The sequence below is a fragment of the Viridibacillus sp. FSL H8-0110 genome, assembly GCF_038003565.1.
GTDB lineage: Bacteria > Bacillota > Bacilli > Bacillales_A > Planococcaceae > Viridibacillus > Viridibacillus arenosi.
Genome location: NZ_JBBOPJ010000001.1, coordinates 3,171,932 through 3,229,602 on the forward strand (window position 1 = coordinate 3,171,932; position 57,671 = coordinate 3,229,602).

The following is a 57,671-nucleotide window of genomic DNA, read 5'->3' on the forward strand; positions in this document are numbered from 1 at the left end:
TACAGTTTCCCCCCATTCAGGATGAGGGACTCCTACTACTGCAACTTCATGAATACCAACATATTGCAATATTTGTTCTTCAATCTCTTTTGGATAGATATTAACCCCACCTGAAATAATTAAATCTTTTTTTCTATCAACAACCCAAATGTACCCGTCTTCATCAAACTTAGCTAAGTCACCAGTTTTCAACCATTCACCTATAAATGCTGCTTTAGTCGCCTCTTCATTTTTATAGTAACCTAGCATATTACCTTCACCTAATAGAACAATTTCCCCTACTTCTCCTCCTGCTACATCCTCACCAATATCGTTAACTATACGTAGTTCTGTATGGAGTGGTGCACGGTGCCCTATGCTCCCTGCCTTATTTTCATGTTCATGTGCCATTAAAATCGAACCACTTGGCCCTGCTTCTGTTAAACCATAAACACATACCAAATTGTCAGTTTTAAAAGCGTGTTGTATGAACTCTACTTCTTTTTTAGATACTGGTGCACCACCATATACCCACCATTTCATTGAAGAAAGGTCAGCATCACTTAACTTTGGACTTTGTGCTGTTAATAGATATGCTACCGGAGCTCCAAAGAAATGCGTCGTCTTCTCTTCAATAACCGTATCGATGAAAAGATCTGGTGTGAAAGTTGGTGTTAATACCGCGGTTGCTCCAACAATCATTCCAGCCATTAAAAATAAGTGTAAGGGAGCAGAGTGACTAAGTGGCATCATAAGGAGTAATCTGCTCTCTGGCTTCATCTCCATTTCTACACAAATCATCTGGGCAACTGTTAATATATTTCGATAACTAAATAGTACACCCTTTGGATTACCAGTCGTACCAGAAGTATAGAGAATAGTTGATTCATCATCTTCTTTTAAAGAACAATTTATTTCTTTATCTTTACTAGTAGCTACTAAATGCTCGAAACTTAACCATCCATCTTCTTCAGCACCTGTTTTAATTAGTAAACCTGGATTTTGTAATTTTTCGACTACAGGAAATAAAAGCTCATGAGTTATGAAAGCGATTGCATCTGAATGTTCAACAATATATTCCACTTCTTTTATTGAAAACTTTGCATTGATTGGAACAATTACAGCTCCTAGACGCTGTACGGCAAAATAGCTAATCATAAATTCCACAACATTCGGCATATATAAGACAACTTTATCCCCCTGTTTAATTTGCTTTTCTTGTAAAGCATTAGCAAATTGATTAACTAGTTGATTTAACTCTTTGAAATTGATTCGCTTGCCTTGACTTACAATAGCTTCCCCATGTGGATACTTTCTTGCATTGCGCGTTAATAATTGTGAACTATTCAATATAACTGCCCCCTTTTAAACTATTTAACTTTTCAGTAAAATCAAGATGTAGAGTTTCCAACTCATCTCGAATTTCCTGTAACTCCCGCATTTTCTCATCGATTTCAGCCATTTTTAATTTTCCATATGCAACTGTTCTTTCAAGTTGTTTTTTACCTGTTCTATCCTTGTCAAATAGTAAAATCATTTCTTTGATTTCCTCGAGTGAAAACCCGTATCTCTTACCTCTGAAAATCAGTTTTAGCTTTGCATAATCTGAATTTGTGTACATTCTTTTTTTTGCATCTGTCCGTTGTGGAGACAATAAACCAAGTTCCTCATAATAGCGAATTGTCCGTGTCGTTACATCGAATTCTTTTGCAATATCTGTAATTGTCCTCAATAGCGCCACCATCCTAACAAGAACTTAGAAGCAGTATATCATTGACGTTAACGTAAAGTTCAACCAATAACTAATCTAGTTTTCTATGAAAATACAACAATTCATTTAACGAAAAGCGCACTACAAAAATGTAGTACGCCTCATAATTAATCTAAATCAATAGTCATCACTTATAAAATGATGCACAATATCCGCTACCTTCCCGGGCTTAGCTAAATACATATTTTCTCCAGCCCACATTGATAGATATTCTGCTTTTCCTTGCTGACCTGCTACTTTACGTAACTCCTTTGTTAAATCATTTTGAACTGGATAAGGAGCAATCGGTTGATTTGCCATGTAAGTCATAAAATCGTTTACAATCCCTCTAGCAGCTTTCCCTGAAAAAGCGGTTGTCAAAGCTGTTTTATCTTTTTCTGATTTTAAAATTGCTTCTTTATGTAGTGGATGTGCGCCACTTTCTTCAGTTGCTAGAAGCGCCGTACCAATCTGAATAGCTTCTGCACCTTCATTAAGTAATTCAAGCATATGCTTTTTTGTCATAATACCCCCAGCAGTAATGATGGGGATGTTTATTTTGCCGATCGTGTTTTTAAGTAGCTCCATTGTTGGAATTAACGTAAGAGGCTCTAAAAACGTCCCACGGTGGCCACCTGCTTCCCCACCTTGTAAAACTACAGCGTCTAATCCAGCTTGTTCCACCGCAATTGCTTCTTCTACAGTCGTAGCAGTGCCCATGCAATAAGTCTCATGTTTGTGTAAATAGGATATTGTTTCTTGATCTGGTATTCCAAAAGTAAAAGAGCAAATTTTCACACCCTCATCAACGACTACTTTTACCTGCTCGGCGAACTCACTGAAAGATAGCACAACCTTTTCTTCCGATAACCCAAGTTCTTGTTGAAATGGCTTTAATGCCTCGTACGCTTGTGCAATCTGTTCATCAGTTGCCTCAACCTGTTCTGGAACAAACAAATTTACTGAGAATGATTTGTCAGTCAAAGTTTTTACTTCTCGAATACTATTTCTAGTCGCTTCCGCATTTAAATACCCTGCACCAATAGAACCTAAAATACCTGCATTTGCACTTGCTGCTACAAATTCAGGCGTCGTCACTCCAGCCATTGGTGCTTGTAAGATTGGTTTATCTATCCCTAAAATATTTTGAACAAACAAAGATTCCATTACTGACTCCCCTTTATGTTTTTTTCTCACTTATTACCAACGCACCTAATATCGTCAGCGCTAATCCCCCCCAAGATAACGCTTCACTGTACTCAAAATTACGAAAGAAAAATTTCCCTGCTATAGTTAGTATACCGATGAATAATATAATGGACCCTACTATTTTGCGATTCATATCATCACATTCTTTCTGTATGGCTTTCCATCAAATTTATTATAACGAACTGTCAATACTTTATCATTTATATGTCCTTTACAATTCTCAGCTAAAATTACATTTTATTATTCATTTTCTCTACAATTTTAGTTAAAAATGCAATACGATATATTTTTATTTTTTAATATGTACTTGTAATCATCATATAAAAAAATAAATTCAATTATACAAATTGGAAAAATAATGGTAATATCGATAAAAAGAGTTATTTACAATATTTTGTAGAGAAAGTAGGAATTCAATGATTTATGAAGCTGATATAAATGTAAGAAAAAAGTTAGTACCTATGTTCGAAAATATGGATAGTACTATTGTTCTCTCATGTCTACAAGGACATATGGGAACCGCTTGGGTTGACAACCTTGAAAATCCTAAAGTAGCACAAGTAACTGTGGGGATTTTTGTATTTTATGCTGGAAATCCTAATACAAAGGAAGCAGAAGAACTATTATTCAATCTACCTGATTATACACTTGCAATTGTTAATAATGATGAATGGAAACTACTAATTGAAAAAGTACATAAAGGATCTACAGAAAAATTCCAACGATATAGATTTGAAAAGGTTCCTGAACATCTAGATGTGAGCTATATAAAGAACTTATTATCTACACTACCAGAAGGTTATGAACTAAAAAAAATAGATAAAACTATAGTGAATGAACCATCTTTTCATGAGCTTTCTGAAGACTTTATAAGTCAGTTTAATTCTATAGAAGATTTTTTAGATAGAGGTGTTGGTTTTGCTATTTTAATTGAAGGGAAAGCTGTGTGTGGGGCCACATCATATAGTATTTATGATGATGGGATTGAGATTGAAGTTGCTACACACCCTGATCATATAAGAAAAGGCTTAGCAACAATAACAGCTTCTGCCTTGATATTAGATTGTCTTAACAGAGGAATTTATCCTAGTTGGGATGGTGCTAATATAGAATCTGTTAAATTAGCTCAAAAGCTCGGATACATTTTTAAAGAATCTTATGATACTTACTTTATCGATTATCAAAAATAAGCCCTAAAGTTATTTTGTTTTTATTCTATTTTTAAGGAGTGGCTCAGCATGAAAAGAGGAATCATTGATCGTTTTGAAGGGGACATTGCTGTTGTTGAATTTGAAAATAGTCTGGAAGATTTTTCACTTACTCAATTACCTAAAGGTGTTCAAGCTGGAGATGTACTACTGTTTGAAAATGGAGAGATCACAATTGATTCAGAAGGAAAAGAACAATTGGGAAAAGAAGTAGCTGATTTGATGGAAGAGTTGTTTGAGGATTAATCTTTACTTCAATTCCTTTTTTTGTTTAGATTGCTAATTAGCAGATTTTTATTTTATTACATCGAAGATATGACCTTGGATTTATAAGAAGGCTAAAATGTGAAAAAATTAATTTCAAGGGAGATATTTAGTTGTATCATTACCGGTATAGGTTTATATTTTGTTTTTTTAGATTATTAAATGTCTCCATTTTCTATTACTTTTAATTTGTTTGTCGTTTCTTTCTCTTGATATTTTATACAATATAATAGAAAAAATATTTTTTTCTTCTACAGCTGATATTCACTATTTTTATGTATCAAAACTACACTATTTCTTCCTGAAGGCGAACTTGTAAATCTTTCAAACTTCTTTACTTATAAAGGCGAAATAAAGGAAATTATTAAGGATTTTTGAAGATTTTATTCAAGACAATAGAAATTCAAGTGGTTTTCTACATCTTCTCTTATTCATCCCCCCTAATTCCAAAATTTATATTTTATCAGGAAAACTAACATTGCTGGAATCACTATCTTAGTCATTTTCAGTAACCTTTTTCAATTATTTTCTAAATTATCGGAATAATTATGATAAAATAATAAATACAAGCTATATTCTTGGATATTCTAGGTATTATATTAAATTTGAGCTCTTGGAAGCTACATCCATTGAATTATTGTGAAAACGAAGCTGGAGAATTCATATATATTCAACTTATTTTCAAGGTATATCTCTGGTTGTAAATCAATATTCTTAAACAGTCTATCAGTTTAAAGTGTCTTAGGAAATCTCATTTCATTCATAAGATGTTCCTACTTTTTAAATCTATTTCAGCGTCTTATAAATAAACTAATTACATAAATGGAGTTCATAATATGCATGTTAGAGAAAATGGATTAATAAAGCAATGGCAAGCCTTTATAGAAATCACCAAAAACATCGAAAACACTACAGATGTTCAAAAAATAATTGAAGTCGTTATCGACACAATCGATAAAGCAGACGGTGGATTCCTACTTTTATGGGATGCAACACAAGAAACTCTCATTATTGAAGCTGCTGTTAATTTTAAAGAAGAATATTATATTCAGAGCAGGCTCGCTTCTGGAGAAGGGATATCTGGCACTGTGTTTAAAACTGGAAAAACGTTAGTTATCCATGGTGAAAGCGCAGTAAAGAAAGCAATGAGTAATATGAAAGAACCTAACTATCAATATTACTTAAAGTCTTCCGTTCAGCAGGTCCCACCAAAAAGCTGCCTTTCAGTACCTATTACTTATAAGGATAAAAAAATAGGTGTCTTAACTTTAGATAATTTTTTCTCTAATGATTATTTCACTGAAGAAGAAATAGGGTTTGTTGAAGCAATTGCTACTCAAATTGCAATAGTCTTCATCCTTAGCCAAAATCTCGAGGAAAAAGAAAAACGTGCACAAACTTTGAGCTCAACTTTAGCATCTCACCATAGTTTAAATGAAATTATTTTAAATGCACGTGATACAAAACAGATTATTTTATCATTAGCTAGTATGATTGACAAAGAACTTCTGTATTTTGATGCAGAGGGTCACTATTTGTTTGGTAGCCATAGTAGTACTAATATGAATCTCCCGACGATAATAGATTGGATAGAACTATCACTTTATCAATTCCCATCAAAAAAACAGTATTTTCAAGTTTCTTTGCCAAATGAATTGACTGGATACATTTTTAAAATATCCTCTTTATATGGTATAACCGGTTATCTTCTAGTTATTTGCCCAGCAAATTCACTAGATGTCTATTCAAAATTAACACTATCTCATGGCACTGCAATAATGGCTATTGAACAAATGAAGGAGCAAAAATTTTTAGAATCAAAAGTCCAAGAAAGAATGGCACTCTTTCAACAATTACTGATTTCTCAATCAGATCAAACATTAAATACGATGTTTGATGATACATACTTTCAAGCGTACTGCTTACTTTCTTATAAGCAGGAAGGTTTTAACGAGGCGAATTATGCAAACACATTAAATCTAGAGTCACAATATCAAAATAAATTCCGACCAATTGGGAACTGCATATTTTTCCCACATAAAGATTCTTTAATCATTTTAATTGCCTTAAGAGATCAACACGAGAATATCGAAAGCTCCCTTAATAAATATATTACTCTACAAAATAATGAACGAATTTTAATTGGTCGAGTTATCGCAAATATTGAAGGGATATTTGCGTCTTATCAGGATCTAGAACTTTTACAAAATACTCAACACTTAATAGATGGAACAATTATTTCATATAAAAAACTTGGAATATATCGTTATCTACTATCCATGTCTTCCATAGAAAAACAATATTTTGTTGAAGAAATATTGAATCCTATTTTACCCTCTCAAGATAACCAACGTACTAAAAACGACTTATTAGATACACTTATTAATTATTTTCATTGTCATAAAAATGTTGCTCAAACTGCAGAACGAATGCATATGCACCAAAATACAGTCTATTATAGAATCCAACAAATAGAAGAAAAACTCCAACTCGATTTAAACGATATTCAACATGCCATGAATATACAAGCTGCTTTATTTTTATATAACCAGCAACCATAATAAATCCACGAGACTAAAACTCTCGTGGATTGTCATTTCTATATATTCTATTAGTTGTTCTTGTTTTCAAGCAAATATTTCAGTGTTGCAGCACCTAAAGTATTTGCAGCTATTAACATAGAACGCTCATCAATATTAAATCTAGGATGATGATGAGGGTAAACCTCTTCCCAATTCGGATCTTTCGCACCTGTAAAGAAGAAAGTACCCGGTACATGATTTAGATAATAGGCAAAGTCTTCACCACCCATTACTGGCTCACATACACGAAGTTCATCCACACCTGGAACTTGTGTTGCTAGGTCCATAATGAATTCCGTTTCTTTCGTATGATTAACAACCGCAGGATACCCACGTACAAAGTTATATTCATAATCTGCTTTTGTTAAATAGCATGAAGCTTTTAAAACTTCTTCAATTTCTTTTTCCAATAAATCACGTGTATCCTCATCAAATGTACGAACCGTACCTTTCATATAAACAGAATCTGCAATTACATTAAAGGGATTTAGTGCTTCGATATGTCCTATTGATACTACAGCTGGTTTAATCGGGTCTACACGGCGAGCTACTAGTTGCTGTATATTTGTGATAAATTGAGCAGCAATAACGATCGAATCCTTTGTATTACTTGGATCAGAACCATGTCCGCCCTTTCCTTTTACAGTAATATAGATTCCATCAGCTGCTGCCATTAAAGGACCATCTTTTATCATTAAATTCCCTAATGGTTCAGGGGCCCATAAATGTGTACCAAATATAACGTCTACTCCGTCTAAACAACCATCTTCTATCATTGCAATTGCCCCACCAGGAGCAAGTTCTTCAGCGTGTTGGTGGATAAAAACGATTGTTCCTTCCAACTCATCTTGTAGCTTGTTTAACACTTTAGCTAATACTAAAAGTGTTGCTGTATGTCCATCATGTCCACATGCATGCATAACGCCATCTACTTTGGATTTATAAGGGATATCATTTAGTTCTTGAATCGCTAAGGCATCAAAGTCTGCTCGAAGCGCTACAGTTTTACCTGGTTTTGCACCATGCAATTTTGCAACTACACCTCGTCCACCGACGCCTTCAGTCACTTCATGTCCAAGGTTACGATGATATTCAGCAATATATTTCGGTGTATTTACTTCTTCAAATGATAACTCTGGATTTTCATGTAGGAAACGTCTAATTTCTATCATTTCTCCATAATTCTCTTTCAATAAATCATATAATTTTTCCATATAATTTCCCTCACTTTAAGTAAATTGAATCACCAGGTCCAAGTGGCAATCCTAATAAGAACCAAATACTAAACAACAAAATCCATCCAATCGCAAAGATAACTGAGTATGGTAGTAAAGCGGAAATCAATGTTCCAATACCGATATTTTTATCGTATTTTTTAGCAAAGGCTAAAAGAATTGCAAAGTATGCAAGCATTGGTGTTATAGGATTCGTTATCGAATCCCCTACACGATAAACTGCCTGTGTTAATGCTGGACTATAATCTAAATACATGAACATTGGAACAAAGATTGGTGCTAATAATGCCCATTTAGCTGAAGCACTTGCAATTAGCATGTTTATACTTGCACATATTACGATAAAGCCAATTATCATTGGTAAACCTGTAAAATCCATCGCTTGTAATACTTCAGCACCTTTAATCGCTAAAATTGGACCTATATTACTCCATCCAAAATAAGCAATCATTTGGGCTGCTACAAAAGCTAATACAATAAATGAAGCCATATCTGCAACAGATTTAAACATTTTCTCTGCAACATCTTTGTCACTCTTAATATTCTTTGTGACAATCCCATAAGCTAAAGCTGGTAACAGGAAGAAAAATAACATGATTGGTACAATACCCGTCATAAATGGAGAAGATAAGAAACCACCTGTTTCAGGATCACGTAAAATACCATTAGATGGTACAACCGTAATTAATAGAATAATAACATATATTGCGGTTACGATACCTGCCCATTTTAAGCCTTTATTTTCAATAGGAGTAATAGGTTCAAGTTTTTCCAACTCACCGTTAAATTCTCCAAAACGTGGTATCGTAAATTTATGTGCTACAAATGTTCCTAAACCTACTAAAACAAATGTTGAAGCAATTAGGAAATAATAGTTCATTGTTGCACGACCAGTATATTCAGGATCTACTAGATGTGCTGCAGATTCTGTGATTCCAAGTAACAGAACATCAAGAGAACTAATTAACAAGTTAGCACTAAAGCCACCCGCAATTGCGGCATATGTAACGACTAAACCAACAAGTGGATTTCGTCCAATACTCATAAAGATTAAAGCAGCAATTGGTGGTAAAACTATGAATGCTGCATCTGCTGCTACGTTTCCAACCAATCCTGTTAATATTAAAAATGGAATAATCAGTTTCTGTGGAGCACTCATCACAGATTTTTTCATCAATGCTGCGATTAAACCTGTTTGCTCTGCTAAACCGATACCAAGCATTGAAACAATAACCATTCCAAGAGGTGGAAATGATGTGAAATTTGACTGCATTTCACCTAAAATACGTATTAATCCTTCTTGATTAAGTAAATTGATAACGGCAATACTCTCATCTGTTCCGGGTTTCACAGCCGAAACATTGAACTTAGCCATTATCCATGACAATCCCAAGATCAAAAACGCCATTATAACAAAGAGCGTCACAGGATCAGGTAATTTATTTCCCGCTTTCTCTACTCCATCTAAAAATCGTTCAATTATCTTCTTTTTTGGCTTTTCGTTCATCGTTTTCGTCATCAAAAACCCCCTTTTTCTGAATATTTAAATGATAATGAATAATAAGTGATATTGATATAGTGTAAAACATGAAATTCTCTTGTTGTTTTTGGAGATTTCTCTAAAAAGACAAAAGAGTATATGTCCATGTATCATTTCGAATACTTAAAATATTTTAGAACTTCCGCTGAAATACTATTGTAATAATTGTAAAAATATTTTCTTGTTAATTAAGAGGAAACCACCTAAAACCCATTTAAACATGTTCTATTTTAGTTTTATAAAACCATCGTACAATCCATCTATACTTTCTGTTGAGTAGCATTCATGATACCCTATGATTATTTAAAGAGCTTTTAGTTGTACTCTCTACAGTTAACACCCTTTACTTTTAATATACAATTAATGTATTTGTAACCATAATACACCCAATTGTTGATAAGATAAATTAGCAAGATAAACCAATTGAAAGGGGAGAAAGTATGGAGAACATTAAGAATTATGATGATTTAAAAAATATGTTAGACAGTTTACTACGAGAACCCGAACAATTTTGGGATGAGTTTTATTCAGATCGTGAAAAGAGGATTCCCTTCTTTGAAAATAAACCAGATGAAAACCTAGTCAGTTATTTTGATCGAAAACTTTTAAACTCTGGTCATGCATTAGAGTTAGGATGTGGACCTGGTAGAAATGCAATTTACCTAACTGAAAAAGGCTATAAGGTAGATGCAGTAGACTTATCTGTAGAATCATTGAAATGGGCTAGGGATAGAATGATTGAAAAAAATATTACAATCAATTTTATTAATCATAATATTTTTGATTTATATATAGAGGATTCAAAATATGATCTAGTTTATGATTCAGGTTGTTTTCATCATATTGCACCACATAGGAGAATGGATTACATAGATTTAATTAAAAAATCGCTTAAGCAAAACGGATACTTTGCTATTAACTGTTTTATCGAAGATGGACCTATTGGAGGTTCTAGTATTTCAGATTGGGAAGTGTATAGGATAAAAAGTTTACAGGGCGGCTTAGGATTTACAGAAGAAAAGCTAAGAAGGGTTTTTCAAGACTTTGAGTGTATTGAAGTACGAAATATGAGAGTAGCCGAATCAAATGAACCCGTTTTTGGTATAGACGGACTACTAACAGCTATTTTTCAGAAAAAGTGCTGAAAGCAGAAATCTAAAAAAGCCTCTCCAAATGGAGAGACTTTTTGACGGTTTTAGCTATTAAACTTGAACTAATCTGATTTTATTAGCTACACGTTCAGTTAGCATAGTTGTTGCTTTTGGTAGTACCGCTTTGAATACTGGATTTAGGACTGGTGCTACTAAACCACCAGCATTTACTTCTAAGAAACCGACCATCTCGGTTTTTTCAGCTTCTAATGCTGTTGCTTCAAAATATCCGTTTCCAGTAAATTTATCTGTTAAACCAATAAGGTTAAATGTAATTTTAGTTGGCTCTATCCAATCAATAATATCTATTTGTACTTTCACAGTTTTTTTCAAGACACCGACATTTCCAGCAAATGTCCAAGTAGATTGACGATCATTGATGATTTCATGTTCTCTATATCCAGGTACAAGTGTTGCCCATTTCTCCATATTGCTTACAAAGTCCCAAACTTCAGTTGCTGGTAATGGAATTTCTACTGCATGTGACGCTGTTGCCATAATCGTTCACTACTTTCTCTATTGAATATTTACAATTACTAGTATAGCGAAAATCTCTTAAATAATCGACAAATTAATACATATCCAAAGTACTTTTTATCCTCCTATTTGATTAATAAGTAAAATAATATTATAGCTACAATAGCATGTTTATAATTTTATAAACTATTAAACTCACACCTAGTATGTCTTAATACCTAAAAAATCTAATCATTATCCAATATTGGATAACGATTAATTTCCTCGCATTAGCCAATCACCACATGATACTATTTATCTTGAATCAAAAGATGGTATTTTCGTGATACCTAAATATAATATTTGATTTTTAAACTCAATGATCATTTCGCTAAAAAAAATCTATTTTCCCCTAGTCATATACCCTATTTTTTTATTAATAAACCAAAGTCCTCAACCATTTTGCGTCAAGTTCTTTTCTCAGCTACTAAAATTTAGCCAAAGTCAATAAGAAACCTTTTCATTCATAACAAATTTCAGGAAAAATTAATTATTGATCATTTTAGCTATGAAGTGCTGGCCACGGATATGCACGTACGATTAGTGAAGTCTATTTTACATATCCAGATAAACAAAAAATCACTTTATTTTATTACTTTTCTCATAAAAAAAGCTCTTTTATGAACAAAGAGCTTTTAGAATTGTTTAGTTTACACCAGAGACACGGCCAAATCCTACTAAATATTGGTTCCACCAATCTAAAGATTCAACAACTACACCATTATTTTGTGCATCTAGCATTCTATTATTTCCTAAGTATATTCCAACGTGTGCAACACCTGAACCGTAACTAAAGAATACTAAATCCCCAGCTTTCGCACTGCTACGATCAATTTTTTCAGTTGCTAGATACTGCTGTGCTGCTGTTCTTGGAAGAGAGTATCCTGCTTGCTTGAATGACCATTGTGTTAAACCTGAACAATCAAACCCTGAAGTTGGATTGCTCCCACCCCATACATAAGAAGTACCTAAATATTTACTAGCTTCTGCAATGGCTTCTGTTGCAGCTTTTGAACCTGAAACATTTGGTTTAGATTGATTGCTGTCATTTGGACTACCACCATTACTGCCATTCCCAGAGTTATTTCCATTACCAACATTATTATCATCACTTACAAATCGTGTATTCTGAAGGTCTTTTAACTTCTGAGCTTCTTCTTCTTTTTCTTTGAGCTCTTTTGCAATACGTTCTTCCTCTTTTTTAGAGGCAATTTGTCTTTTTAGCTCTAATGATTTAACTTTATTTTCAGCCTTTTTTGTTTCAAGTGCGCTTTCTTCCTCTTGCATTTGTTGGAATTGTTTTTGCAATTTTGCTTGTGTTTTTTCTAAATCATCTTTTTGATCAGCCAATTCTTGTTTATCAGCTTCCTGTTCTTCTAACAAGTTTTGATCTGCATCAATAATTGTTTTAACACTCATTGCTCTACTGACTAAGTCTGTAATACTGTCAGATCCAAGCACTGCCTCTATGTATGGGCTAACTGTGCTATCATTTTTTTGATAGGCTTTAAGTCGATCGTCGATTATTTCTGAACGATTTTCTATACGCTCTTCAGTTTCCACAATAGATGCATTAACTTTTTTCAAGTCTTTTTGAGTTACTTTGTAGTCTTCCGTCTTTTTTTGTAATTTCTTCTTTAAATCTTTAATCTCATTATCTAGCTTTTTAATTTTCTTATCTATCTTTACTTTTTTTTGTGTCATTTCTTGTGATGTTGCTGCATCTGCTTGTAGAGGTTGCGCGGTGTACATAAAGCCGCTTGTTAACGCTAATGTCATAACCGCTGTGCGGCCCCATTTCGTATTCATCTTCAAACTTAGTCAACTCATTTCTCTAATCTTTATTTCATATCCCAATTTTCTCACTCATTTATTCTACCATGACTTGAAAAAAATGGGCACTGAATATCCCAACCTTAATAAAAGCGTAATTCGTGTCATGTTTTTGTAACAATTAGGTAATTTTGTCACCTTACTAATATCGGTACCTTACACATGTGTTTAATAAATGCTTTATAAAGTGATTACATTTATCGACAAGTAGCTATACTATTTTTAACTGTTAATAATTATTTTACCAGCAATTTAATGTATGCTATTATTTCTACTATATTTTTGAAAGGATGATTACCTAAATGAAGTATGCATTGATTGGAGATTTGCACTCGTGTTTTGAAGATACTAACGCAGTTTTACAGCATATAAATCAAACGGCTGAAGATGCCACAATCATTGGTTTAGGTGATTTATTTGAATGTAAAATAGGTAAAAAAAGAGCAAAAAACATTAGGGGACTAGCATTTGAAGAGGCTGCTGAGCATTCAGAGCACTTTAGCAATTTGCTACAGTTCCCTTCTGTTCGAGGAAATCAGGAGGAACGCATTATGCAAGTAACGGGTCTCCGAACTTTTCATGAACTTCCGGAGATTCTAAAAATTGACGGTGCGCACATTATACATGGACATCAATTTAAGTGGTCGTTAGATTGGAAACCCCTGTTAACAGATGCTAAACAATCCGTCTTCTTTTTTGGTCATAGCCATGATTCCGCATTTTATAAAAAAGGTAAAAGAAAATCTTTTACTTATGGTAAACCTATTCAATTGAAGCAAAAAAAATACGGGGTTAATGTTGGTGCTGTAATAGGTTCTAGAGAATGGTGTCTATATGATTCAACAGCGCGAACTGTTACATTTATGAAAGCAAAACAAATGAAAAAGCACTCGAGTTAGTATAATAACTCGAGTACTTCTCTTAGGTTAGAAATTATTAGTTGGCGATAGACCAATCAATTTGATCAAGGAAATCCGTTACATCTTCACACACTTTATCGCGTTCTTTACCTGTTGTAATGATGTGTCCTGATTCTTTATACCAGATGATATCTTTTTCTTCAGCATCAACTTGTTCATAGATAAAAGGTGCACTTTCTTGGTAAATCGGCGCATCTAGAGCACCTTGCATAACTAATGTCGGTGCTGTAATTTCATGTAAGTCTTCACAAGTTTCTTCTGTGATTTTTTGAATATCATTTAAAGAGCCTTTTGGCGTTGCTTTTAAACTTTCAAGTTCAGCAATGATTTGTTCTCTTGTTTTACCTTCAAATGATTTATATATTTTAGCATAGTCATATAGGCGATCAAAAAGCCCATCAGTATTTTCACGTTTGATTGGTGCACACATTGATACTACGCCTTTTACTGGGAACTCTTCACCTACGCGTAATGAGAATACTGCACCAAGTGAAATACCAACTACTGCAATATCTTCGTACCCTTGGTCTTTTAAATGGTTATAGCCTGCAACAACATCATTCCACCAGTCTTCAGGACCTGTTTCAAGTAATTCTTCAGGTGATCCACCATGACCTTTATACATCGGTGCATGAACTGTATATCCTCGATCTTGCAAATATTTTCCTAATCTTTTTACATCCTTTGTACTTCCTGTAAAGCCATGAAGTAATAATACTGCTTTACTTCCTCCTTCAAGTGTAAAAGATTTAGGTGCGACTAGTTTCATTTTGACTATCTCCTTTGTAATCGACAAGTAATTAATTTTTGGCTTTCGCCATTCCGTTTATGTAAAACATATTTAATTTAATTTTCTTTAAAAACTCTATAGAGTATTAGAAATGTTTTCATTTCTATTTAAAAACAGACTTTCGCAATAAAATATCCCCTTAAAAATGTCAATATTTTTGTTGTGTCTATTTTATGTCTACCTCATATTAACATTGACGATTAATAATGTATAATTTATAATTCTTATCATTATCATGCATAAAAGGTATCAATTGATTCACTATAAAAAAGGTGGTCTTTTCATGGAATGGCAACAACTCGAATACTTCCAAAAACTAGCTAACATTCAACATATGACCCGCGCAGCTGAGCTTTTATCTATATCACAACCTGCACTTAGTCGCTCTATTGCACGACTTGAAGATGAGTTAGGAGTACCATTATTTGAAAGACAAGGACGTTCTATTATTTTAAATCGTTACGGCGCTATGTTTTTAAAACGTGTAAATAATATTATGCAGGAATATCAGGATGGTTTACATGAGATTCAAGAGCTCGTCGACCCAAATCAAGGTGAAGTTTCACTTGGCTTTTTACATACACTAGGTACAAATGTAGTACCTGATTTAATACGGCTATTCCGCAAAGAATTCCCTGATATCCATTTTCAACTTATTCAAAATCATACACATACACAATTAAAACAACTAAAATCAGGCGAGCTTGATTTATCTTTGCTAGCAGCGATGGAAGTCGAAAAACCTATCCAATGGACTGAATTATGGAGAGATGAGTTGTATCTGATTGTGCCGATTTATCACCCACTAGCTATGAAGAAGAGTATTACACTTAAAGAACTAGCTGATGAATCATTTATTTTGTTAAAAAAAGGGTACGCTTTACGTATTACGGTTGATGAAATTTTTGAGAAGGTCGGAATTACACCTAAAATCACTTTTGTAGGTGATGAGGTAGGGACTGTTGCAGGGTTTGTAGCAAATGGACTTGGCTTTTCATTGTTACCGGACGGTGAGGAAATTAATCCTAGGAAAATTGCTAAAATTCATATCAGTGATGTGAAATGTGAACGTATTATTGGCATGGCCTGGGCAGAGGGGCGCTATTTATCCCCTGCTGCAAAGCAATTTCAAAAATTCATACTGGATTTCTTTGAGGCACGAAAAAAAGCATCAAAAGAGCATAAATAGGCCCTTTTGCTGCTTTTACTTTGGTATAAAGATAGATTTAACTTCAATAATATCTATTATTCTAACTCAACTGCTAGTTCAACTATTTCTCCTTCATGTTCTTCTAATAATTCCAAGATGTCATGATCATCTATATAAAAATCATTGGCAAATTTAATGCCACCATAACCATCTTTTCCTTCAAAGCAGAAGATTTCAGCTGTACCTCTATATTCTTGTAATTGAGACTTTTGCAAATGTAGGTTCATTTGTACGTCTTCCCCATCAAAATCAATAAAGTATTTTGCGAGCGCAGTTTTATCTATGTAAAGGATATTGGGTCCTTTCATTTTTTGAATAATAATTGTTCCTTTTAAAGTCGGCATAGTAAATTCCTTTCTGCTTTTTTGGCATATTAAACGGATAAAAGGCTGCCAGTGTACGGGAGATCCCGACATATGGCAGCCTTCTATAAATTTGTTTAAGCGATTACTTCGCCAATTTGTGCTAAACGTTCTTTTACTTCAACCTCAGTTAAACCATTACGAGGGATATAGCGATTACGAGGATGTACACGACATTCATGAGTACAGCCACCTAAATGCTTATCTTCATTTTCTTTTGAAGCGATAATTTGCTTGTTACATTCAGGGTTTGAACAATTAATATAACGTTCACAAGGTTCGCCATCAAAATGATCACGACCTACGATTACATGCTCTACTTGATTCACGGGTACAGTTAAACGTTCGTCGAAAACGTAACATTGACCGTCCCAAAGCTGACCTTTAGCTACAGGGTCTTTTCCGTAAGTAACGATACCACCGTGTAATTGACTCACATCTTCAAAACCTTCACGTTTTAACCAACCTGAGAATTTTTCGCAACGAATTCCACCCGTACAGTAAGTTAAAATTTGCTTACCTTCTAGTAGTTCTTTGTTGTCGCGAATCCAGTCTGGTAAATCGCGGAACGTTTCGATATCTGGGCGAATCGCGCCTTTGAAGTGGCCTACATCAAATTCGTACGTATTACGTGCATCAACGATTACTGTATTCTCTTCTTGCATCTTCTCTAAGAATTCTGCTGGCTCTAAGTAATTACCTGTAATTTCATGCGGGTTAACATCGTCTTCTAGGCTTAAATTTACAAGTTCAGGTCTTGGACGTACATGCATTTTCTTGAAAGCATGTTGCTCTGATTCATCAATTTTGAAAACGATACCGTCAAAGCGAGGATCAGCTTTCATATGAGCCATGTAAGCATCTGTTTGTTCCACAGTTCCTGAGACTGTTCCATTAATACCTTCTGAAGCGACTAAAATACGACCTTTTAACTCAATTGATTTACAGTATGCTAAATGCTCTACAGCAAATGCCTCTGGGTCTTCAATCGTTGTGTAAAAGTAATAAAGTAAAACGCGGTAATTCAATGTTGTTTCCACCTATCGAGTATATTTGCAAGATATAGTTATAGGGTTTTAATGTATAGCATTATTCTTGCATTTGTTGTTTAATAGTACTTTTCAAAAAGAGCACCTCTATCATTATACATCATTATTCTGTTTTGTGTTGGGAGACGATTGAGGGACTTTTGAAGGAATAATGGAAACAGGGTTGTTAATTAAATAATATAGCGTAGCTACCGCTCTTTAGCATATTCTAATCCAAGGAGGCCTAATTTCACTTTATTACACAGTGCTACATTTGAATATAGTAATTCTTTATCACTTGCTCAAATTTACACCACAGTATTAATTGGCTTTTACAGGTTTCATATTTAGTCTACAGGGAATTAGTACCTTAAGATTATAGGGAGGTTTACATATGTTTAGTTTTATTTGGTTTTTGATTATTGGAGGAATTTTGGGGTGGTTAGCAAGCCTAATTATAGGTAAAGACATCCCCGGAGGAATTATTGGCAATATTATTGCAGGTATTATTGGAGCTTGGATAGGTGGTAATTTATTTGGTCAATGGGGACCAGCCTTAAGCGATTTCTATATCCTACCAGCTTTACTTGGTTCAATTATATTAATTTTAATAGTAAGTTTCATAATGACCTTAACTCATAAAGAATGATGAAAGCCTGAGCGTTATGCTCAGGTTTTTTTCTTTTCTTTGTTTAATATAAATGTAAGAGAATCACTAAATTCTTTTCCCACCTTTTCCCTTGAAAATATAATGATACGTGAGCGGATAATAAAGTTACAACGTGTTATTAAAAGAATTAATGAATAGATAATGATAAGAGCATAAATTGATTATTGTTGTCAAAATATGCTCTCAAAGTATAACCGAACAATTTATATCGGCACTTCTTTTTCTTCCTACAGCTATTAGTAATCCTGTTTCTTTAGCTTTTTTTCACTTTATTGTTATCATAAAAAAAGCAATGAGATATAGGGCCTCATTGCTAATTGATGTTAAATTCAAATATTCTGCTCTTCATAAGAATATTGCGTCATACGAATAGCAACTTTACGTAACATTAAATCTACGAAAAAGAAAACGCTTCCTAAAATGAAGCCAGCAGTAGCAGCTGTTATTATTTGAAGTGACCAAACTCCACCTTGTGAGTAATATGCAACTGTAATCGGAATGACAATTCCTGTTCCGAAAGCCATATGCAATAGTAGAGAGTAACCTCTCACATTCATTTTACGCTCTGCTATTCGATCTGCTATATACGAAGCTAATAAACCGTATGTAAAAATAATTGGAACGACATATACGGTTAATGCAAATGCACTGTGTAGAAAATGTTCATCTGTTTGCATAAATAATAAAGGTAATGTAAAAAAGGCAATTATTGATGTAAAAAAGGAGCTTAATAATTTTCGTTCAGCCATTCACATACATCCTTTCTTTTATGGAAGTTAATCTCGATATATCGAATAAATTATATAACATTGTAAAATCACAAGTTATATATTCTCGTTTTTACATCATTATCTTACTCAATGTACTGAATATTCTATTTATTAACAGTATTATACATTCATTCAACGTTTTATTCAATTATAAAAGCCGATGTCTTTTTACAAACATCGGCTGAAGGTTTAATTTAAATAATGCATTCGTTGTTTTTCAATCCATTTTTTCATGCTATTAAACAATAGCATGAATATAATCATGACAATGAATCCTTTTATAATATTAAAAGGTAAAACACCTAGTACAATCATTTTCGTTAATGCTGTTCCAGTTGTAGCTGGGACATTTAAAAAGTACGTATACATAGGTAAGAATAGTACATAGTTCAGTAAACTCATACCTACTGCCATCGATAGTGTACCAATGACAAACCCAGTAGTTAGGCCCTTTGTACTTGAAAGTCGTTTATAAACAAAATATACCGGCATGATAAATAATACACCTGTTGTAAAGTTTGCAATATGGCCAACTGGCATACCTGTAGGACTCCCTGAGAAAATCCAATCTAACACGTTCTTAAATAACTCAACTAGAATACCTGCTAGTGGCCCCATGGTGATTGCTGCGATTAAGGCTGGCACATCACTAAAGTCCACTTCCAAAAATGCCGGAAACGGTGGTAGAGGGAAGTTAAATAGCATTAAAACAAAAGAAATACTACTTAACATTGCAATTGCAATCCTCTTCTGCAACTTCATGTTCTTCATAATACTTTTCTCTCCTTTTGTAGATCCACTTCAAAAAGAGGAAAGGTATAGTCGTTGTTGCTATGCAAAAAAATACCCTTAAGCACATAGTGTACTTAAGGGAGAATTTAGGCATAGTCAAATAAGCGTCTTATTGATACTCAAATTGAAAGACGACCGTACCTTCACCTTCTCCCATCCAGACTATACTGTCGGCTTTGGAATTTAACCAAATCCTGCCTTGCGGCTCGCGGGCTCAAGAGTATTGCTTAGTTCTCTAATACCGCCGATCGGGAATTTCACCCTGCCCCGAAGATGAACCATAATTTAATTGTAATACACTATAACTATATGCAAAAAAACACGAATTGTAAAGTCTTCTAACTTACAATCCGTGTTTTACATTTAATTTACATTTTTTCAATTGGTAAATAGAATGTGAATGTAGTTCCTTTATCAACTTCACTTTCCACTGTAATTCTACCCTTATGTGCTTCAACAATATTTTTGGCAATGGCAAGACCTAGACCAGTCCCACCCTTACCACGTGTTCTAGCTTTATCAGCTTTATAGAAACGCTCAAATACATACTGCAAATCATCGGCAGGTATCCCTGCACCGTTATCTTTTACTTGAATGCGTGCAAAGGATAGCTGACGGTCTACAATAACTTCTACACTTCCTTCGACTAGTGTATGACGTATGGCATTGTCAATTAAGTTTGTTAATACTTGTTCTATACGGTCTTCATCCATTTCTAAGTGAAGTGTATCTTCGATTGTTGTATTAAATGTCAGATTTACGTGTTTCTCTTTTGCTACTTGAACAAATTTTTGCGTAATTCTTTCAATAACAGGTGATATTGGAACAGAATCTTTATATAAACGCATATGTCCTGATTCCATACGAGCTAAGTCAAGCAAGTCTGTGACTAAACGCCCCATTCGTTGCGACTCATCATAGATGATTTTAATCATTTCTTTACGTTCTTCTTCACTTGAGACGACATCATCCATAATCGCTTCACTATAGCCTTGAAGCATCGCTATTGGAGTTCGTAATTCATGTGAGACATTCGCTATAAAGTCTGAACGTAATTTATCTAAACGATGCTCTTCCGTTTTATCTCGTAACACAGCTACTGCACCGCGCACGGAATTTCCACTATATAACGGGCTAATTGAAATCGCATAATAGGATCTTTCAATTTCAAGCTCTACTTCCAGCTCTTCTTCCAAGTCTAAAACGTGGTCAAGCATATGATAAATTTCAGCAGGAATAGGTTTATCACTATTGGCACTCTTATTGATAAACCATTTTTGTAGTAAAAGTTCCGCAGGTGGATTGCTGACCAAAATGGTACGGTCACGATTAAACGTAATTACTGCGTCTGTCATCGATGTCAATATACTTGATAGCTGTTCTTTCTCTTGGTTAATTACTTCTAAGTGGTGTTTAAGTTGTTTGCCCATTTGATTGAAAGCAGTCGCTAATTGACCAATTTCATCATTTTGTAAAACAGGTACTTTTGTTTCAAAATTACCTTTTGCTAATTCAAATGCTGCTTCTCTCATTTTACGAAGAGGAGACGTAATTCGAGTTGATAAGAAAAACGCAAAGAAAGTTGTCAACATCAAAGCAATTGCCGCCGCTAGAAAGACAATTTTAGTCGTTTCTTCTGTCGTCCTATGTATAGCGTCTGGGCTTTGATAAATAAATATGGCTCCGTGTAGTTCGCTTTCAACATCTATAGGAAAAGCTAAAACGATGTAAGACTCCATATGTTCTTTTTTCGTTGTTGAAGGAAGCATCATTTCTTTTACAACTGGTGCATTCGATGTAAATACTTTATCAAATGCTTTTTCATTAAGAATTTGTTGTTTAATTCCCTCTTGATTAAGTCCCTCTTGTAATGAAAAAGAAACTTTACCTGGTTTCTCGGCGATTAATGCATTTGTTTCATCACTCAGAACATCTGAAATAATAGCCTTTGTAGAGTCCGTTGTTTCACGGTCATTGATAATACGAGCAATTGTGGAAGCTTCTTGACGTAATGAGGACTCTGTTTGTTTAGTATGGTAGTTTGATAAAAATTCGAGCATTAGTACAGTGAAAACAAACAATACAAAAGAAACGAGAAGCAATATGGTTACCCATAGCTTCCCGACAACGCTGTTCCACATTCTATTCATTGACTACCTCAAATTTATAGCCAACGCCCCATACCGTTACAATCATTTTTGCCGCATTTTCAGAAACACGGTTTAGTTTTTCACGTAAACGTTTCACATGTGTATCAACTGTACGTAAATCTCCAAAAAAATCATAATGCCATACTTCTTTTAATAATTGCTCTCTGTCGAATACTTTATCTGGTGATTTTGCTAAAAAGTACAATAATTCGTATTCTTTTGGTGTTAAATTGACTTCTACACCATCAGCAGAAACTCGGTGTGCGTCATGATCGATTGTTAAATGTGGGAAGACAACTAAATCTTTTGATGCAGAAGTTGTTGTAATTGGTGAGAATGCTGCAGAACGACGTAAAATAGCTTTTACACGTAAAACCACTTCACGTGGGCTAAATGGTTTTACAATATAGTCATCAGCTCCTAGTTCGAAACCTGATACTCGGTTTGCCTCTTCACCTTTTGCCGTTAATAGAATAATTGGCGTTGTTTTTTTATCACGAATTTCTTCACATACTTGTAAGCCATCTTTTTCAGGCATCATTATATCAAGGAGAATACAATGGTACTCATTTGCTAATGCCTTTTCCACTGCTTCTTCTCCGTCTTCAGCTTCTTCTACTACATACCCTTCACGTTCTAAATACATTCTTAACAAACGGCGGATTCTATCCTCATCGTCTACTACTAAAATTGAAATTTGTTCATTCACAACTATTCCTCCCAAAACCATCTATATGTCTATTGTACAATCAGCCTATCGAAATGAAAAGAAAAGCCCTTCCCTATAAAGGAAAAGGCTTTAGCTTTTCAACAATCCCAAGCTGATTATTAACCAGCGTAAGAGTGAAGACCTGCTATGATTAAATTAACAGCAACTAGGTTGAACATAATGATAACAAAACCAATTACTGCTAACCAAGCTGACTTCCCACCTTGCCATCCTTTTGAAAGGCGTAAGTGTAAGAATGCTGCATAGAATAACCATGTGATAAGTGCCCAAACCTCTTTAGGATCCCAGCCCCAGAAACGAGACCATGCTTCTTGTGCCCAAATCATCGCGAAGATTAATGCACCAAGCGTAAATACTGGGAAGCCAATTAATACCGAACGATAACCAATTTCATCCATCAATTGTGAGTTTGCACGTTTTGCGAACGGTTGCATAATAACCGCAATTGGTTTACGAATGATTAAACGAATTAAACCGTATAAAAGCGTACCAATTAGGATTGACCAAACTACTGTTGTCAATTTTTTCGCATTAACAATTGCTGGTACGTCTGCAATTGGTTGCATTTTATCTGCGGTTAATAATTCAGATTGATGCATCCCGAACAGCGCCGGTGTGTTATACGTAATTTCTTTAGTATTACCATCTTTATCTACGTAGCTAAATTCCGCTTCATAGCCTGTTACGTTAAATGTCGTTGTAACTGCTACGAAACCTAGTACTAGTACTAAGGCGTACATAACAACTTCTATCCAGAAACTTTGTTTAGATTTTTTTGTTAAGTCAATATTTTTTAGTAAGTAAATTAAACCTGCAACAGCACTTATTGCTAGAATAGATTCTCCAATTGCTGCTGTAATTACGTGAATATATAACCAGTAACTTTTTAACGCTGGAATTAATGGGTTTACTTCACGAGGGAACATACTAGCGTAAGCAATAATAATAATTGCGATAGGTAAGGCAAAGAGTCCAAGTGCCGGCACTTTATAGATAAAGTAAATTAAGATAAATGCTCCTACAACGAACATGCCGAATGCTGTCGTGAATTCAAACATATTACTAACAGGTGCATGTCCAGCATACACCCATCTAGTAATGAAATAACCAAGATTTGCTATGAAGCCAACTAGCGTAATGATAATCGCTAATGAACCCCATTTTTTTCCTGCATCAGCTGATTCGTCTTTTGAACCACCTTTGACTGCACCACCAAAAAGTAAAGTAGCTATTAGGTATGCGACGAACGCTACAAATAGTAGATTTCCGCTTAAGTCAATTAAACTCATTAGATGTTGTCACCTTCCTTTTCTTTGTCTTTCAATTTCTTCTCAGCATCCTCTGCTTTTTGATCTTCATCATGTTGATCTACATAAACCGGAAGATGAGCGTACTCCGTAACTGCATCCAAATCTTTTTTCATACTGAACCAGTTTTTGTTTGTATGCGATGCCATTAATAAACGACCATCTTTTGTTTTTAATAGCCATAAGCGACGGTGGCTCCAATAAGAACCGATTGTGACACCTAACATAAAGATTATGCCACCTAACATTAGTATCATAAGTGTTTTATCTTTACGGACTGTTAAGCCTGATACGTTACGTGTATCAACAGCACTAAATTTCATTTTATACTTAGTTTCACCTAATGGCTCAAGTGTTTGTTTAATAGCTACAAAGCTTGTTTCGCCTTTTGGTGTTTCAGGTGTATACATATCAAAAATAAATGCTGGATTATTTGGTAATGGTGAAGCTGTTTGTGGTTCTCCGTCTTCAAAACCTGCAAAGTCTGGGAAGTATTTTTTCAAGACAACTTTACTATCTTTTCCAACTTTATATTCTTTTTCAGGATTAGTTAAATCAATTGCTACTGATCCTAGGGATTTCTCCGACTTTTTATCAATTAAATCAAAGTGCATCGTCTTTAACTCATTCAAGCGGAAATCCATTTGATAAAGTGCATAACCATCATATTTCAACGGCTTATTTACGATTATCGGCATTTCTTTCACTAGAGTTAAATTAGATGTATCACCAGGAACTGAGTCTTCTGGTGCTTTATATAACTTAACATCTGTTTGATAGTTTTTCGCAACAGCGTTGACCGCTTTTTTAGATTCATTAAATTCTTCTTTTTGTTCATCTTTTGAATACGTTTCAAAAGTGAATTTTTTACTTTCTAAATAAAAGCCTTCCATTCCTGGAATAGCCATTGTTTCGCCTTCACGGATCCAAAGTGTTTTATCAATGTAAAAACCTGGCATTAAGCGAAGCATAACACCAAATAGGAAAATGATTAAACCAACATGGTTGATATATGGACCCCATCTAGCAAAACGACCTTTTTCAGCTAATAACGCGCCATCTTCACGACGAACATTGTATTTCATTTCTTTCATTTTCGCTTCTGTTAGATCAAATGCTTTATCAGCTTCTTCTGATGACATTTCACCAGAAGCAAAAATACGTTGTCGTTTCAAGAAGTTTTCATGACGTTTTACTCGTTGATTTTTTAGAGATTTGTATAGTGGAATTCCTCGGTCAAGACTGGCAACAATAATCGAAATACCAAGCATACCGATTAACGTCTGGAACCACCATGAACTATAAATATCTGCTAATCCTAATTTATAGTAAATCGATCCGAAAGTACCATAAGCAGCTTTATATGCAGCAGCAGCGTCTTGATATTCTGTAAGAGATACATAAATCACTTGAGGTAGAAATGTACCAATGCCCGCGGCAACTAACGTGATAATAATAATTGCAACTCCAACTTTTACACTTGAAAAGAAGTTCCAAATTTTATCAATAATCGTTGTGTTATACGTTTTTGAACGAATCGCGGTTCCTTCATAACGCATATCTGCTAATTTTCTGCTCTTTTCTTCTTCAGTAAGTGGGCTACCACATTTCTCGCATAAAGTTGTGCCTTCTGGGTTCTCGTGACCGCATTCACAAATAATTTTTTTCATCTTCTAGAACTCCTTACTCTGGCTTGATACTTGAAAAGAATTCAGCTAACATTTCTTCTGTCAATTCGCCTTCATGTACTCGAACAACTTTACCTGTTGGATCAATAAATATAGAAGCTGGTAAGTTATTTACATTATAAGCCCTTGTGACACTTTTTGTTTTATCGATTACAACTGGGAATTTTAAATCGAAGTCAGAAATGAAATTTTCTACTTCAAAAACTGTTTGTGCTTGGTTAATAGATAATACTTCTATACCTTGGTCTTTAAACACCTTATACTGATTGTTCATTGCTGGCATTTCTTTTTTACAAGGTTTACACCAAGTACCCCAGAAATTCAACATGACACCCTTACCTTTATAATCAGATAAGCGATGTGTTTGACCATTTAAATCCACTAGAGAAAAATCTGGTGCTTCTGCCCCAACTTTTAATAATCGAACTTCATCCTTCGTAGCTGTTGTATATATGGTATAACCAATTGCTACTACAAGAATTGCTAAAATCAGCGTTCTTACATAAAATCTCTTTTTCTTTTTATCCATACTCGAAGTAGACCTCCTAAAAAACATCCGAAACAATCTACCTAATTATAGCAAAGTTTTGAATGACGAAATTTTGAATATTTGAAGTGTTTGTGAACGTTTCCATTCTGAGCATAGTGTTTTTATATCATTTTTTTGTAGGTTGCCTCGTGTTGTTTTATGCTATGTAAAATTGGTTAAGACGTCTAGAAAATACTAACTAAACGCCTTGTACCTATTTTGGAATGTTAACGGTTATTGACATACATTAGGTTTAACCTATCTTACCTGTCTCAGCTAATACTCTTAATTGTTTCACTTCATGATGTGTCAATTCTCTTGACTCGCCTGCATTCAATCCATGCAATGTTAAAAAAGCAAACTGTTCACGTTTTAATTTTTGTACTGGGTAACCTACTGCTTCAAACATGCGGCGCACTTGACGATTACGGCCTTCATGAATTGTTATTGCTACAATCGCCTTGCCTGATTTGCTATCTGAAGACATTAGTCTCACGCGTGCTGGTGCAGTCTTTCCATCCTCAAGCATAACGCCACGCTCTAATTGTCTTAATGCTTCTCTTGTAGGAATTCCTTTTACACGTGCTACATATGTTTTATCAATTTTGAATTTTGGATGTGTAAGTTGGTAAGAAAATTCACCATCATTTGTTAAAAGTAGCAAGCCTGAAGTTTCATAATCTAAACGACCAACAGGGAAAATGCGTTGTTCAACTTCGGGGAATAAATCTGTTACTGTTTTACGACCTTTATCGTCTGTTACAGCTGAAATAATACCTCTTGGTTTATATAGAAGATGATATACTTTACGTTCTTTTTCTAATTTAACTCCTTCTACTTCTACTGAATCAGAAGGAGAGACTTTTGTGCCAAGCTCTCTAACTACCTGTCCATTGACTTTAACTAAGCCTTGCTTAATCATTTCTTCTGCTTTTCTACGTGATGCAATACCTGCATACGCTATTACTTTTTGTAGTCTTTCCATTCGTTCACCTCATAAGTTAAATACTATTAGCCTGTCCAAAATTATGGCACACTTTCTACTATAAGAAAAGTATTAGTACCTTAATTAAGTCCTTAACTAATATGTTTGTAAACAGTTTATCTGCTTTTTATATCACTTTTTTATATAAAATCGAAAAAGGCTGCTAATATAAGCAGCCTTTTCTCTACTCAACCATTTATTTCCACTGTACATCAACAATAGCATCCTTAACTGGTTGGTCATCTATATAAAATGACCATCTACCTATCGAGTCTTTAGTTTTGGACCTAGGTAACTGTAAGATATGTTTTACCTTTTTTACTTCTTTCTTCGTCAGAAGTAAGTGCTGTGGCTCTGTTAATTTAATATTAATATCTGATTGTACAGAATACGTACCTTCTTTTGCTATTACTTCATTCGTATAATGTTTAAACACGTAATCAGCAAAATTACTATGGACAACCCAATCATTACCCTCATTGATCGTTACTACAATTACCTTTTTTCCATCTTTTTCAAAATAAGTAGCAAGTGTTCGTCCTGCTACTTTTGTATAGCCTGTTTTACCAGCTATCGCAAATTTGTTATTACGAACGAGCTTATGCTTATTTTCCCATAGTGTCCCGTTCCCTGTAGTACCTTTAAAATATTTTGTAGAAGCTATCTTCTCAAATTTTTCATTTTTCATGGCAATTCGTAACATTTGAGCTGTGTCATATGCAGAAGCTAAGTGCTTTTCATTGTGGAGTCCTGACGGATTTTCAAAATGCGTATTTTCCAAACCATAAAAGAGTGCGGTATCATTCATCATTTTAGAAAAACCTTCTAGAGATCCACCTGCAGCTTCTGCTATTGCCGCAGCTGCATCATTACCTGAACGTAACAATAGTCCATAGAGTAATGTTTCTAATGTTGTCTCTTCTCCAGCAGTTAAATAAATGGAAGACCCTTCACTCGTTGCTGCTCTTTGAGAAATGGTAACTGGTGTTTTTAAATCCAAATTCTCTATTGCAACAAGCGCAGTCCACATTTTCGTCAAACTAGCAATTGGTAAGGGTACATTTTCGTTAGACCCCGCTAGTAATCTCCCTGTCTCTGCATCAATGACTGCATATGAACTTGATGCAGCAGAACTAGGCGTCGTAGTAATTAGTAGTAAAACTACCATCAATAATCCGATTATATATCGGCGAAGCAATCGCCCACACCTTTCTTCTATTCTGAATCTGAATCTTGGAAAGCTTCTTGGAACTTAGACATGAATAAATCTGGGTTTTCATTAGATGAATCAGTTTCACCCATAGGTAAATCTGGTAATTCGTTTAAATCTTTCAAGCCAAAGTAGTTTAAGAACTCCTTTGTTGTGCCATATAATATTGCTCGGCCAGTTCCTTCAGCTCGACCTACTTCCTGTACTAAACCTTTTGAGCTTAAAGTATGTAGCGGTCGTTCACTTTTTACACCACGTAAATCTTCAATTTCTACTCTAGTAATGGGTTGTTTGTATGCAACAATGGCAAGGACTTCTAGTGAGGCTTGTGATAATGATTGACTAGGCGGGTTTTCAACAAGTCGCTGAATCGTATCTGCAAGGGCAGGTTTTGAAGTAAGCTGGTAGGTACCAGCTAATTCTTTCAGTGTAATGCCACGCCCTTCTTCTGTGTTGTAATGATGAGCTAATTGTTCCAAAGCTTGTGCTACCTTCTCTTCTTGCTCCTCTGTTAAGAAACTTAGTTGTCTGATAGTTAAACCATCTTCACCAATTACGAAAAGTAAGCTTTCAATTTTGCTCATCAATTGATTCAAGTTGTTCATCGTTCAAATCTTCCTTCCGTAATATTACCGTTAAATCTTCAAAGTTATTATTCTGCTCTACTGCTATTATTTGGCGTTTCATCAATTCTAGTAATGATAAAAATGTAATAACCAAAGTTGATTTATCTTCATAAGGGAATAGATCGAAAAAGCTTGAGCGTCCACCTGCTAATTTTAGCACACCCATCATAGTTTTCATTTGATCCTTTATGGAAACATCGTGCCTAGTAATTTTAGTCGTTAATGGCGCTTTTAGATGTTTTCGTCTAAGCATTTTTTGAAAAGCACCGACCATATCAAACACATTCACAGACGTTTCAAATAATGCTAATTGCTCTGCTGGAGCGAATGCTGAAAGATCCGCTGGCGGTCTTGTAAAATATTGCGCACGAGACGACTCTAAGTCTTTTAAATTCACTGCGGCATCTTTAAATTTTCTATATTCAATTAATCGGGCAACGAGCTCTTCACGTGGATCGGGCTCATCCATGTCGAATTCCGTTTCATCTAACTCCCCTTCATGGATTGGTAAGAGCATTTTACTCTTAATCGCTAGTAAAGATGCCGCCATAACTAAATATTCACTTGCTTCATTCAATTCAAGTACTTGCATTGCACGAATATGCTCCATATACTGAGCCGTAAGCTCCGCCATTGGAATATCATATATATCAATTTCCAAGCGATGAATTAAATGTAATAATAGATCGAGAGGTCCTTCAAAGGCCTCGAGTTTTACTTCATATGACATAGTCAACCACCTGACAGTTTATGTTCAAAATACAGTATAGAGGAATGGTGTTCGAAATGCATCCGATGTACCACCCATTATTTGTCCAGTTTCTAACATATTTCAATGGCAATCAAGATTACTTTGAATGTCACGAAGTGTTAGAGGAGTATTGGAAAGAAATAGCTCCAAGAGATAAAACTCACCCCTTAACAGGATGGATTCAACTAGCAACCGGCCTATACCATTGGCGCCGAGAAAATTTTAGTGGAGCCAAAACAATCTTAAAAAAAGCATATATTACTTTAGAGCAGTCCGTCAATTCTTCATTTATGGAAGAAGTGGACGGTATTGCAATTTTACACTCTATGCAGAAAATTCAACATGCAGTAGAAAAAAAAGAGCCTTTCCAAAAATTTATTCTACCAATTACCTCAGTAACCCTAGAGAACCAAGTTTTCACATCAATTGCCTTATTGAAAGAAACAGATGCTCATTACCTACAACATAAGCATATGCTACGTGACCGCTCGGATATTCTCCTGGCGAGAGACGAAAAAAGAAGAAGCAGACATTAAATTTCTTTGTCTGCTTCTTCTAGCATCGCTTTACATTTCTGTATGAACGGTGCAGTTTGATCACAAGCTGCGATCACACAATCCATATCCATTTTAGAAAGCTGTTTAACCATCTCTTTACCGAGTCCCTCACCTCTATGTGAAGGGTCAACCGATATATGTCTAACAATCCATTCGTCATCAGCAATCTCTACGCCAACTAAACCAATAAAGTCGTCCTCTTGTTTCCATAAAAACAGTTGCCAGTTTGGATCTGTATCGTATTGTCGAATCGTTTCTTGTAGTAATTTCAGATCTTTTTGATCTGGCATAAAAGACAAGAGCCCCATCGCAATTTTTTCGAATGCTTTCTTATAACGACATAACATTTATATGATCCCTCTTTTTGCCTTTAAGTATCTTTCAACATCCTACACGAAAAGCAAAAATTACGCAAATAGATTCACATTATTTACCTATATTTGATGGAGCAATATAAAGCCAATAAATAACGCCCCATGCTGTTGTTAATATTAGGAATAACAGAAGTAATAAAATATTACTTTTCTTCAATTAACGATTTACCTCCTTCCCAATCGTTAGAGGAAGGTCAAGCTTCACAAGATCTTCATAACTTTCGCGCTTTACAACTAATTGATGTGCGCCTTTTTCCGCAAAAACGACAGCAGGCCTTGGAATACGATTATAGTTACTCGCCATTGAATAACCATACGCACCTGTACAGAACACAGCCAAAATATCCCCTGATTCTGCTTTTGGCAACTTGATATCCTCAATCAGTTTATCACCAGACTCGCATAACTTACCAGCAATCGTATATGTGTTAACTAATTCGTCATTCATTTTATTGGCAATGACACCCTCGTATTTTGCGTCGTAAAGAGCTGGACGTATATTATCAGACATCCCACCATCAACCGCAAGATAATTCCTCGTATTAGGAACTTCTTTTTGAGAACCGACTGTATAAAGTGTTGTACCAGCGTCTCCAACTAGCGAACGACCTGGTTCAATCCAAATTTCAGGCATCGGCATTGAAAAAACAGCCATCTCTTGTTGTACTGCTTTGATCATATCATCTACATAAACTGCTGGTTGAAGTGGTGTGTCCTCTTCTGTATAACGAATTCCGAATCCTCCACCTAAATTTAATACTTGGCTAATGAAGCCGGATTCTTTATACCATTCGCCCATTTTATCACTTATTTTTTTTGCTGCTAAGCTGAAAGCCGCTGTATCGAAGATTTGTGAGCCAATATGACAATGCATTCCTTGTAATTCTAAATATGGGTGATTTTGCAATAGCATAAATGCACGGTCCGCTTGTCCATTATTTAAGTCAAAACCAAATTTAGAATCTGCTTGACCTGTTGTTATAAAGTCATGCGTATGTGCCTCTACTCCTGGAGTTACACGGATTAGGACGTGCATTTTTTGTTGACGTGCTTCAGATAGTTGTTTCAAGGCATCAATTTCATCAAAATTATCAATTACAATACATCCAATTTTCGAATCGAAAGCAAGATTTAATTCATCGTAGCTTTTATTATTACCATGGAAATGGATGCGTTCACTTGGGAAACCTGCTTTTAAAGCGGTATAAAGCTCCCCACCAGAAACAACATCGACTGATAGTCCTTCTTCAGCCGCTAATTGATAGATTGCAACGCTTGAAAACGCCTTACTAGCATAAGCAACTTGTGCTTGCACCCCTGCATTTTTAAAAGTATTAATAAATCCTTGCGCTCGCTCTCGAAAAAGGGCTGTATCGTAAACGAATAAAGGTGTACCATATGTTTTTGTTAAATCAATAGCGTCTACTTGTCCAATTGTTAAATGACCATTTTCAGTTACGTTTTGAGTACCATATAAATGCATCAAATCTCTCCCTTTATCCGTATCACCCAAAAGAATTCACGGAATTTTTCTATAACTAATTGAACTTTATCATAGAAAGAGAAATGTATGCAATGGCATATCATGAACGTTTTCGCTGTTTTGCACCAACAATATACGGTCTTAAAGCATCGCTCGTCATAGGGAATCGTATGAATATACGTAAAAAAGCTTGTGGGAAGAACGGAACAACTGGCCACATATAAGGTACTTTCATTGGTCGTAACGAACAAATATATAAGAAAAGCCCTAATATACCTAGGAAGAATCCATTAACTCCGAGCCATGCGGTTATGAGTAACAAAAAGATCCTAAATACTTTAATGGTGATACTCAATTCATACGAAGGAATTACAAATGTGAAAATGGCAGTAATTGCTGTATATAACACAACTTCAGGTGAAAAAAGTCCAACATCAATTGCAATATTCCCGATAATAACACCTGCAATTAATCCCATCGCAGTGGAAAGTGGAGTTGGTGTATGAATGGAGGCAAGCCGCAAGTATTCTATCCCTGCATCTGCTATTAATATTTGGAGTAATATCGGTATGGCGGACTTCTTATCTATTCCGACGAAATCTAAAAACGTAGGAATCAATTCATGATGCTTGATTAATAAATACCAAAAAGGTAATACTATGAGGCTTAAAAAAGTCCCGAAGAAGCGTAAGAAGCGGACAGCTGTTCCAATAAAAGGGGCCTGACGATATTCCTCTGCATGTTGTAAATGATGAAAAAATGTTACGGGTACTAAAATAATTGAAGGTGACGTATCGACAATTATCGCGATATGACCTTCCAATAAATGAGCGGCGGTAATATCAGGTCGCTCAGTGTAGCGTACAAAAGGTAGTGGATGGAAACCTTGTTTAAATAACCATTCCTCTATTGATTTATCCGCCATTGTTAAACCATCATGATGGATTTTCTTCATACGCTGGCGTATATAATTGAGATGGTCCTCATTGGCAATACCCTTCATAAATACGATTGCTGTATCTGTCTTGCCTTTATCAGAGATTTGATGCAATTCAAACCGCAAGGATGCATCTCGAATTCGCCTTCTTATAAGCCCTGAATTTTGTACAATATTTTCTGTAAATCCATCACGTGACCCCCTAATAACTTTTTCATTATCAGGTTCCTCAGGTTGTCTACCAGGATAAGCCCTTAAATCCGCTATAAAAGCATAGCCAGATGGAGTTATAAACGCCACCTGGCCCCCTAATATCGCAGTTAATAGCTGTTCCTGATTCGTCATCGGCTCCCAAGCAAAATACGGGAAGCAAAATTGGAAAAATTCCGGCTCAGTTTCAGGTGTATATCCTTCCACCTCTTGAGTCGGTTGAATATTGACAAGAATTTCTGTGAAGTTGGCACTATCAACGAGCCCATTAATATAAATAGAGAACACCGGCATTTTGTATAAATGCAAATGTTTCATTCCTATATCAAAGCTTTCGCTTTCACCGAATTTTGAAATCATAAACTTTTCTGCTTCTTCTATACTTGCGAAAATAGGTTTTTGTTCTTCAGTCATTTTTTTGCCGCCTTTTCTAATCCTTTCAATTGACCTGGTGCTAGCCAAATTTTCAACTGTGATAAGATTCGTTTTTCTAGTCGCGATACTTGTACTTGTGAAATGCCAAGTCTTTCAGCAATTTCACTTTGAGTACAATCTAAGTAATAGCGTAAATAAATAACAGATTGTTCCCTTTTACCAAGTCTTGTTAAAATATCTCGAAGTGGTATATGCTCAAACGGCCTTTCAGAGGTAGCATCTCTCATTTGGTCCATTAACGTAATTGGATCACCATCACTTTCAAATAATTGTTCATGTAGTGATGCAGGGTCCCTTAGAGCATCCGAAGCCATTGCTATTTCATCAGTTGTGACTTCCAACAAATCGGCCAATTCCTTCATCGTAGGGGGTCTTTCATTGATTTTAAGAAAATCATCTGTGGCATGCCGAATTTTATAGTTAAGCTCTCTAATAGATCGGCTTACTTTAACCATACCGTCATCTCTTAAAAAACGTTGAATTTCACCAATTATCATAGGTACTGCGTACGTTGAAAATTTCACTTGGTATGACAGATCAAATTTGTCAATCGACTTCATTAAGCCAATACAGCCTATTTGAAAAAGATCCTCTAAATCTGCCCCGCGTGAAGCAAAACGCTGTACGATTGACCAAACAAGGCGCGTATTCCCCTCTACCATCTCCTTTCTAGCGTTTGCATCGCCAGCTTGAGACTGCAGTATGAGTTCTCGCATTTTCTCCTGTGTCAGTAATATGGAAGAGGCTTGTGGTTTAGATGTCATTTTCTCACCTAGCGGCAAACGGTGAACCTACTGGTTGAAATTGCTTCTTGAAGGTGACCGTTGTCCCTTTCCCGCGTTCGGACTTAACAGATAACTGATCCGTGAAGCTTTCCATAATTGTAAAGCCCATGCCAGAGCGATCCATTTGTTGCTTTGTCGTATATAAAGGTTCCATTGCTTGCTGTACGTCTTCAATTCCACATCCTTGATCTGAAATCGTCACTGTTACTTCTCTATCAACACGAGTAGCATAAACAGTTACAATGCCTGTGCGATTTTCCTCATAGCCATGAATAATTGCATTTGTAACCGCTTCTGAAATGACAGTTTTTACCTCAGACAATTCCTCAATCGTTGGATCTAGCACTGTCATGAAACTCGTCATCGCCATACGCGCTAGTGCTTCATTTTCACTGACCGCTAAAAACGATAAAGTCATTTCATTATCCATTCAAAATCCCCCCTAAAGTTCGAATTACTTCATCTTCTGTACCTTGCCAAATATATTTGGACAATCCTGAAAACTGGAATATTTTCTGCATTGTAGCAGACGGATTTAAGATGACTGTTTGTCCATTGATTGGCGCTAAATCACGCATTCTTCCTAAAATTAAACCAATGCCAGCGCTATCCATAAACTGTAGGTCACCTAAGTTCCAAACAATTGCGTGAACGCTACCTTGGTATATTGCTTGTGAAATGTCTTCTCGAATACGGTTTGCAGCGTGATGGTCTAAATCACCTTGTAAACGAATAACGGCAATGCCATCCACTGTCAGTTGAATTAGTTGTTGCATAGTCATACCTCCTTTTCACAAGCATATTCCACATTTGTTTTGCGTTATCCTTCTGCATGACAATTTAAGAAGAAACCTTCTAAATTTAGAACTAAATCGACAGTAAATGGATGTCATCTTTATCCATAAGTATTGGAGATTCGAGGAAATTTTAATCAAAAAAAATCTCTATTTTTATAAAAACAAAATTGAATGGTGGAAAATGGAGAAAATCAAGAAATTAGGTCAACAAGTAATGTGATCTTTTTTAATATAGATCTCATTTCACAGTATTTTAGTTTTTGGCTGTTTTCTAAAAGATTGATTTCTGTTAAAACATAAAAAAGTTAATATACGAGATGATTATATTTAGGTTAGATGATTTTAATAGTTGATATTAAAAGGACTACACATATAGATAAATGTGTAGTCCTAATTTAATATTTTGTTGCACTAAAATCCTATTTATTTAGCAAGGAATCTAATGATCTTAGCTAACATTCATTATTTAGTACAACCCATCTACATCTTCTTTCGTGTTAATAAAGATGTTTTTAGTTTGTGTGTATGCATCTAATATTGATTTGTAAGTTTCACGGCCAATACCTGATATGCGCTTGTGAATCATTGAACATAGCAGAATAATATTTTGAGAGAATAATTTGATGTCTAATTAACAAAACTGATATTGTACATGTTGCAAAGTTGAAAGACTGGAGCAAGGATATCAAAAAGAAAAACAAGATGGCATACATGTTCTTAGAAAAATTTACATTGAATGAAATGTAAATTTTTTTCAATAGAATAAATGAAAATTATAAGACAAAAGTGGACTGCACTCTGTCAAATAGATAATGGCAGTTCACATCTTGTAGATTATCTATTTTTTTATTTTGAACCTTATGATTTGATTAACAATACCCTTAGAGAAAACAGCCTAGTTATTCTTTCAGTAAACGCATTCTTCCACCACCACAAAATTTATTTTTTTCAACATTTAATCAACAAAAAAAGCTGGTACTCAATTAAATGAGTACCAGCTCTTAAAAAATTATTCTGTTATGATAGCCTCGATTAATTTCGGTGCTTGAGGTGCTTCTTTGGAAATTTTAATATGTGAATAGATTTTATCAATCACTGAAGAGACATCTTCTTGGTTTGCATAAATTGTTACGAGAGACTCACCTTTCGTTACTTTATCGCCAACTTTTTTGCGTAGCATTAAACCAACAGCTAAGTCGATAGTCGATTCTTTCGTAGCACGACCTGCGCCTAAAATCATTGCAGCTGTTCCAACTTCATCAGCTTCGATAAATGATACAAAGCCATCTTCTTTTGCTGGTACTTCGAAAGTATATTGAGCTTGAGGCAACAATGAAGTATCATCCACAACTGCAGGGTTACCACCTTGACCTTCAATAAATTGTTTGAAGATTTCTAATGCGCTACCGTTTTTGATAACTTCAAGTAATTGTTCACGCGCTTCTTCAATTGTTTTCGCGTGACCACCTAGAACCACCATTTGACTACCAAGTGTTAAGCAAAGCTCCGTTAAATCTTCCGGACCTTCTCCTCTTAAAGTATCAATTGCTTCTTTTACTTCTAATGCATTACCAATCGCAAAACCAAGCGGTTGGCTCATATCAGAAATAATAGCCATTGTGTTACGACCGACATTATTGCCGATTTGGACCATTGCATGTGCTAAATTCTTAGCATCCTCAACAGTCTTCATGAAGGCACCTTCACCCGTTTTTACATCAAGTACAATAGCATCTGCACCTGCGGCAATTTTTTTACTCATAATTGAGCTCGCGATTAAAGGGATGCTACTTACTGTTGCTGTCACATCTCTTAGAGCGTATAGTTTTTTGTCAGCAGGTGTTAAGTTACCAGTTTGACCAATAACGGCTAATTTAATGTCATTTACTTGCTCAATAAATTGCTCTGTCGTCAATTCAACATGGAAGCCTTCAATAGCCTCTAATTTATCAATAGTGCCTCCTGTATGCCCTAAACCTCGTCCACTCATTTTAGCAACAGGAACACCGACAGCTGCTACTAAAGGGCCTAATACTAACGTTGTTGTGTCACCAACGCCACCAGTCGAATGCTTATCAACTTTAATACCTTCGATTTTAGATAGATCAATCTGATCTCCTGATTCAACCATTGCCATTGTTAAATCTGCACGTTCACGATCGTTCATATCTTTAAAATAAATAGCCATCAATAAACTACTTGCTTGATAATCTGGAATTGAACCGTTTGTATATCCTTCTACGAAAAAGCGAATCTCTTCCGTAGTTAATTCTCCACCATCACGTTTTTTTTCAATAATATCAACTATTCGCATTTTATTACTCCCTCACTTATTTTAAATTTGATAAGAAGCTTGTGCCAAATTCCGGTAATTTCACATTGAAGTTTTCTGCAACTGTTGCACCAATATCAGCAAATGTAAGTCTTAATGGTAATTCATGACCTTCTTTAAAGCGTGGTGAATAAGCGATTAATGGCACATATTCACGTGTATGATCACTTCCAGGGAAAGTTGGATCATTTCCATGGTCAGCTGTTATTATTAACAGATCATCTTCCGATAACGCTTCCAAAACTTCTGGTAAACGACGGTCAAATTCTTCTAACGCTTCACCATATCCAATTGGATCTCTACGGTGACCATAAGCTGCATCAAAGTCAACTAAGTTTAAAAATGATAAACCATGGAAATCCTTACGTACAACTTGTGATACCTTGTCCATACCATCTGTATTATCCTTTGTACGGATTGCTTCTGTTACACCTTCATTGTTAAAGATATCTGAAATTTTACCTAAAGCAATGACATCAAAACTAGCATCTTTTAATTCATTCATCACTGTACGTCCAAATGGTTTTAACGCATAATCATGACGATTCGATGTACGTTCAAAGTTACCTGGAGTTCCAATGAAAGGACGAGCAATTACACGGCCTACTAAATATTCAGGTTGTAAAGTCAATTCGCGAGCGATTTCACATATTTTATACAATTCATCTAATGGAACAATTTCTTCATGTGCCGCGATTTGTAATACTGGATCAGCAGATGTATAGACGATAATAGCGCCGGTTTCCATATGCTCTTTACCGTAATCGTCAATCACTTGCGTACCACTTGCTGGCTTGTTACAAAGTACTTTGCGACCAGTACGTTCTTCTAATTGCTCGATTAAAGTTTGTGGGAAGCCTTCAGGATACACTTTGAACGGTTTATCAATATTTAAACCCATAATTTCCCAGTGTCCTGTCATTGTATCTTTCCCAACTGAAGCTTCTTGCATTTTGCCGAAATAAGCTGCAGGTTTTTCGACTGGAGTAATACCAGGTAACTCACGGATATTTGATAAACCTAATTCCCCCATATTGGGCATAGTTAAGCCATTCATTTTTTCTGCAATATGACCTAATGTATCTGCACCTACATCACCGAACTTTTCAGCATCAGGTGCTTCTCCAATACCTACTGAATCCATAACGATTAAGTGAATGCGTTTAAATGGTTTTGTGTTCATTTGTGTTCCTCCTTTATCTTTACATTCATTTTACCAAACTATACGAAAAAATAAATGTCAGACCTCTGACATTTAAAACTTTTTTTTATGCACGTGGGTGGAACTGCTTATATACTTCCGATAATCGCGTCTTACTAATATGTGTGTAAATTTGAGTTGTTGAAATATCAGCATGTCCAAGCAGTTCTTGAACTGCACGTAAATCAGCACCATTTTCAATTAAATGCGTCGCAAAAGAATGACGTAAAATATGTGGTGTGATTTCTTTATCTATACCCGCTTTCTCTGCATAATCCTTCATTAATTTCCAACAAAATTGTCGTGTTAAGCGATCTCCCCTTTGGTTGATAAAAAAAGCCTCTGATTTATGTAGCTTATCTTCTAGTATTGGTCTTCCCTTTTCTAAATATGCCAAGCATGCTTCTAAAGCTTTTCGTCCAAGTGGAATAATACGTTCTTTACCACCTTTACCAAAGACTCGTACGAAGCCCATTGTAGTATGAACATCTTCTAAATTCAGTGCAATACACTCACTTATTCGCATACCACTTGCATATAACAACTCAAGCATCGTTTGATCGCGAATTCCTTGAGGTTTTGCAAGATTGGGCATGGCTATTAAGTTATCAATTTCTTCAATCGATAAAATTTTTGGTAATTTTTTCTCTAACTTCGGCATTTCTAAATGCACTGTCGGATCCCCACTAGCTCTTTTTTCTCTTAACAAAAATTGATGGAATGAACGGATTGATGAAATATGTCTTGAAATAGTTCGTGCAGACTTCCCTGATGTTTTTAACATTTGCAAATGATGTAATATATTCACTCTGTCTATATCATCAAAATATTGTACACCTTGACTTACAAAAATATTCTTAGTATAAGCAGTGATATCTCTTTTATATGATTGTAATGTATTATCAGAAAGCTGGCGTTCAACGCGTAAAAAGTGTAAATAATCTTGGATTGCATCTAGTACATCTTGGTTCATTTTGGTTCCCTCCTTAAAAATAGGTAAATAAAAAAGGACAGCACCTCCGCCATCCTTTGTTTGTAAGCTATAAACTTATGATTGATTGCTATTGTTATCTGACTCTTTAACATGACAGCGCCAGCAAATACCGTGAAATGTTAATCTATGGTCTTTAATAATAAAATTCCATCTTTTTTCAACGACTGCTTCAACGTCTTCAAGTAAATCCTCTTGAATTTCATCAACAGCACCACATTCGATACAAACGAGGTGATGATGAAAGTGAGCAGCTCCTTCTTGACGTAAATCATAACGAGATACACCATCGCCGAAATTGATTTTATCGACGATTTTAAGCTCCGTTAAAAGCTCCAATGTTCGATACACTGTTGCAAGTCCGATTTCTGGTGCTTTTTCTTTAACGAGTAAATAAACATCCTCAGCACTCAGGTGATCTTCCTCATTCTCTAAAAGCACTCTTACTGTCGCTTCACGCTGCGGCGTCAGTTTGTAGCTCGCACCATGTAATTGTTTTTTTATTCGATCAATACGGCTTTCCATACGACGCCCCCCTAAACTTCTTTCATTATACCAAAAAGTCAATTCTCATTACAAGATTGAATTGATTATAATTATAATAATTATTATTTGATAGTTATTTTAATTTATAGATAAAGTGAATTGCAAGCAATTCGCCCCCTAAAATTACTAGAGTGGCTATGAGAACTACTATTACACGGGGTAAAATCGGTAACTTCTTCCTGACAGCATAAACTGGTTCAGGTACAAGTACTATGCAAAATACCATTAATACTATACTGTAAAGCAATTGAAAAGGAAACCACCATGCAGCATATGACCAAAATGCGTTTTGTGTGTCTATTAAATAACCTGCACTGTATCCAAAAAATGCCGATTTTAATACAACAACAACCCTCGCCACATGTCTTAAATAATTATGAGATGCGAGCAACGAAACAATAGCAAATGGAATGACAACTGGCAATAAAGATTGCCAAATTGACGGCTTCCCTTGTAGGAGTACCCTACTATCCATTTTACGAATGAGCCATTCTGCTTGTTCAACAGTAGAAAGTTGCAACAGTAAAATTCCTCCGATAAAGCCAATTGCAATAATTAAGAAAAAGTAAATAATTTGAAATGATCGGTTCATATAGGTCACCTTCCTTTACTTCGTACAACCTATGCTTGTCCCGACCTATTTCATAACTTATTTTACAAGATATTTTTCATCCACATAATTGCAAACACTGTTTTAGCATCATAAATTCTTTCTTCACGAATCATTTGTTCAGCTTGTTCTAACGTAACTTCTAATAATTCGACAAATTCATCCTCATCTAGACCAGCAGGATTCTCAATTCTATATAAATCTCTCGCAACATATATATGAATAACTTCATCTGCAAAGCCTGGAGATGTGGCAAAAGATTGAACAAACGTGAAGTTTTTCGAGCCATACCCTGTTTCTTCTTCTAACTCGCGGATAGCTGTATACTCAGGTTTCTCACCTTTTTCTAATTTACCAGCGGGAATTTCGATAATACTACGCTCTAAAGGTTTACGATATTGCTCCACAAGAACAATTTTACCTTCGTTTGTTATAGGAATAATTGCTACTGCTCCTGGATGAGTTACTAATTCTCTAGTTGATGTGTTGCCATTTGGTAATATGACTTCATCCACTTTGACTGAAATAACTCGACCCTCAAAAATTTTTTTAGAACTAGTCGTTTTTTCTTCAAATTTTTTCATGATTATAACCCTCTCCGTTGTGCTTTTGTTATTAATCATTGTACCATTATCATATGAGGAGTGATATTTTTGAAGAGTAGAAAATTAGGTAATAGTGATTTAATTATTTCAGAAATCGGCCTTGGTTGTATGTCTCTACCAACTGATGAAAAAACTGCTAAATGGATAGTAGATTCGGCGGTAGATCATGGTATTACCTATTTTGATACCGCGGATCTATATGATAAGGGCATCAATGAGGAACTTGTCGGTAAGGCACTAAATGGAAAACGACAAGATATTATACTAGCTACTAAAGTGGGCAATGTTTGGGACAAGGACGGAGAAGGATGGCACTGGGACCCTTCAAAGAAAAATATCGAACATCAAGTAAAAGAAAGTTTGCGTCGCTTACAAACAGATTATATTGACTTATACCAACTACACGGTGGAACAATTGGTGACCCTTGGGATGAAATAACCGAAGCATTTGATCAATTAAAAAAAGAAGGTATCATTCGGGCATACGGTATTTCATCAATCCGCCCAAATGTTATTAAGGAATTTTTACCAAAAAGCGATGCAGTATCTGTCATGATGCAATATAGCTTGCTAGACCGCAGACCTGAAGAATGGTTTGATGTGCTAAAAGTTAATAACGCATCTATTGTGACACGTGGCTCTTTAGCAAAAGGTTTACTAACAAATGAATGGTCAGACCGCTTAGCAAAATTAGATGGGTACCAAACTTATAGTCAATATGAACTTCAAGCTACTCTAGAAGAAGTAGCAAACAATACAAAAGATGTACATGCAGCAGCACTTGCTTATGTATTACAATCACCTATTGTAGCATCTGCAGTGATTGGAGCAAGTTCAAAAGAACAATTGGAAGCAACAATTTCAGCTTACAATAATGCAGCACCGATTTATGCTAAAGAACTAGAGAAACTAACAAAAATAGATACGTATAACGCACATCGATAATTTTACTAGAAGGATTCAACATCACGAATCCTTCTTTTTTTACAACAAAATGACACTAACTATATATTTTACTTATTTTTAACAATCCTTATAAACTTATACTATGAATTTTGCAATTAGTAGCGCGATTAGTGCAAATGGGGTCTGTAATATGAAACCAACTAGTAAATACACTCCCACCTGCTTAGGTGTGATTAAATTTTCTAATAATAGCTTTCTAATACTAAATAGACAAAATGGTATTAAGATGGCAACAGCGGTAATGACACCAGGTACATATTTTTTTAAGATTATACTTTGCACAACATGCCCTATTCCATTCGCAAGGAATACACCAGCGACTAATAAGGCAAAGAATTTTATGGGCAGTATTCCGATAAATCGTTTATTATTAGCCGCTTTCACACAGCCAATCACTACGATAATCCATAATAAAATAAATGCGATAATAAATTCCTCAGTAGAAACGGAAAAGGGGAATCTCATAGTGAAATTTTCAATGGTTGCGATTTCCTCCAAATCATGAATTAAAAAAACAAGAGGAAAAATCCATATAAGTAATTTAATTTTAGAAACTTCCATACTTCACCCCTATTATTCTCAAGCTATTTATAAGTTATCAATGTAAAAAAAAAGAATTATTATACTAAACATTTAGTGTGAAATTTCACCATATGTTGGTACAGAATAAAAGGTAGCTCTGAAAGAAATCTTTCAAAACTACCTTCTATAACGCACTACAATGACCTTTTTATATAGTTAAATTATGAAACTTCCATAATTCATTTGTACAATGCCGCTTTAAGCAATCCAACTATGTCTTTTGTTAACTATTAAACTTTGAGCCCTTATCTCCGTACTCATTCAATAACTCTGCAAACGATTTGTTCTTCTCACGTTGTTTACGTTCAAATGCTAACTTTGCCTCGCGTTCATCCTGTGCTGCTTGTTCTTTTGCAACAAGGTCTTTTTTAGCAAGTTTTAGTTTCTCTAACACATCACCATTAAGTTGGTCTTTTAATGTTAGTGCCTCACTTTTTGCGGATTGTTGTTGTGCTGGTTGTTGTCTTTGTTGTTTTTTCTTTTTAGCCATGGTCAATCTCCTTCTTACGTTCTTTTTACGATTGTTGCAACACCTTGCCCTCCACCTATACAGAGTGTAGCAAGACCCGTTTTAACATCTCGCTTCTCCATTTCGTGAAGTAGTGTTACTAGTATTCTAGCACCACTTGCACCAATTGGGTGACCTAAAGCAATTGCACCCCCATTGACATTTAACTTCTCATGGTCAAAATGCAATTCTCGATCAACTGCAATTGACTGAGCTGCGAATGCTTCATTCGCTTCAATCAAGTCAATTTGTCCTAACTCTAGTTGCCCTTTCGTTAAGACTTTTTGCACCGCCCTAACAGGACCACTTCCCATTACAGCTGGATCTACACCTACACATGCGTTTGAAACAACTGTTGCAATTGAATTAATGCCCAACTCATCGGCTTTAGCTTTTGACATTACTACAAGTGCGGCTGCACCGTCATTAATACCAGAAGCATTTCCCGCTGTCACAGATCCTTCTTTTTTAAATGCAGGTCGTAGCTTTCCTAACTTTTCAGCTGAAGTTCCCGGCTTTACATATTCATCTGTATCAAATACGACTGGTTCACCCTTACGTTGAGGAATTTCTACTGCAACAATCTCTTCTTTAAATTTCCCCGCTTCTTTTGCTGTTGTCGCTCTTTCTTGGGAACGAGCTGAGAAGCTGTCTTGCTCTTCACGAGAAATTGCATATTGGTCACATAAATTTTCAGCTGTAATTCCCATATGATAGTCATTAAATGCACACCATAAGCCATCAGTAATCATACTATCAATCACCTTCTGATCGCCCATACGGAAGCCATCACGTGCGTTATTCAATAAATATGGTGCTTGGCTCATATTTTCCATCCCGCCTGCGACAATGATATCTGCATCGCCTGCAATAATGGCTTGTGTTGCTAAATGAACAGCTTTAAGACCTGATCCACAAACTTTATTTATAGTTAAGGCAGGTACCTCTTTTGGAAGTCCTGCAAATATAGCTGCTTGACGAGCTGGATTTTGACCTAGACCAGCTTGTAATACATTACCCATAATCACTTCATCTACTTGTTCAAAAGGCACCCCTACCTTTGACAGCGCTTCTTTTATAACAATTGCACCAAGTTTTGTTGCAGGTACATCCTTTAACGCTCCTTGGAAACTCCCAATTGCTGTACGTACAGCACTTACAATAACAACTTCAGTTGTCATAATTATTCCCCCTTGTTTAAGTACGAATTTATTTGCTAATATGTACATCCCTTCCTTACAATGGAATATAGGAGGGGATGTTATGTTCAGTTTACCAAATAATGCGACAATTATCGAGGTAGGTCCAAGAGATGGATTACAAAATGAAAAAAACTTAATTGAGACTAATGAGAAACTCAAATTCATTAAATGCTTGCAAGATGCCGGCATTACAGAAATGGAGTTAACTTCTTTTGTCTCACCTAAATGGGTGCCACAAATGGCTGATGCAGAAAATATTGTTAAGAACACTGCTAAAGTAGGTAGACAATTTGTCTTAGCACCGAATGCTACAGGTGTGGAGCGTGCGATGGAGAACGGTGCAGATGCCATTGCCGTTTTTGTTGGTGTTAGTCATACATTTAATAAAAAAAATATTAATAAAAATACTGACGAAGCCATGGATAGTTTAGCACCTGTCGTGGCAAAACTGAAAGAGCAAGGAAAATTTGTACGCGCATGTATTTCAACAGCTTTTTATTGTCCATATGAAGGGAAAATTGAAGTTAAAGACACAATTTCTTTATGTAAAGTATTTGCGAGTTGGGGTGTGGATGAGCTAAGTGTTGCAGATACTATTGGCATGGCTAATCCGGTAGAAAGTTATACCCTATTTAAGCTTTTGAAAGAAGAATTACCTAACTTACTTTTGACTGCCCATTTTCACGATACGCGAAAAATGGCTCTAGCAAATATATATGCTGCATTACAAGCTGGTGTGGACCGATTTGATACATCAGCGGGTGGTCTTGGAGGTTGTCCTTTTGCAAAAGGTGCTACAGGAAATGTTGCAACAGAAGATGTTGTACATATGCTAGAAAGTATAGGAGTTCACACAGGGATTGATGTCGAAAAAATTTGCGAAGCAGCAAAAATTGTCGAACCTTTAATATCCGGAACAATTGATAGTGGTCAATTCCGGCTCTTTAAGCAAAAGTAGAGGAGTGATGATCATGAAAAAACGTGTGCTTTGGATTTTCGGGCTTATTTCGGGTACACTTGGCGCCATTACAGCCATTCTCGGATACTTGTTTTCAAGTCGAATTATGTATATGAAGAACAAAGATGCAGCCTTCATATTACAACGAGAAAAGGAAGCAAAGCGTTTTGACGAAGTTTGGTTTGAGCATGTAAATAAGGAAGAGATGTGGGTTGATTCCCCGAATGGCTATTCAATTAAAGCCATCCACTTCCAGCCTTTGCAAACAAATAATACGATTATTATTTGCCATGGTGTTACGGAAAATAAAATTAATTCCGTAAAATACGCTCGTCTTTTCGAGCGCTTAGGCTTTAACTCAGTCGTTTATGATCATCGTAGACATGGTGACTCTGGTGGCAAAACTACAAGTTACGGACATTACGAAAAATATGATTTACAAGCAGTTATGAAAACTTTAAAGCAGAAGCTAGGTGGTGAAGGTATAATTGGTGTACAAGGAGAATCTATGGGCGCTGCTACTACATTATTATACGCAGGTACATTAGAAGACAAAGCCGACTTCTACATTTCCGATTGCGCCTTTTCCGATTTTTCAGAGCAATTATACTACTTAATGATGAAACAAACACCACTACGTAACAGCATAGCAATTAAACTTGCTGGTATCTTCTTAAGGATGCGTGATGGATACTCTTTAAAGAGCATTTCACCTAAAGAGGCTGTAACTAAAATTGAAAAGCCAGTACTGTTTATTCATAGCCTTCCAGATGACTTCATCTTACCTGAAATGACAATTGAAATGTATAGCTTAAAGCCTGGCCCTAAAAAGTTAAAGCTTTTTGATGTAGGTCCTCATGCACAATCCTTTAATATGAACCCTGAAGCCTATGAAATGTTGGTCGCAGACTTTTTAAAAGAGTTTGTCTTTAAAGACAAAGACAAAAAAATAGCACTCAATTGAGTGCTATTTTTTATTTACCGCTTAATTTATTCATTGAGTTCATCATTTGTTTGATTTGTTTTTCAGACGGTTTACGTCCCATTTGAGACATCATTACTCGTAGCATCTGTTCGTTAATAGGTGGGTTGTCTTTTAAGTATTTCATCATATATTGACGGGCAACAAAGAAACCGATAGCTACTCCTGCTATTAATGCCACGATAACAAGTATAATCCATAACGTAGTATTCACTGGTTTTCCTCCTCCAAGTTTCTTATGCGAGAAAACTATCTCCAACAAGGATTATACAATAAAAAACCACTACATACTACTGTTTGACAAGATTTATCGTCTTTCGTGAGAATGGAATTTAAGTGGTTTTAACCAACCACATTCCATTTCATCTTTATTAAATCCGATAAAGCAATCACTTAATTTTGACAATGTTGCAAATAAGTCTAACTCTAGCATGCGTGACCCAACACAGACAACAGCTATGTAATAAGGAAAAATATCAATTTGGATTTCCCCTTTAAATTCATTCATCAAAAAGATTTGGTGATCCTTCGTTTGAATGCCTGAAAAGCTATTACCTAATTGTTGTTGAATGATTAGTTCAATTTCCATCATATCCAAAGGCTCACATAAATAGGAGATCTCTTGCGTCGGATGTATTGCATGCTCATACGAATTTGAGGATTGAATTAAATCGAATAGTAAACGTTCTCTACCATAAACAAAAGCCTGATGTTTCTTTTTCACATGAAAGATTGAGTACATTCGCAAGATTACCACTCCTCTCTTGTAAACAGTATAGCAAAGATTGCAAGAACATTTTGTCAATTGACGTCCGATTTAAAGCACTTTATTTGTCAAAAAAGAAAAAGTAGAGGAAAAAACCCTCTACTTTTCAATATTATCGCTATTTTTTTAAGCAAATAATGCTTTTACTTTTGAAACAACATTTTCTACAGTGAAGCCATATTCTTTCATAACAATTTCACCTGGCGCACTTGCACCAAATTTATCAATTGCTAGAACATCACCTTCGAAGCCAGTATATTTATGCCAGCCGAATGATGAACCCATTTCAATTGCTAAACGTTTTGTAATTGTTTTTGGTAATACCGCTTCTTTATATGCTGCATCTTGAGCTTCAAAACGATCGAATGATGGCATAGAAACAACCGATACATCGATACCTTCAGCTGCTAGTTGCTTTTGAGCTTCTATAGCAAGGCTAACTTCTGAGCCAGTTGCTAAAATTAGTGCATCCGCTACTTCTTTAGTTGCTTTTGAAACAACATAAGCGCCTTTTGAAACACCTTCAGCTGCAAGTGAAGCTGAGTGTTCAGACACTGGTAAGTTTTGACGAGAAAGTACTAATACTGTTGGTTGGTTTTTAGACGATACGGCTAATTTCCAAGCTTCAGCAGATTCGTTTGCATCAGCAGGACGAATAACAGAAAGATTTGGCATAGAACGTAATGCAGCTAAATGTTCAACAGGTTCATGCGTTGGACCATCTTCACCAACAGCGATACTGTCATGCGTAAATACATACGTTACAGGTAGTCCCATTAATGCAGATAGACGAATTGCTGGACGTACATAGTCACTGAAGACGAAGAATGTACCACCAAAGACGTTTACTCCTCCATGAAGTGCCATTCCATTTAGAGCTGCACCCATAGCAAATTCACGAACACCGAACCAAATGTTACGACCTTCTGGAGTTTCTGCTGTGAAATCGCCAGCATCTTTCATGTATGTTTTATTTGATCCAGCTAAATCCGCACTTCCTCCGAAGAATGAAGGTGTGTTTTTTGCAAGTGCATTGATTACTTCACCAGAAGACGAACGTGTAGCAATAGATTTACCTGATTCATAAACAGGTACTGCAGATGCGAAATTTTCAGGAAGTTCCCCATTCATCGCATTTACAAACTGTTCTGCAAGATCAGGATATGCTTTTTTGTATGCTTCAAATTGTTCATTCCATGTAGCTTCTGCAAGTGTTCCTTGAACTTCAGCTGCTTGTTTGAATGTCGCATATACCTCTTCTGGTACATGGAATGGATCATGAGGCCATGAGTAGTGTTCTTTAGTAAGTTTCACTTCATCAGCACCTAGTGGCGAACCGTGTGAGTCAGCTTTACCTGATTTATTTGGTGAACCGTAGCCAATAACTGTTTTTACTTCAATAATAGTAGGTTGGCCTTTATGTGCTTTGGCTTGTTCAATAGCCGTATTTATTGCTTCAATATCATTACCATCAGCTACATGAATGTAGTTCCAGTTATATGATCCAAAACGTTTTTGAATATTTTCAGAGAATGATTTATTTAAATCGCCATCTAACGAAATGTCATTGCTATCATATAGCACTATCAGTTTTTCAAGTTGTAAGTGACCAGCTAAAGAAATTGCCTCAGCAGCAACACCTTCCATCAAATCTCCATCACCACAAAGTGCAAATGTATAATGATCTACTACTTCATGTACCGGCTTGTTATAAACGCCTGCAAGGTGACTTTCCGCCATTGCCATACCGACAGCCATTGCAATACCTTGGCCTAGTGGTCCAGTTGTTGCTTCAACTCCAGCTGTATGACCATATTCTGGGTGACCAGGTGTTTTTGAATCCCATTGACGGAAACTTTTGATTTCTTCCATTGGTAAATCATATCCACCTAAGTGTAATAGGCTATACAAAAGCATAGAGCCATGACCTGCTGATAAAATAAAGCGATCGCGGTTAAACCATTTAGGGTTTGAAGGATTGTGACGAAGTTGTTTTGTCCAAAGAGTATAAGCCATTGGAGCAGCCCCCATCGGTAATCCTGGGTGACCTGAATTAGCTTTTTCAATAGCATCAATTGACAAAGTTCGAATAGTGTTAATTGCAAGCTGATCTGCTTGTTGAGTCATTTTAATAGACATCCTTTCTTAAGCTAAATAGTGTACTATTATATTTTAGTCAACATTCTTATATAAAACAATGTTTTCTCTATAAATATGTGTTTAATTTAATCGATTATTCTTATTTTGTTTTTGACGTAACTTTTCAGGCGTTACTTCATTTCCCTCCGGGTCGAAAACACGGACATTTTCAATCGTCTCACGCATCGAAGATCGGAATGTGTCTAAATACTCTTTACGAAGTGTTGTTTGTTCTTTTGCTTCTTCTACAGTTAAACCTTGTGACTTTGATTTTTTCGAAAGTTCACTTATACGTTGTAATTTTTCTTTTGATAACATTTATTTCTCACCTTTCATACAGACCTTAATACAAAGGTATGCAAAAAAGACCGCAAGCGCAAGCTTTTAGTCTTTATTTTTCTCCTTTAATTCCATAAATCTTCGATGAATTGTCGCTTTACTAACTTGAAAGCCCAATCCTCTCAAAGTATCTGTAATTTCTTCAAATGTCATACCTTTTTGTCTAAGTTGAATAATTTGTTCAATCGGGACATCTATGCGATCTCGTCCCTCAGGATTCCCTCGATCTTTTAAATTCTTTTCTGGTCTATATCCGTTCTGTACAGCTCGTCTCATCCCTCTACGGATTTTCGCATTATGTAATTTACGTTGATACTCTTCAACTATCGCTAGTATTTCTAGCAACATAGCATCCATCTCATTTAGCCGGACGTGACCTGCATCACTTAATGTAAAAATATCTGTATTCGTTTTTTGCAGTAAATGAAGTACCGCCATTCGGCCATTTCCACGCCCTAAGCGCGTCTCATCTTGAACAAATAGTGCCGGTTGTTCATATTCCTTCACACACTCAAGTAGATCAAGTAAACCTTCCCGATCAATATCATATCCGCTATGTCGATCTGAAAAGACTTGTGCAACTTCATATCCTTTACTCGTTGCAAATTCCCTTAACTCAATCTCTTGCCTTTCAAGCGAAGTATCTTGTGTATCTTTTTCGGTACTTACACGGCAATAGAGTATTGCTATTTTTTGTTTCATTTTTTATCACTCGCCACTTCTACTCCTATATTTGGAACTTTTATATTATCATGTTCCGGAACTATTAGAGTATGCCCCGCATAAATAGTATCGTCAATTAAATTATTTTCATTTTTAACCTTAGCTATCCATTCATGATCAGCCATTTTACCTTTATATCTATCTGCAAGAGAAATTAAAGTATCTCCATCATGAACTTTAATTTCTTTATATGATGTATTCCCACTATTTGCAACCACTAAAACTGTTGTAAACATTACGCAAAATCCAAAAAGCAATGTAATGTATTGATTTTTTTTGAACCAACTCACACTTATTCTCCCCTTTTTTCGAATACCTGTTCGGAATGTATGTTCTCAATATAAACCGAACGTTTGTTTTTGTCAACGGTTTTTTCGAACTTATGTTTGCATTGTTTGTTCGCTAATGCTATACTATTAATAACTTTTACATAGTATGAGATAAAGAGGTGATTGGATTGAAAAAAGTATCGAAAAGACAAGAAGATATATTGTCTTTCATCAAAGAGGAAGTTCGCACTAAAGGATACCCACCTTCCGTCCGTGAAATTGGTGAAGCAGTTGGTCTTGCATCAAGTTCTACAGTCCACGGACATCTTGCTAGACTTGAGAGCAAAGGACTGATTCGACGAGATCCAACGAAACCTCGTGCAATCGAAATTTTAGATCAACAAGATTCTACAATCGCAAAACAAGGTGTTGTACATGTACCACTAGTTGGTAAAGTTACTGCAGGCCTTCCTATTACTGCAATTGAGAATATCGAAGAATACTTCCCTATCCCAGATTCTTATGGAACAACTGAAGATCAAATTTTCATGCTTGAAATTATGGGTGAATCTATGATCGAAGCTGGTATATTAGATGGAGACTATGTAATCGTGAAACAACAAGCAACCGCGAGTAATGGCGAAATTGTTGTAGCGATGACAGAGGACAATGAAGCAACTGTAAAACGATTTTTTAAAGAGGAAACTTATTTCCGCTTACAGCCAGAAAACTCTTCTATGGAACCAATTATTGTAGATCGAGTTTCCATTTTAGGAAAAGTAGTTGGTTTGTATCGTAACGTTTTATAAATGACAATAATATCAGATTGCAATAATCAATGAATTTTTTGATTCTTGCAATCTTTTTTTATATACATAAACATAATATATTATTTGTATAATCGCACATTCCATCTAACGAAATACCTTTATTTCACATTCCATCTTAGCTAAGTATAAGTTTGGAATTTATCTTCTTGGGTCGGTCGGTCTGTTTTTTTATTCTTTTAGGTTAAAGGTTAAGTGAGAGGAAGTATGGTAGGTGCGGTTTAAAGATGCCCCCTATTATCCCCTCATAAATGCAGGCTTCGGATGACAACGTATTACAAAAAAGTATCCAATAAGTTCCAAAACTTTATTTTTAGCTCGATTTATAATGTGGTGGAACCGTGCTTACAGGACCAATGCCATTCTCTACGAATTTCTTCGACTTCGATGGTCGGCTGCATCTTGTACGTAGTTCCATGTCATCTCACCACAGTAACCGTTTTGTTGATTGATTATTGATTGATCTCGTACTTTTGCCAGAAGGCTTATTACATTTTAAATTCCAATTAATTTGAATACTATACAATCTAATTAATAGTACAAATATTCGTATAAAGTTATAATTGACGTATCTTAAAAATCAAAGGAGTTTTGTCTTATGAGTCAAAGAGTTCCCTATTATACTGTTGCACCTGATGGTTTGAAAATCATGATGGATATGGAGAAGTACACCAAAAAGTCTACTATTAATCGAACTACTAGAGAACTTATCAAAATTAGAGTTTCACAAATTAACGGTTGTGCTTTTTGTATAGATACTCATACTTCCGATGCTCGTAAGATGGGTGAAACGGAACAACGAATTTATTGTTTAAATGCTTGGAATGAATGTACTTTTTATACACTTGAAGAAAAAGTTGCTCTAGAACTATCTGAACATATTACTTTAATCCCTACTAAAAGAGTTCCTGAAGATCTGTATAAGCGAGTTCGTGAACTGTATAACGATAGAGAATACGTTGACCTTGTGCTAATCATCAATCAAATCAACAGTTGGAATAGAATTTCTATTGCAATGGGAAATATAGCAACCGAAAAATAATCCCTCTCAACGAGCACCTTAAGGTGTTCGTTTTTTCATTCCCTTCACATCAACCAATTTCCAACTACTCCTAATTTAATTTGTCCAAACATTTTCAAACTCCCCCTTACTTCATAATTTTTTCTTTTACATTAGGATACTCCTTTAAATAAGCCTCTGTTGCATTTCCTAACTCAATATAGAAATCTGCAAATGATTGTTGTTTAATTGTAAGTACGCCCAATAGCCTCACCTCATTATGCTAATTGCTTAATTATTATCTTTCTCCAATTGAACCCAGTAATTTATATGTGTAAATATAACCTTTCATAATCAACCCGTTGAATATCAGAATCATTGTAATCAGGATGTTTCTTTATATATGTTTTTACCTTTGTGAATTCGTCTGTAGTATTCAACTAATCCCTCCTATTTTTCCATATCATCAATAACCCATTTCTCATGAGAAAAACTAAGGACTTTCCAATCAATTTGTTTCTGAGCTGCATCAATCGTTTCTTGAGAGTAGTGTTGAATGCTCGCTTCCACTTCTTCAATTAACGCTAGTGCAGATTCGCTTGACAACTGTTTAATCCATTCCATATTTCTCACCACCCACAACCACTATAAGTAATTGCTAAAAGTAAATATATTACATATTTAGTAATCTATATATTACGCATAAAACAGAATAATCAATTTATTATATATTTTTCCAAATTATTAAGTATAATACTAATAAGGGAGGTGATTGATATGAAAAAGAAACTAGGAATGCTTCTATTTGCTGCAGCACTTTTCGGTGCAACATCTGCATCTGCGTCCGCAACTACTACTGATACCTCTACTTTAGGAGTAAATTGCGTATGGTTAGATACTGCATGGGCATGCGATTACTAAAACTATACTAGAGATAATAGTTTTTAATCATTTGCCACTTTATAGTGGTTTTTTTATTTGGCGCACTTCACCCTCAAACAAACGAACTCCATCCAATAAGGGAATTGGACAACTAGGCATTCGTTTGTGTCAGAGCAAAATAAAAACACCCCGAAGGATGTTTAAACTCATCAACCTTTATCTTCTAAATTTTCTAGAAATGCTATAGCAAACTCATCGTAATTTATTAATCCTTTATCATGTAGAAGTCCCGCTAATGATGTTACTGCTGAAAATACTACTGTGATGCCCCCTTTTTCTTCTACAGCATTTAAAATTAAATCATTCATTTTTTGATCATCCATTTCTACCACCACCCACAACAATTATAAGTTGGATAAGACTGCAAGTCTGTAATGCATATTTGATAAAATTATTAAGTTTACAGACATAAAAAAGCCACACCGGTTAGATGTGACTTTGTTTTTAAAATAACATTTGTTCTATTATTTTGATTTCTTGTTGTAGTTTAATCTTTTCTTCTCTAATCTTTTCTAATTCGGTTAATTCGTTATTATCGATTAACTTCAATTCTTTCTTAGCTAACTCAATTAATTTTCGACACTTCTTATTATGCTCATCTGACAATGCTTTATTTATATTTTCTTCCATAAGCACCCAACTCTCTTAGAGCTAATTATAGCACAAATGAGAATACCTAAAGTCATTACATATAGACTATTTTCAGATTATTCTATCACTTTAGCGCTAATAAGACATATTACTAATCTATCACATTACACTCATCAACCCCGTTGTATGTATCTGGTTGTCTTCCCGTCTCCATCCAGTCCATAGCAAACGTCATGCTTTCAATCATGCTGTTGATCTGCGTTTCATCTTCAAAGTTAGTTTCATGTAAATTAGCTTTCATTTAGTGCAGCGCATTTCTACCTTCTTTAGATTCTGTAAGTAAATTATCAGCCCAGTTATCCATATATATCGCCCCTTTTAGATAAATAAAAAAGGAGCACCAAATAAACACAGTAATTGCGTAAATTCAGTGCTCCGAGTTGTTCTCGTAAGCGGTTATTTATTTTTATTTATTTTAACACACTTAAATCTAGTTTTGTAAATTTAGTAGCTCTTCTTCAACTAAAGCCCCTGTTAGTTTAAGAGTCAAATTAATTAAACATAATTTAACCTTTTATCAATTTAATAACTCGTTTCGGCTACAATTTTTAGGAATAATGCCGAATTTAGCAATCAAAAGAATCAGTAAAAATACAAAACAACTAAAACCTGTATTATCACTTGTAAGTAAATTTAACTGGATAACTTGCATCGCAACTAAAACGTTTAATATATAAGAAACGAGAAAACCAAAAAATGAAGCACACGTTAAATAAGTGCCGAATAACAACCTTCTGTAATTAGATACATCTGGTCTATTAGTTTTTTGGATAGGTAAAGTATGTTGAACTTGTTTAAATAAGCCGTATGTGAAACCGATAATTAATAAGATAACTACTACATAACCAATTACATCATCCATCAGTCCATCCCTATATTTTCCAATTATACACCAGTTATCTTTATAAAGATTTTTCTTCTTTAACCAACCTGCCCCTTTAGTTGAACGAGACATTATCCTAAGTTATTTAATTTAGTAACGCTTTTAACGCTTCTTCAATGTCTGACTTCAATTCATATAGTGTCTGCATAAAAATCTTCATCATGTTTTAAACCCTCATAATTAATTGCTATTTGAGAACGGTACTCTATTTCCATACAGTTTTCAGAAGTTAATCCTTCTAATTGCAGCCTTCGACTAATTTTCAGAATCCATAATAAGATTACTATTACAACTCTTCTAATTTGAATTTATTTATTCTATAGACTTCATCACAAAGAAGATCGATATCCTCTTGATTATGACTGGTCATAATAATTGTTTTCCCTTCCTTTTTAAAATTAAGTAAGAGACTACGTAATTTTTCTACACTTTCAAAATCTAAAGCATTAAATGGTTCATCTAATATTAACACTTCTTGATTTTCCATGAAGGCTTGTGCTAAAGCCAGCTTCTGCTTCATACCTAATGAATACTTCCGTACTTTCTGTTCAGCTGTAGGCTGAAGTCCAACTAAGTTCATTGTTTTAATGATTTGCTCATCATCAATTTTATTCTGTATCATGGCCAGAGATTTTAGATTTTCAAAACCCGTTTTATTTCCTAGATATCCTGGCCTATCAATTATGATTCCAAAGTTCTTTGGAAAAGTAATATCCTTATGTAAATATTCTCCTCCGATTAATATTTCACCGTGATCGGGTCTAACAAATCCACAAATCAACTTAAATAATACAGATTTTCCAGAGCCGTTAGGACCTACAATTCCGTATATTTTTCCTTTTTCAATAGTTAAATCTATATCTTGAAATATAGTTAAGCCCTTATAGGACTTTTGGACATTTCTTACTTCAATTAGGCTCATATATAGTCATACTCCCTCAAATACATATTTTTTGTTAAGCAAATAAAATATACATATCCCTTCAACCAAAACTATGAGGATCAAATACAATGATATAGTCATTAGTGATGTGCCATATATCAAATGGCTGTACCCATTTAAACCCACTGGAATGTATTTATAACCAGGGAATAATAATGCGATAAAGATGCCTATTGTAACCAAATTGGTTGAACTGCTTTTTAAAACTATTTGTAACGTAATCAACAGCAGAAGGTAAATGCTTATTTGTAGAAGGCCATTGATAAAAAAGTGATATAGCAGAGAAGCAAAGTTCATATCTTCCACTACTGTCACTCGTAAAGAAAATTCCATGCCTTTAAAATATGCCACTGTTAAAGTCAAAATAAATATAAAAATCAAATACATTATTGCCATTAATAAAATATTACGGAACCATTCGCCCATCCATTTAAACATAGAGGTGTAGCGAATAATTTTGTAGTAGCTCAACTCTGAAAATTCTCTTGCTAAATAGACTTGTGCCAGATATAAAAAGCCGAAGAATACTACTATGTAATACATATACGACAAGAGAGTATAACCCGCAGATGATGTACCGAAAAAATTAAGGAGAAATAGATCAATTACAGTATTACTTCGGCTGTCTGCCATAAAGTAAGTTCCTAATACTAATACAGAAAGATATACGGCGATGCCCGTCTGAAAAGCAGTAAAGCTGACTATTTGTTTTCCATCTTTAAATTGCAAGGCTAAATAGATTAATCCAAGCGAAAAGATTGCGATTAAAGGGATAGTGAATGTGGTTTTCCAAAGATTTAATGTTTGAAACATAGCGACATAGTTTGATAAAGACAATTTCGCTAAGTTCTCAGGGAAAAGCTTCCAGGAAACAAAAGAAAATATATATAAAATGGCAACAACGAAGCTTATCCATCTCCACGACTGAAGAAAGACATATATAGTAGTAACCGAAGCTAAAATAATTAATGTCGTAATAAAGAACATACCTATTTGATATATAAGAGCAAGAATAGGGAAATCAAAATACTGTCTCATAATAGCAGTAGGTTCAAGTAAGTTACTTCCTGAACTCCATTCGTTTGCAAAGGGGAACCCTATAGTCATGATGAATGCAACTAATAACCAAACGATAATCGTCAAAGCTAAATACATTAAAATTTTCTTAGAAGCCATGAGTACCCACTTTTTATATGAGCCTAATCTGATCAATAAATGATATTCAAAGTCCTTTACTAAAAAGGTCACATTGAAATATAAGAGGAATGGTAATACGAAATAAATAATCAAGTTAACATCACTTAATAATGTAATTAGCAGATCCCAAGCATTAACGGATGCAT

The 57,671-nt window shown here is 35.2% G+C and carries 64 protein-coding genes, 1 pseudogene and 1 riboswitch (2 of these 66 running past the window's edge); of the genes and pseudogenes, 14 read left to right on the plus strand and 51 right to left on the minus strand.

All coding sequences use genetic code 11. The features are described from left to right. From MHH98_RS15895 to MHH98_RS15910, 4 genes are all read right to left on the minus strand, one after another. Window positions 1–1,329 carry the 5' portion of a class I adenylate-forming enzyme family protein gene (locus tag MHH98_RS15895; RefSeq protein WP_340711507.1) on the minus strand. The gene continues 177 nt to the left of window position 1, outside the view, so 1,329 of the gene's 1,506 nt are visible here — the first part of the coding sequence; the start codon lies at window positions 1,327–1,329; its stop codon lies off the left edge, out of view. Beyond that, the gene (locus MHH98_RS15900) at window positions 1,322–1,711 is read right to left on the minus strand and encodes a MerR family transcriptional regulator (RefSeq protein ID WP_340713244.1); all 390 of its coding nucleotides are present in this window, start codon (window positions 1,709–1,711) and stop codon (window positions 1,322–1,324) included. The genes MHH98_RS15895 and MHH98_RS15900 overlap by 8 nt, the downstream gene beginning before the upstream one ends. A gap of 156 nt (window positions 1,712–1,867) precedes the next feature. After that, window positions 1,868–2,896, minus strand: a complete 1,029-nt coding sequence (locus tag MHH98_RS15905) for an NAD(P)H-dependent flavin oxidoreductase (RefSeq protein WP_038190875.1) — start codon at window positions 2,894–2,896, stop codon at window positions 1,868–1,870. A 13-nt stretch (window positions 2,897–2,909) separates the two neighbouring features. Continuing rightward, window positions 2,910–3,071, minus strand: coding sequence for a hypothetical protein (locus MHH98_RS15910; protein WP_155981212.1), 162 nt, complete (start codon window positions 3,069–3,071; stop codon window positions 2,910–2,912). A 283-nt stretch (window positions 3,072–3,354) separates the two neighbouring features. Between MHH98_RS15910 and MHH98_RS15915 the strand changes: the two genes are divergently transcribed. The 3 genes from MHH98_RS15915 (at window position 3,355) to MHH98_RS15925 (ending at window position 6,971) form a co-directional block, all read left to right on the plus strand. After that, window positions 3,355–4,128 (plus strand): GNAT family N-acetyltransferase, encoded by a 774-nt coding sequence (locus MHH98_RS15915; protein WP_038190877.1) that lies wholly within the window; start codon window positions 3,355–3,357, stop codon window positions 4,126–4,128. A gap of 48 nt (window positions 4,129–4,176) precedes the next feature. Continuing rightward, window positions 4,177–4,392, plus strand: a complete 216-nt coding sequence (locus MHH98_RS15920) for a DUF3006 domain-containing protein (protein WP_038190881.1) — start codon at window positions 4,177–4,179, stop codon at window positions 4,390–4,392. An 854-nt stretch (window positions 4,393–5,246) separates the two neighbouring features. Further along, window positions 5,247–6,971 carry a helix-turn-helix domain-containing protein gene (locus MHH98_RS15925; protein ID WP_038190883.1) on the plus strand — a complete coding sequence of 575 codons (1,725 nt, stop codon included), beginning with the start codon at window positions 5,247–5,249 and terminating at the stop codon, window positions 6,969–6,971. A gap of 50 nt (window positions 6,972–7,021) precedes the next feature. Here MHH98_RS15925 and MHH98_RS15930 read toward each other — a convergent pair whose 3' ends face one another. Together MHH98_RS15930 and MHH98_RS15935 are read right to left on the minus strand one after the other, a co-directional pair. Further along, window positions 7,022–8,206 (minus strand): M20 metallopeptidase family protein, encoded by a 1,185-nt coding sequence (locus tag MHH98_RS15930; protein ID WP_340711509.1) that lies wholly within the window; start codon window positions 8,204–8,206, stop codon window positions 7,022–7,024. 10 nt (window positions 8,207–8,216) lie between these two features. After that, window positions 8,217–9,746 (minus strand): AbgT family transporter, encoded by a 1,530-nt coding sequence (locus tag MHH98_RS15935; RefSeq protein WP_235175778.1) that lies wholly within the window; start codon window positions 9,744–9,746, stop codon window positions 8,217–8,219. 461 nt (window positions 9,747–10,207) lie between these two features. Between MHH98_RS15935 and MHH98_RS15940 the strand changes: the two genes are divergently transcribed. Further along, a complete protein-coding gene (locus MHH98_RS15940; RefSeq protein ID WP_038190889.1) occupies window positions 10,208–10,912 on the plus strand; it encodes a class I SAM-dependent methyltransferase in 705 nt (234 codons plus the stop codon). Between the two features lie 57 nt (window positions 10,913–10,969). On the opposite strand, the gene MHH98_RS15945 is transcribed toward MHH98_RS15940, so the two are convergent. Then, window positions 10,970–11,416, minus strand: coding sequence for a CoxG family protein (locus MHH98_RS15945; protein ID WP_038190892.1), 447 nt, complete (start codon window positions 11,414–11,416; stop codon window positions 10,970–10,972). 663 nt (window positions 11,417–12,079) lie between these two features. Beyond that, window positions 12,080–13,243, minus strand: coding sequence for a C40 family peptidase (locus tag MHH98_RS15950; RefSeq protein WP_076065252.1), 1,164 nt, complete (start codon window positions 13,241–13,243; stop codon window positions 12,080–12,082). A 326-nt stretch (window positions 13,244–13,569) separates the two neighbouring features. Here MHH98_RS15950 and MHH98_RS15955 point away from each other — a divergent pair, with 326 nt between their 5' ends. Continuing rightward, the gene (locus tag MHH98_RS15955) at window positions 13,570–14,166 is read left to right on the plus strand and encodes a metallophosphoesterase family protein (RefSeq protein ID WP_038190895.1); all 597 of its coding nucleotides are present in this window, start codon (window positions 13,570–13,572) and stop codon (window positions 14,164–14,166) included. A 37-nt stretch (window positions 14,167–14,203) separates the two neighbouring features. Here the strand turns inward: MHH98_RS15955 and MHH98_RS15960 are convergent, their stop codons facing one another. Beyond that, a complete protein-coding gene (locus MHH98_RS15960; protein WP_038190897.1) occupies window positions 14,204–14,956 on the minus strand; it encodes an alpha/beta hydrolase in 753 nt (250 codons plus the stop codon). 304 nt (window positions 14,957–15,260) lie between these two features. Between MHH98_RS15960 and MHH98_RS15965 the strand changes: the two genes are divergently transcribed. After that, window positions 15,261–16,166, plus strand: a complete 906-nt coding sequence (locus tag MHH98_RS15965) for a LysR family transcriptional regulator (protein WP_038190898.1) — start codon at window positions 15,261–15,263, stop codon at window positions 16,164–16,166. Window positions 16,167–16,222: 56 nt separating this feature from the next. Here the strand turns inward: MHH98_RS15965 and MHH98_RS15970 are convergent, their stop codons facing one another. Then, a complete protein-coding gene (locus MHH98_RS15970) occupies window positions 16,223–16,531 on the minus strand; it encodes a hypothetical protein (protein ID WP_076065222.1) in 309 nt (102 codons plus the stop codon). Window positions 16,532–16,626: 95 nt separating this feature from the next. After that, window positions 16,627–17,589: an oxygen-dependent tRNA uridine(34) hydroxylase TrhO gene (gene trhO, locus MHH98_RS15975; protein WP_038190904.1), complete on the minus strand. Its 963-nt coding sequence runs from the start codon at window positions 17,587–17,589 to the stop codon at window positions 16,627–16,629. A gap of 382 nt (window positions 17,590–17,971) precedes the next feature. On the opposite strand from trhO, the gene MHH98_RS15980 reads away from it, so the two are divergent. Beyond that, entirely contained in the window at window positions 17,972–18,226 is a 255-nt protein-coding gene (locus MHH98_RS15980) for a GlsB/YeaQ/YmgE family stress response membrane protein (RefSeq protein WP_038190907.1), read from the plus strand. A gap of 350 nt (window positions 18,227–18,576) precedes the next feature. On the opposite strand, the gene MHH98_RS15985 is transcribed toward MHH98_RS15980, so the two are convergent. The 11 genes from MHH98_RS15985 to MHH98_RS16035 form a co-directional block, all read right to left on the minus strand. Beyond that, complete coding sequence (locus MHH98_RS15985) at window positions 18,577–18,996, minus strand: hypothetical protein (protein WP_038190910.1); 420 nt, start codon at window positions 18,994–18,996, stop codon at window positions 18,577–18,579. Window positions 18,997–19,206: 210 nt separating this feature from the next. Further along, window positions 19,207–19,788 (minus strand): ECF transporter S component, encoded by a 582-nt coding sequence (locus MHH98_RS15990; protein ID WP_038190912.1) that lies wholly within the window; start codon window positions 19,786–19,788, stop codon window positions 19,207–19,209. Between the two features lie 162 nt (window positions 19,789–19,950). Continuing rightward, a riboswitch (FMN riboswitch) is annotated at window positions 19,951–20,088 on the minus strand. A gap of 89 nt (window positions 20,089–20,177) precedes the next feature. After that, window positions 20,178–21,959 (minus strand): ATP-binding protein, encoded by a 1,782-nt coding sequence (locus MHH98_RS15995; RefSeq protein ID WP_038190915.1) that lies wholly within the window; start codon window positions 21,957–21,959, stop codon window positions 20,178–20,180. After that, window positions 21,952–22,668 (minus strand): response regulator transcription factor, encoded by a 717-nt coding sequence (locus MHH98_RS16000; RefSeq protein ID WP_038190918.1) that lies wholly within the window; start codon window positions 22,666–22,668, stop codon window positions 21,952–21,954. The genes MHH98_RS15995 and MHH98_RS16000 overlap by 8 nt, the downstream gene beginning before the upstream one ends. 119 nt (window positions 22,669–22,787) lie before the next feature. Further along, window positions 22,788–23,978, minus strand: coding sequence for a c-type cytochrome biogenesis protein CcsB (gene ccsB, locus MHH98_RS16005; RefSeq protein ID WP_038190921.1), 1,191 nt, complete (start codon window positions 23,976–23,978; stop codon window positions 22,788–22,790). Then, window positions 23,978–25,666, minus strand: a complete 1,689-nt coding sequence (locus MHH98_RS16010; RefSeq protein WP_038190925.1) for a cytochrome c biogenesis protein ResB — start codon at window positions 25,664–25,666, stop codon at window positions 23,978–23,980. The genes ccsB and MHH98_RS16010 overlap by 1 nt, the downstream gene beginning before the upstream one ends. A gap of 13 nt (window positions 25,667–25,679) precedes the next feature. Further along, window positions 25,680–26,213, minus strand: a complete 534-nt coding sequence (gene resA / locus MHH98_RS16015) for a thiol-disulfide oxidoreductase ResA (RefSeq protein WP_038190928.1) — start codon at window positions 26,211–26,213, stop codon at window positions 25,680–25,682. 253 nt (window positions 26,214–26,466) lie between these two features. Next, entirely contained in the window at window positions 26,467–27,198 is a 732-nt protein-coding gene (locus tag MHH98_RS16020; RefSeq protein WP_038190931.1) for a pseudouridine synthase, read from the minus strand. Window positions 27,199–27,394: 196 nt separating this feature from the next. After that, complete coding sequence (locus tag MHH98_RS16025; protein WP_235175779.1) at window positions 27,395–28,396, minus strand: D-alanyl-D-alanine carboxypeptidase family protein; 1,002 nt, start codon at window positions 28,394–28,396, stop codon at window positions 27,395–27,397. A 17-nt stretch (window positions 28,397–28,413) separates the two neighbouring features. After that, window positions 28,414–29,013 (minus strand): SMC-Scp complex subunit ScpB, encoded by a 600-nt coding sequence (scpB, locus tag MHH98_RS16030; protein WP_038190934.1) that lies wholly within the window; start codon window positions 29,011–29,013, stop codon window positions 28,414–28,416. Continuing rightward, window positions 28,979–29,764 (minus strand): segregation/condensation protein A, encoded by a 786-nt coding sequence (locus MHH98_RS16035; RefSeq protein WP_038190937.1) that lies wholly within the window; start codon window positions 29,762–29,764, stop codon window positions 28,979–28,981. The genes scpB and MHH98_RS16035 overlap by 35 nt, the downstream gene beginning before the upstream one ends. Before the next feature lie 56 nt (window positions 29,765–29,820). Here MHH98_RS16035 and MHH98_RS16040 point away from each other — a divergent pair, with 56 nt between their 5' ends. Then, a complete protein-coding gene (locus tag MHH98_RS16040) occupies window positions 29,821–30,321 on the plus strand; it encodes a DUF309 domain-containing protein (RefSeq protein WP_038191205.1) in 501 nt (166 codons plus the stop codon). On the opposite strand, the gene MHH98_RS16045 is transcribed toward MHH98_RS16040, so the two are convergent. From MHH98_RS16045 to MHH98_RS16100, 13 genes and pseudogenes are all read right to left on the minus strand, one after another. After that, complete coding sequence (locus tag MHH98_RS16045) at window positions 30,318–30,689, minus strand: GNAT family N-acetyltransferase (RefSeq protein WP_038190938.1); 372 nt, start codon at window positions 30,687–30,689, stop codon at window positions 30,318–30,320. The genes MHH98_RS16040 and MHH98_RS16045 overlap by 4 nt on opposite strands. A gap of 184 nt (window positions 30,690–30,873) precedes the next feature. Continuing rightward, window positions 30,874–32,199 carry a diaminopimelate decarboxylase gene (lysA, locus tag MHH98_RS16050; RefSeq protein WP_038190941.1) on the minus strand — a complete coding sequence of 442 codons (1,326 nt, stop codon included), beginning with the start codon at window positions 32,197–32,199 and terminating at the stop codon, window positions 30,874–30,876. A 100-nt stretch (window positions 32,200–32,299) separates the two neighbouring features. Next, window positions 32,300–33,760, minus strand: coding sequence for a spore germination protein (locus MHH98_RS16055; protein WP_038190953.1), 1,461 nt, complete (start codon window positions 33,758–33,760; stop codon window positions 32,300–32,302). Continuing rightward, window positions 33,757–34,545, minus strand: a complete 789-nt coding sequence (locus MHH98_RS16060; protein WP_038191206.1) for a SigF/SigG family RNA polymerase sporulation sigma factor — start codon at window positions 34,543–34,545, stop codon at window positions 33,757–33,759. Before MHH98_RS16060 ends, MHH98_RS16055 begins: the two co-directional genes overlap by 4 nt. 4 nt (window positions 34,546–34,549) lie before the next feature. Further along, window positions 34,550–34,996 (minus strand): anti-sigma F factor, encoded by a 447-nt coding sequence (gene spoIIAB, locus MHH98_RS16065; protein ID WP_038190956.1) that lies wholly within the window; start codon window positions 34,994–34,996, stop codon window positions 34,550–34,552. Next, entirely contained in the window at window positions 34,989–35,342 is a 354-nt protein-coding gene (locus MHH98_RS16070) for an STAS domain-containing protein (protein WP_053417375.1), read from the minus strand. Before MHH98_RS16070 ends, spoIIAB begins: the two co-directional genes overlap by 8 nt. A gap of 487 nt (window positions 35,343–35,829) precedes the next feature. Next, window positions 35,830–35,931 (minus strand): annotated as a pseudogene (locus MHH98_RS22150) (hypothetical protein); the annotation flags it as partial. Window positions 35,932–36,372: 441 nt separating this feature from the next. Next, window positions 36,373–37,677, minus strand: a complete 1,305-nt coding sequence (locus MHH98_RS16075; RefSeq protein ID WP_038190962.1) for a pyrimidine-nucleoside phosphorylase — start codon at window positions 37,675–37,677, stop codon at window positions 36,373–36,375. A 16-nt stretch (window positions 37,678–37,693) separates the two neighbouring features. After that, the gene (gene deoB / locus MHH98_RS16080; protein WP_038190965.1) at window positions 37,694–38,878 is read right to left on the minus strand and encodes a phosphopentomutase; all 1,185 of its coding nucleotides are present in this window, start codon (window positions 38,876–38,878) and stop codon (window positions 37,694–37,696) included. 85 nt (window positions 38,879–38,963) lie between these two features. Next, window positions 38,964–39,869 carry a site-specific tyrosine recombinase XerD gene (gene xerD / locus MHH98_RS16085; RefSeq protein ID WP_038190968.1) on the minus strand — a complete coding sequence of 302 codons (906 nt, stop codon included), beginning with the start codon at window positions 39,867–39,869 and terminating at the stop codon, window positions 38,964–38,966. A 75-nt stretch (window positions 39,870–39,944) separates the two neighbouring features. Next, entirely contained in the window at window positions 39,945–40,412 is a 468-nt protein-coding gene (fur, locus tag MHH98_RS16090; RefSeq protein ID WP_038190970.1) for a ferric iron uptake transcriptional regulator, read from the minus strand. Between the two features lie 94 nt (window positions 40,413–40,506). Beyond that, the gene (locus MHH98_RS16095; RefSeq protein WP_038190973.1) at window positions 40,507–41,025 is read right to left on the minus strand and encodes a hypothetical protein; all 519 of its coding nucleotides are present in this window, start codon (window positions 41,023–41,025) and stop codon (window positions 40,507–40,509) included. Between the two features lie 62 nt (window positions 41,026–41,087). Continuing rightward, complete coding sequence (locus tag MHH98_RS16100; protein ID WP_076065229.1) at window positions 41,088–41,627, minus strand: NUDIX domain-containing protein; 540 nt, start codon at window positions 41,625–41,627, stop codon at window positions 41,088–41,090. A gap of 69 nt (window positions 41,628–41,696) precedes the next feature. Between MHH98_RS16100 and MHH98_RS16105 the strand changes: the two genes are divergently transcribed. Further along, window positions 41,697–42,593, plus strand: coding sequence for an aldo/keto reductase (locus MHH98_RS16105; protein WP_038190979.1), 897 nt, complete (start codon window positions 41,697–41,699; stop codon window positions 42,591–42,593). 96 nt (window positions 42,594–42,689) lie between these two features. On the opposite strand, the gene MHH98_RS16110 is transcribed toward MHH98_RS16105, so the two are convergent. From MHH98_RS16110 to MHH98_RS16120, 3 genes are all read right to left on the minus strand, one after another. Next, window positions 42,690–43,175 (minus strand): HXXEE domain-containing protein, encoded by a 486-nt coding sequence (locus MHH98_RS16110; RefSeq protein ID WP_340713246.1) that lies wholly within the window; start codon window positions 43,173–43,175, stop codon window positions 42,690–42,692. Between the two features lie 244 nt (window positions 43,176–43,419). Further along, window positions 43,420–43,686 (minus strand): YqkE family protein, encoded by a 267-nt coding sequence (locus MHH98_RS16115; protein WP_038190985.1) that lies wholly within the window; start codon window positions 43,684–43,686, stop codon window positions 43,420–43,422. 14 nt (window positions 43,687–43,700) lie between these two features. Next, complete coding sequence (locus MHH98_RS16120; RefSeq protein WP_038190988.1) at window positions 43,701–44,885, minus strand: acetyl-CoA C-acetyltransferase; 1,185 nt, start codon at window positions 44,883–44,885, stop codon at window positions 43,701–43,703. Window positions 44,886–44,967: 82 nt separating this feature from the next. Here MHH98_RS16120 and MHH98_RS16125 point away from each other — a divergent pair, with 82 nt between their 5' ends. Both MHH98_RS16125 and MHH98_RS16130 read left to right on the plus strand, forming a co-directional pair. Then, window positions 44,968–45,864, plus strand: coding sequence for a hydroxymethylglutaryl-CoA lyase (locus MHH98_RS16125; protein WP_038190991.1), 897 nt, complete (start codon window positions 44,968–44,970; stop codon window positions 45,862–45,864). A gap of 13 nt (window positions 45,865–45,877) precedes the next feature. After that, a complete protein-coding gene (locus MHH98_RS16130) occupies window positions 45,878–46,828 on the plus strand; it encodes an alpha/beta hydrolase (protein ID WP_340713247.1) in 951 nt (316 codons plus the stop codon). 10 nt (window positions 46,829–46,838) lie between these two features. On the opposite strand, the gene MHH98_RS16135 is transcribed toward MHH98_RS16130, so the two are convergent. From MHH98_RS16135 to yneA, 6 genes are all read right to left on the minus strand, one after another. Then, window positions 46,839–47,060: a YneF family protein gene (locus MHH98_RS16135; RefSeq protein ID WP_038191006.1), complete on the minus strand. Its 222-nt coding sequence runs from the start codon at window positions 47,058–47,060 to the stop codon at window positions 46,839–46,841. A gap of 93 nt (window positions 47,061–47,153) precedes the next feature. Beyond that, complete coding sequence (gene sirA, locus MHH98_RS16140; RefSeq protein WP_235175786.1) at window positions 47,154–47,588, minus strand: sporulation inhibitor of replication protein SirA; 435 nt, start codon at window positions 47,586–47,588, stop codon at window positions 47,154–47,156. A 150-nt stretch (window positions 47,589–47,738) separates the two neighbouring features. Further along, window positions 47,739–49,739, minus strand: a complete 2,001-nt coding sequence (tkt, locus tag MHH98_RS16145) for a transketolase (RefSeq protein ID WP_340713249.1) — start codon at window positions 49,737–49,739, stop codon at window positions 47,739–47,741. Window positions 49,740–49,832: 93 nt separating this feature from the next. Continuing rightward, window positions 49,833–50,069, minus strand: coding sequence for a DUF896 domain-containing protein (locus MHH98_RS16150; RefSeq protein WP_038191014.1), 237 nt, complete (start codon window positions 50,067–50,069; stop codon window positions 49,833–49,835). Between the two features lie 66 nt (window positions 50,070–50,135). After that, window positions 50,136–50,792, minus strand: coding sequence for a YneB family resolvase-like protein (locus MHH98_RS16155; RefSeq protein ID WP_038191017.1), 657 nt, complete (start codon window positions 50,790–50,792; stop codon window positions 50,136–50,138). Then, on the minus strand, window positions 50,789–51,103 hold the full coding sequence (gene yneA, locus MHH98_RS16160; protein ID WP_038191020.1) for a cell division suppressor protein YneA: 315 nt from the start codon (window positions 51,101–51,103) through the stop codon (window positions 50,789–50,791). The genes MHH98_RS16155 and yneA overlap by 4 nt, the downstream gene beginning before the upstream one ends. A 167-nt stretch (window positions 51,104–51,270) precedes the next feature. On the opposite strand from yneA, the gene lexA reads away from it, so the two are divergent. Next, entirely contained in the window at window positions 51,271–51,891 is a 621-nt protein-coding gene (gene lexA / locus MHH98_RS16165) for a transcriptional repressor LexA (RefSeq protein ID WP_340713251.1), read from the plus strand. 616 nt (window positions 51,892–52,507) lie between these two features. Then, the gene (locus MHH98_RS16170; protein ID WP_038191034.1) at window positions 52,508–52,951 is read left to right on the plus strand and encodes a carboxymuconolactone decarboxylase family protein; all 444 of its coding nucleotides are present in this window, start codon (window positions 52,508–52,510) and stop codon (window positions 52,949–52,951) included. A gap of 106 nt (window positions 52,952–53,057) precedes the next feature. On the opposite strand, the gene MHH98_RS16175 is transcribed toward MHH98_RS16170, so the two are convergent. Further along, window positions 53,058–53,174: a terminase small subunit gene (locus MHH98_RS16175; RefSeq protein WP_143690974.1), complete on the minus strand. Its 117-nt coding sequence runs from the start codon at window positions 53,172–53,174 to the stop codon at window positions 53,058–53,060. A gap of 185 nt (window positions 53,175–53,359) precedes the next feature. Beyond that, window positions 53,360–53,533, minus strand: coding sequence for a hypothetical protein (locus MHH98_RS16180; RefSeq protein WP_340713252.1), 174 nt, complete (start codon window positions 53,531–53,533; stop codon window positions 53,360–53,362). Between the two features lie 153 nt (window positions 53,534–53,686). Between MHH98_RS16180 and MHH98_RS16185 the strand changes: the two genes are divergently transcribed. Next, complete coding sequence (locus MHH98_RS16185) at window positions 53,687–53,830, plus strand: hypothetical protein (protein WP_340713254.1); 144 nt, start codon at window positions 53,687–53,689, stop codon at window positions 53,828–53,830. Window positions 53,831–54,000: 170 nt separating this feature from the next. Here the strand turns inward: MHH98_RS16185 and MHH98_RS16190 are convergent, their stop codons facing one another. The 5 genes from MHH98_RS16190 to MHH98_RS16210 all read right to left on the minus strand — a co-directional run. Then, on the minus strand, window positions 54,001–54,174 hold the full coding sequence (locus MHH98_RS16190) for a hypothetical protein (protein ID WP_155981215.1): 174 nt from the start codon (window positions 54,172–54,174) through the stop codon (window positions 54,001–54,003). Window positions 54,175–54,295: 121 nt separating this feature from the next. Continuing rightward, complete coding sequence (locus tag MHH98_RS16195; protein WP_038191038.1) at window positions 54,296–54,481, minus strand: hypothetical protein; 186 nt, start codon at window positions 54,479–54,481, stop codon at window positions 54,296–54,298. A gap of 538 nt (window positions 54,482–55,019) precedes the next feature. After that, window positions 55,020–55,457, minus strand: coding sequence for a hypothetical protein (locus MHH98_RS16200; RefSeq protein WP_340713257.1), 438 nt, complete (start codon window positions 55,455–55,457; stop codon window positions 55,020–55,022). A 214-nt stretch (window positions 55,458–55,671) separates the two neighbouring features. Further along, window positions 55,672–56,307 carry an ABC transporter ATP-binding protein gene (locus tag MHH98_RS16205; protein WP_340711529.1) on the minus strand — a complete coding sequence of 212 codons (636 nt, stop codon included), beginning with the start codon at window positions 56,305–56,307 and terminating at the stop codon, window positions 55,672–55,674. A 6-nt stretch (window positions 56,308–56,313) separates the two neighbouring features. Continuing rightward, window positions 56,314–57,671 carry the 3' portion of a hypothetical protein gene (locus tag MHH98_RS16210; RefSeq protein ID WP_340713258.1) on the minus strand. 112 nt of this gene lie beyond the right edge of the window, so the window shows 1,358 of its 1,470 coding nt (coding positions 113–1,470); its start codon lies beyond the right edge, outside the window; its stop codon occupies window positions 56,314–56,316.

Excerpts from the sequence above, each read along its gene's own strand:
- MHH98_RS16170 (WP_038191034.1), top strand. The coding sequence starts at position 52,508 with ATGAGTCAAAGAGTTCCCTATTATACTGTTGCACCTGATGGTTTGAAA.
- MHH98_RS15935 (WP_235175778.1), bottom strand. The coding sequence starts at position 9,746 with ATGACGAAAACGATGAACGAAAAGCCAAAAAAGAAGATAATTGAACGA.
- MHH98_RS16120 (WP_038190988.1), bottom strand. The coding sequence starts at position 44,885 with ATGACAACTGAAGTTGTTATTGTAAGTGCTGTACGTACAGCAATTGGG.
- MHH98_RS16125 (WP_038190991.1), top strand. The coding sequence starts at position 44,968 with ATGTTCAGTTTACCAAATAATGCGACAATTATCGAGGTAGGTCCAAGA.
- MHH98_RS16045 (WP_038190938.1), bottom strand. The coding sequence starts at position 30,689 with ATGTTATGTCGTTATAAGAAAGCATTCGAAAAAATTGCGATGGGGCTC.
- MHH98_RS16205 (WP_340711529.1), bottom strand. The coding sequence starts at position 56,307 with ATGAGCCTAATTGAAGTAAGAAATGTCCAAAAGTCCTATAAGGGCTTA.
- MHH98_RS16180 (WP_340713252.1), bottom strand. The coding sequence starts at position 53,533 with ATGGAATGGATTAAACAGTTGTCAAGCGAATCTGCACTAGCGTTAATT.
- MHH98_RS16100 (WP_076065229.1), bottom strand. The coding sequence starts at position 41,627 with ATGAAAAAATTTGAAGAAAAAACGACTAGTTCTAAAAAAATTTTTGAG.
- MHH98_RS16195 (WP_038191038.1), bottom strand. The coding sequence starts at position 54,481 with ATGGAAGAAAATATAAATAAAGCATTGTCAGATGAGCATAATAAGAAG.
- MHH98_RS15910 (WP_155981212.1), bottom strand. The coding sequence starts at position 3,071 with ATGAATCGCAAAATAGTAGGGTCCATTATATTATTCATCGGTATACTA.
- MHH98_RS16115 (WP_038190985.1), bottom strand. The coding sequence starts at position 43,686 with ATGGCTAAAAAGAAAAAACAACAAAGACAACAACCAGCACAACAACAA.
- MHH98_RS16035 (WP_038190937.1), bottom strand. The coding sequence starts at position 29,764 with ATGTCATATGAAGTAAAACTCGAGGCCTTTGAAGGACCTCTCGATCTA.
- MHH98_RS15965 (WP_038190898.1), top strand. The coding sequence starts at position 15,261 with ATGGAATGGCAACAACTCGAATACTTCCAAAAACTAGCTAACATTCAA.
- ccsB (WP_038190921.1), bottom strand. The coding sequence starts at position 23,978 with ATGAGTTTAATTGACTTAAGCGGAAATCTACTATTTGTAGCGTTCGTC.
- scpB (WP_038190934.1), bottom strand. The coding sequence starts at position 29,013 with ATGAACAACTTGAATCAATTGATGAGCAAAATTGAAAGCTTACTTTTC.
- MHH98_RS16200 (WP_340713257.1), bottom strand. The coding sequence starts at position 55,457 with ATGTCTCGTTCAACTAAAGGGGCAGGTTGGTTAAAGAAGAAAAATCTT.
- MHH98_RS16155 (WP_038191017.1), bottom strand. The coding sequence starts at position 50,792 with ATGAAACAAAAAATAGCAATACTCTATTGCCGTGTAAGTACCGAAAAA.
- MHH98_RS16130 (WP_340713247.1), top strand. The coding sequence starts at position 45,878 with ATGAAAAAACGTGTGCTTTGGATTTTCGGGCTTATTTCGGGTACACTT.
- xerD (WP_038190968.1), bottom strand. The coding sequence starts at position 39,869 with ATGAACCAAGATGTACTAGATGCAATCCAAGATTATTTACACTTTTTA.
- MHH98_RS15990 (WP_038190912.1), bottom strand. The coding sequence starts at position 19,788 with ATGAAGAACATGAAGTTGCAGAAGAGGATTGCAATTGCAATGTTAAGT.
- MHH98_RS15945 (WP_038190892.1), bottom strand. The coding sequence starts at position 11,416 with ATGGCAACAGCGTCACATGCAGTAGAAATTCCATTACCAGCAACTGAA.
- MHH98_RS16010 (WP_038190925.1), bottom strand. The coding sequence starts at position 25,666 with ATGAAAAAAATTATTTGTGAATGCGGTCACGAGAACCCAGAAGGCACA.
- MHH98_RS15960 (WP_038190897.1), bottom strand. The coding sequence starts at position 14,956 with ATGAAACTAGTCGCACCTAAATCTTTTACACTTGAAGGAGGAAGTAAA.
- MHH98_RS15940 (WP_038190889.1), top strand. The coding sequence starts at position 10,208 with ATGGAGAACATTAAGAATTATGATGATTTAAAAAATATGTTAGACAGT.
- MHH98_RS16185 (WP_340713254.1), top strand. The coding sequence starts at position 53,687 with ATGAAAAAGAAACTAGGAATGCTTCTATTTGCTGCAGCACTTTTCGGT.
- MHH98_RS15970 (WP_076065222.1), bottom strand. The coding sequence starts at position 16,531 with ATGCCGACTTTAAAAGGAACAATTATTATTCAAAAAATGAAAGGACCC.
- MHH98_RS16190 (WP_155981215.1), bottom strand. The coding sequence starts at position 54,174 with ATGGATGATCAAAAAATGAATGATTTAATTTTAAATGCTGTAGAAGAA.
- MHH98_RS15905 (WP_038190875.1), bottom strand. The coding sequence starts at position 2,896 with ATGGAATCTTTGTTTGTTCAAAATATTTTAGGGATAGATAAACCAATC.
- MHH98_RS16055 (WP_038190953.1), bottom strand. The coding sequence starts at position 33,760 with ATGACTGAAGAACAAAAACCTATTTTCGCAAGTATAGAAGAAGCAGAA.
- MHH98_RS15985 (WP_038190910.1), bottom strand. The coding sequence starts at position 18,996 with ATGGCTGAACGAAAATTATTAAGCTCCTTTTTTACATCAATAATTGCC.
- lysA (WP_038190941.1), bottom strand. The coding sequence starts at position 32,199 with ATGCATTTATATGGTACTCAAAACGTAACTGAAAATGGTCATTTAACA.
- MHH98_RS15950 (WP_076065252.1), bottom strand. The coding sequence starts at position 13,243 with ATGAATACGAAATGGGGCCGCACAGCGGTTATGACATTAGCGTTAACA.
- MHH98_RS16060 (WP_038191206.1), bottom strand. The coding sequence starts at position 34,545 with ATGACATCTAAACCACAAGCCTCTTCCATATTACTGACACAGGAGAAA.
- MHH98_RS15925 (WP_038190883.1), top strand. The coding sequence starts at position 5,247 with ATGCATGTTAGAGAAAATGGATTAATAAAGCAATGGCAAGCCTTTATA.
- MHH98_RS15995 (WP_038190915.1), bottom strand. The coding sequence starts at position 21,959 with ATGAATAGAATGTGGAACAGCGTTGTCGGGAAGCTATGGGTAACCATA.
- spoIIAB (WP_038190956.1), bottom strand. The coding sequence starts at position 34,996 with ATGGATAATGAAATGACTTTATCGTTTTTAGCGGTCAGTGAAAATGAA.
- MHH98_RS16070 (WP_053417375.1), bottom strand. The coding sequence starts at position 35,342 with ATGCAACAACTAATTCAACTGACAGTGGATGGCATTGCCGTTATTCGT.
- MHH98_RS15980 (WP_038190907.1), top strand. The coding sequence starts at position 17,972 with ATGTTTAGTTTTATTTGGTTTTTGATTATTGGAGGAATTTTGGGGTGG.
- MHH98_RS16020 (WP_038190931.1), bottom strand. The coding sequence starts at position 27,198 with ATGGAAAGACTACAAAAAGTAATAGCGTATGCAGGTATTGCATCACGT.
- MHH98_RS16110 (WP_340713246.1), bottom strand. The coding sequence starts at position 43,175 with ATGGAAGTTTCTAAAATTAAATTACTTATATGGATTTTTCCTCTTGTT.
- MHH98_RS16075 (WP_038190962.1), bottom strand. The coding sequence starts at position 37,677 with ATGCGAATAGTTGATATTATTGAAAAAAAACGTGATGGTGGAGAATTA.
- MHH98_RS15930 (WP_340711509.1), bottom strand. The coding sequence starts at position 8,206 with ATGGAAAAATTATATGATTTATTGAAAGAGAATTATGGAGAAATGATA.
- MHH98_RS16095 (WP_038190973.1), bottom strand. The coding sequence starts at position 41,025 with ATGAACCGATCATTTCAAATTATTTACTTTTTCTTAATTATTGCAATT.
- fur (WP_038190970.1), bottom strand. The coding sequence starts at position 40,412 with ATGGAAAGCCGTATTGATCGAATAAAAAAACAATTACATGGTGCGAGC.
- MHH98_RS15920 (WP_038190881.1), top strand. The coding sequence starts at position 4,177 with ATGAAAAGAGGAATCATTGATCGTTTTGAAGGGGACATTGCTGTTGTT.
- MHH98_RS16040 (WP_038191205.1), top strand. The coding sequence starts at position 29,821 with ATGCATCCGATGTACCACCCATTATTTGTCCAGTTTCTAACATATTTC.
- deoB (WP_038190965.1), bottom strand. The coding sequence starts at position 38,878 with ATGAACACAAAACCATTTAAACGCATTCACTTAATCGTTATGGATTCA.
- tkt (WP_340713249.1), bottom strand. The coding sequence starts at position 49,739 with ATGACTCAACAAGCAGATCAGCTTGCAATTAACACTATTCGAACTTTG.
- MHH98_RS15955 (WP_038190895.1), top strand. The coding sequence starts at position 13,570 with ATGAAGTATGCATTGATTGGAGATTTGCACTCGTGTTTTGAAGATACT.
- MHH98_RS16150 (WP_038191014.1), bottom strand. The coding sequence starts at position 50,069 with ATGTTATCAAAAGAAAAATTACAACGTATAAGTGAACTTTCGAAAAAA.
- MHH98_RS15915 (WP_038190877.1), top strand. The coding sequence starts at position 3,355 with ATGATTTATGAAGCTGATATAAATGTAAGAAAAAAGTTAGTACCTATG.
- resA (WP_038190928.1), bottom strand. The coding sequence starts at position 26,213 with ATGGATAAAAAGAAAAAGAGATTTTATGTAAGAACGCTGATTTTAGCA.
- sirA (WP_235175786.1), bottom strand. The coding sequence starts at position 47,588 with ATGTACTCAATCTTTCATGTGAAAAAGAAACATCAGGCTTTTGTTTAT.